Raw genomic sequence first — 57671 nt, 5'->3', positions numbered from 1 at the left:
TCGAGCAGCTTGCGGAACATCTCGATACCCGTGACGGTGGTCTTGGTGGAGGTCTCCTTGATGCCGACGATCTCCACCTCCTCGTTCACGTTGACCGAGCCACGCTCGATACGACCGGTGACAACCGTGCCACGGCCGGTGATCGTGAAGACATCCTCGACGGGCATGAGGAAGGGCTTGTCCGTCTCGCGGACCGGGTCCGGGATGGACTCGTCGACTGCAGCCATCAGGTCGAGGATGGACTGCGTCCACTTCGGGTCACCCTCGAGTGCCTTGAGTGCCGAGATCGGAATGACGGGGGCTTCCTCGTCGAATTCCTGAGCGGCCAGCAGTTCGCGGACCTCCATCTCGACGAGCTCGAGGATCTCGTCATCGTCAACCATGTCGGCCTTGTTCAGGGCGACGAGGATGTAAGGAACGCCAACCTGGCGAGCGAGCAGGACATGCTCGCGCGTCTGGGGCATCGGGCCGTCGGTAGCTGCGACGACGAGGATAGCGCCGTCCATCTGAGCTGCGCCGGTGATCATGTTCTTGATGTAGTCGGCGTGACCCGGTGCATCGACGTGCGCGTAGTGGCGCTTTTCCGTCTGGTACTCAACATGCGAGATGTTGATCGTGATGCCACGAGCCTTTTCCTCGGGAGCCTTGTCGATCTGATCGAAGGCCGAAGCCTCGTTCAGGTCGGGGAATGCATCCGCGAGAACCTTGGTGATGGCCGCCGTCGTCGTGGTCTTGCCGTGGTCGACGTGACCAATGGTGCCGATGTTCACGTGCGGCTTCGTCCGCTCGAACTTCGCCTTCGCCACTTTGTGTCCTCCTGGACTGTTGTTGCTTGCCGTATGCAGCAGTGCGGTTGGTTGTTACTTGGTCGTGCTTCGTGCCGGAAGCAACCGAGGTCACTTGCCGGCGCGGGCTGGGGAGCTCGCTGTGCTTACTCGCCCGTCGCCTTGGCGATGATTTCCTTCGAGACGTTCGCGGGAACCTCTGCGTAGGAATCGAACACCATGGAGAAGTTCGCACGGCCCTGGGTCTTCGACCGCAGGTCACCGATGTAACCGAACATCTCCGAGAGCGGAACCAGCGCCTTCACGACACGGGCACCACTGCGTTCCTCCATGGCCTGGATCTGGCCACGGCGGGAGTTGAGGTCGCCGATCACGTCGCCCATGTACTCCTCGGGCGTTGTGACCTCGACAGCCATGAGCGGCTCGAGAATGACGGGGCCGGCCTTGCGGGCGGCTTCCTTCAGTGCCTGCGAACCGGCAACCTTGAACGCCATTTCCGAGGAGTCGACGTCGTGGTAAGCACCATCGAGCAGCGACAGCTTCAGGTTCACGAGCGGGTAGCCGGCGAGAACACCGTACTGCATCGCGTCCTGCGCACCAGCATCCACGGAGGGGATGTACTCGCGCGGGATACGTCCGCCGGAGACCTTGTTCTCGAACTCGTAGGTAGCACCGTCTTCGCCCACGAAAGGCTCCAGAGCGATGATGACCTTTGCGAACTGGCCCGAGCCACCCGTCTGCTTCTTGTGGGTGTAGTCGTGCTTCTCGACCTTCTTGGTGATGGTCTCGCGGTACGCAACCTGCGGCTTACCGACGTTCGCCTCGACCTTGAACTCGCGACGCATGCGGTCGACGAGGATGTCGAGGTGGAGCTCGCCCATACCGCCGATGACGGTCTGACCGGTCTCTTCGTCGAGTTCGACCGAGAAGGTCGGATCCTCTTCGGCCAGCTTCTGGATCGCGACGCCCAGCTTTTCCTGGTCGGACTTGGTCTTGGGCTCGATGGAGACCTGGATGACCGGCGCGGGGAACGACATCGACTCGAGGACGATGGGGCTCGCCTGATCGCACAAGGTGTCACCGGTGGTGGTGTCCTTGAGGCCGATCATTGCGTAGATGTGGCCGGCTACGGCCTCGTCTACCGGGTTCTCCTTGTTGGCGTGCATCTGGAAGAGCTTTCCGATGCGCTCCTTCTTGCCCTTGGTTGCGTTGAGCACCTGAGCGCCCGGATCGATACGACCCGAGTACACGCGGACGAAGGTCAGCTTGCCGAAGAACGGGTGAGCAGCGATCTTGAAGGCGAGAGCCGAGAACGGCTCTTCCTTGCTCGGCTTGCGAGTGATCTCTACTTCTTCGTCACCGAGCTTGTGGCCGACGACCTCGCCGATGTCCAGCGGGTTCGGCAGGTAATCGATGACTGCGTCGAGCATGGGCTGAACGCCCTTGTTCTTGAACGCGGAGCCACAGATGACCGGGTACAGCTCGGAAGCGACCGTCATCTTGCGGATGGCGCCCTTGATTTCCTCGACCGTGAGCTCTTCGCCGCCGAAGTACTTCTCCATGAGAGCTTCGTCGGACTCGGCAACGGTTTCGAGCAGCTTCTCGCGGTACTCTGCAGCCTTCTCGACGAGGTCCGCGGGGATCTCTTCGATGGTCGGCAGTGCACCGGTCGGAACTACGCCGCGCCAGGTGATGGCACGCATCTCGACCAGGTCGACGACGCCGTCGAAGTCGTCCTCAGCGCCGATGGGCAGCTGGAGAACGAGCGGCTTCGCGCCGAGACGGTCGATGATGGTCTGGACTGTGAAGTAGAAGTCCGCGCCCATCTTGTCCATCTTGTTGACGAAGCAGATGCGCGGAACGTCGTACTTGGCAGCCTGACGCCAAACCTGCTCGGACTGCGGCTCGACACCTTCCTTACCGTCGAAGACAGCAACTGCGCCGTCGAGCACGCGCAGCGACCGCTCCACCTCGACCGTGAAGTCGACGTGGCCGGGGGTGTCGATGATGTTGATCTGGTTGTTGTTCCAGAAGCAAGTCACGGCGGCAGACGTGATCGTGATGCCGCGTTCCTTCTCCTGCTCCATCCAGTCCGTCGTCGACGCACCGTCGTGCGTCTCACCGATCTTGTAATTGACACCGGTGTAGAACAGGATGCGCTCGGTGGTGGTGGTCTTGCCGGCATCGATGTGCGCCATGATGCCGATGTTGCGGACCTTGTTCAGGTCAGTCAGCACTTCCTGTGCCACAGGTTTCTTCCCCGCTCGTTGCTTGGTTTTCGGGTGTCGGCCGTATCCGGTGTGTTCCACCGTCAAGGCCATGGTCTTTCAATTATGTCTCTGCCGAGGCGAACCTGGCCACCTGCGTCCGGAAACCGGCGAGATGATCAGGTCGCCAACGGCGACAAGCGTCGGAGCCCCACCCGATGGCAGTTGCTCCGACGCTTTACATCACCAGCGGTAGTGGGCGAATGCCTTGTTGGCTTCGGCCATCTTGTGAGTGTCTTCGCGACGCTTCACAGCTGCACCGAGGCCATTGCTGGCATCGAGGAGCTCGTTGGCGAGACGCTCGACCATGGTCTTCTCACGACGTGCACGCGAGAAGGTGACCAGCCAGCGCAGTGCCAGCGTGGTGGAACGACCGGGACGAACCTCGACCGGCACCTGGTAGGTAGCGCCACCGACGCGGCGGCTACGAACCTCGAGTGCAGGCTTGACGTTGTCCAGGGCGCGCTTGAGAGTGACGACCGGATCGGTGCCGGTCTTCTCGCGTGCCTGCTCGAGAGCCTGGTACACGATTCGCTCTGCGGTGGACTTCTTGCCGTCCAGCAGGATCTTGTTGACGAGCTGCGTCACCAACGGGGAACCGTAAACCGGGTCGTTGATGAGCGGGCGCTTCGGAGCGGGGCCCTTACGTGGCATTAGCTCTTCTCCTTCTTGGCGCCGTAGCGGCTGCGTGCCTGCTTGCGACCCTTGACACCCTGGGTGTCCAGGGAGCCGCGGATGATCTTGTAACGGACACCCGGGAGGTCCTTCACACGACCGCCACGGACGAGCACCATGGAGTGCTCCTGAAGGTTGTGACCTTCACCGGGGATGTACGCGGTGACCTCGACCGAAGTCGTGAGGCGAACACGTGCGACCTTACGGAGCGCGGAGTTCGGCTTCTTGGGGGTGGTGGTGTACACGCGAGTGCACACGCCACGACGCTGCGGGCTGCCCTTGAGGGCTGCCGTCTTGACCTTGGCGGTCTTGTCGCGGCGACCCTTGCGGACCAGCTGGTTGATGGTTGGCATTTACCGGCTTTCTTGTGACGAACAGACTGCTCGAGCGAACTCGGGCCGTTCGAAAACGTGGCTGTTCTGAAATTAGGGATCTAGCAGTTGGAGCAAGAGAGCTGCTGCTCCTCACCCACCTCAGAGTCTGTACTCAGCACTTTCATGCCGCGCACTGCCCCCGAGGTCGGGCGTGTCGCATACCCCCACACAGGCAGCCGGATGCTCGTTCATCAGCAGTTTCTGCTCGAACGCGCGCACGGCAATACCTAGCTAGGCACACAGATCGGCCCGGGCATGCCGGACACGACCCATAACGATACCTGTCGGCGCGCCACGAGGTCAAAGCGAGGCCACGGTGATAGTGACCTCACGCTCTGACCAGACACTCTGGCTGCAAACTCAGACCACGCAGCCGGACCGGTCACGATCAGATGCTGCGGTTCAACGTCAACGCGCCGAGCTTTGCCGCAGCCTCGCACGGATCCGCGCCGCCCTGCGGCTCGGTGACCCACCAACCGAACACTCCCCCGGCCGGTGCGCTCGCGCTCACGCCGCAACTCTGCGGATCGGCCGGCTGGCGAACCTCGTAACCGCCACTGCCGTTGATGTCGATTTTCGCCACCACGTATCCCAGATGTTCGAATGCAGCGCGCTCGTGATCGAGGGTGCCCGTCTCGAACCAGTTGAAGGTGATCTTGATCGGACCCGCGGCCCCGATGCCGTCCCAACGGCAGATAGCGCCGAAGAACCCACGCCCGACGGCGTCGGCACCCACGGCACCGGCGATCTGCTCGTCGGTGACGGCCTCGCATTCTTGGAGGACGTTGGCGAATTCCTGGCTGTCACTACCGCCGTAGCTGCCCTCCGCACGGGGAGTCCCGATGACCACCGAGCCGCAGCCTGTCAGCAGAACCAGCGATCCAGCCAGGGCGAGCCCGATCCGTACGCGCTTCACGGCGCCCTCGAACTTCACTGTGCCCTCGAAACTGTTTTTTCCATCAGATCCCGCGCCACCGTGCATGGATCCGCGGTCGGTGGCAGCAAGCCGTAGGTGATCGACCAGTGCACGAAGTCTCCGCCGAACGCGATACCCAACTCGCACAGCGAACCTGCCGTGGACGCGATGAAGCCTTGATGACCGCCGATCGTGATGTCGGCGGCGGGACGTCCGAGCAGGTCGGACCCGGCCCGTTCGCGGCCGATCGGGCTACCGCGGTACCAGGAGAAACTGACGCTCGGACCGCTCGAACCAGCGACCTCCCACTGGCAACCGACGCCGTTGCGCGTCGTCGTCGCAAAAGCGCCGAGGTTGAAGGCATTGACAACTTCTTCGTCGGTCACCGAGCCGCATTCGGCGAACATCGGACCGGGATCGGTGGGTGCGAGCGCCGGCGAACTGGCGTCGTCCCCCGGCCGATCGGCGGACCCGTCGTCGGAGCTGCAGCCGACCACCGCCGAAAGCACGGCAGCCGAGACCAATACCGAAGTCCCGATCGAAGTGAGGGTGCGTGCGGCCATGGAGCCGACTGTACTTCTCGGTGGCCCCCGACACACGCCACGTGCGCACCTCGCTCATCGGTCGCCGCCACGCCGCTACCGATTCAGGGAGTCGGGACCGGTACCCGAACCAGCGTGGAATCCAATTGCGCCGCCCATTGTTTGACCACCTCGGTGCGTCGACGCGAGTCGTCGGTCAAGACGTCTGCCAGCCCCAGCCCGCGGGCCAAGTCCAGGGTCGCCTGTACCAAACGGTGCGTCACCGGATCGGAGTCGTCGACACCCAGACTCTCGACGGCCATGCAGTGCGCGATGCGCCCGAACCGTTCCTCGAGGGGCAACACGCGGGCCCGCAGGTCGGGGTCGGAGGCAGCGGCCGTCCACACCTGCAGTGCTGCTTTGAACAGAGTCCCGGTGTAGTACTCGACCAACCGCGAAATGACCGCCTCGGTTCGTCCGGCACCCACCGGAAGGTCGGTCGATTCCTTTCGTGCCTGATCCATCCTGGCGTCGAACATCACCTCGAGCGCCGCGGTGATGAGGTCCTCGCGGGTCGGGAAGTGATGCTGCATCGCACCGCGGGACACCCCGGCACGCTGGGCGACGACGCTCATCGTCGTTGCGCTCCATCCGAGTTCGGCGAGACACTCCACAGTCACTTCGAGCAGGTGGGAGCGCGTGACTCGACTTCGGTCCTGCTTGGGTTCTCGAGTCATCGCGCCGCCATCCTTTCTACCGCTGTGTTCCAGTGCGCAGTTCTACTGCGCCCAGGCTGCTGGACGCTTCTGCAAGAAAGACATCATGCCCTCACGAGCCTCGTCAGAGGAAAACAGCCGGGCCGACTGCGCGATCATCTCCTCGCCGTCACGGTCGAATCCGGCCAGGACCGAACGCGTCGTGATCCACTTCGATTCGGCAAGTCCCTGCGGTGAACATTGGCGCAAGGTGCCGAGCAAATCGGTGATCGACTCCCCCGTGTCCTGCGACGCGGCGGTGACGAGTCCGATGGATTCGGCCTCGTGCTGGCCGAACTTCTCTCCGGTGAGCAGGTATCGGCTCGCAGATCGCTGGTCGAGCCTCGGTAGGACCGTGAGCGAAATGATGGACGCTGCCAAACCCAACCGTGATTCCGTCACCGCGAAGGTGCTCGCCGGTCCGGCGACGACGATGTCGCACGCCCCGACAAGACCCATACCCCCGGCTCGGACGTGACCGTCGATGCGCCCGATCACCGGCTTGGGAAGCTCGAGAATGCTGCGCAAGAGCGTCAGCATTCCCCGCCCTCGTTCTTTGACGGCCTCTTCCGGTGACGCGGACGATCCGGAAGCCTCGCTGAGATCGGCTCCCGCACAGAATGTTCCACCGGTGTGGGTGAGCACCACCGCTCGAACTGCCGGATCGGCGGCCGCTGACGTCAACCCCGCTTGTAACTCCGTCACCAACCGCGTCGAAATCGCGTTGCGGTTGTGGGGTGAGTCGAGAGTGATCGTGGCAGCACCGCCCGATACGTCGTACCGTACGTATGGCTTGTCCTGATCCGTCATGAGTCTCCTCTTCAGTAGGACCGTTTAGTACGACCGCGGCAGACCGAGAGAGTGCTGCGAGACGAAGTTGAGGATCATCTCGCGGCTCACCGGCGCGACGCGGGCGATACGGGCCGCGCCGAGCATGGCGGCCAGTCCGTATTCCTTCGTCAGGCCTGCGCCGCCGTGCGTCTGGATCGCCTGATCGAGCGCCTTGATGCTGGCTTCGGCGGCGGCGTACTTTGCCATGTTCGCGGCTTCGGCAGCACCGAAATCGTCGCCGCTGTCGTAGAGCACCGCGGCCTTCTGCATCATCAGCTTGGCGAGCTCGAGTTCGATCTTCACCTGCGCGAGTGGATGCGAAATACCTTGGTGCGCACCGATCGGCGTCTTCCACACCGTGCGCTCGTTGGCGAACTTCACCGCAGCGTTCAGGGCGTAACGGCCCATGCCGATGGCCATCGACGCACCCAGGATGCGCTCGGGGTTGAGGCCGGCGAACAACTGCATCAGGGCGGCATCGGCTTCGCCGACCAGAGCGTCGGCCGGCAGCCGTACATCGTCGAGGAACAAGATGAACTGGTGGTCCGGCTCGATGATGTCCATCTCCATCTGCGTCTTCACGAATCCGGGAGAATCCGTGGGGACGATGAACAGAGCGGGCTTGAGCTTGCCGGTCTTGGAGTCCTCGGTGCGCGCGACGATGAGGACCGCGTCAGCCTGATCGACACCCGAGATGTAGATCTTGTTGCCGCTCAGGATCCAGTCGTCGCCATCCCTGCGTGCCGTCGTGGTGATCTGATGAGAGTTGGAACCGGCGTCGGCCTCGGTGATTCCGAACGCCATGACCTTGGAGCCGTCGGCGAGGCTGGGTAGCCACTGCTGCTTCTGCTCCGCCGTGCCGTACTTGCCGATGATGGTGCCGCAGATGGCCGGGGATACGACAACCAGGAGCAGACCGGCACCCTGCGCCGCCAATTCCTCCTGCACCAGCGCGAGTTCGTAGATACCGGCACCGCCCCCGCCGTATTCCTCCGGCAGGTTGACGCCCAGGAATCCGAGTTTGCCCGCCTCGTTCCACAATTCGGTGAGCGGCTCACCCTTGCGCGCCTTGGGCAGCACGTAGTCGACGTAGTTGAAGCGCTCACCCAGTTTGGAAACGGATGCCCGCAGTTCCTTCTGCTCTTCGGTTTCGATGAAACTCATCATGCTTCCTCTTCTGTAGCGGGTTCTTCCACACGTGCGAGTACCGATCCGACTTCGACCTGCTGGCCGACGGCGACCGGAAGTTCTACCAGGACACCGGCAGTCGGCGCGGTGACGGTGTGTTCCATCTTCATGGCCTCTAGCCACAGAATCGGCTGGCCGGCAGTGACGGTGTCACCGAGTGCGGCGCCGAGGCGGATAACCGATCCCGGCATCGGAGCGAGCAACGAACCGGCGGCGACTTCCGCCGACGGATCCACGAAGCGCGGTGCTGCCGTCAACGCGACGGGCCCCAGCGAGGAGTCGACAAAAATCTCACTCTCGTATGCCGCCACGTCAAACGAACGCCGTACTCCGCCCTGCTCGAGCACTACCCGTGCAGCAGTTGCCGATACCAGGCTCACGTCGTCGAAGCCTTCTGCGTTCAACACGCCGCTTCGGCTCAGGGAGTAGCGGACGTCGTAGTCGCCCGACGCAGTGGAGTAGCTCTTGCTCTGCGGCTGCGACGGGAGGTTGCGCCACCCGCTGGGCAAGCGGCCGATGACACGCGCCGACGACCGGTTGTGCGCGGCATCGGCAAGTGCCGCCGCCAGCGCCGAAAGCCTTTCGGCGTCGGTGTCGGCCAGAGGCGTTGACAACTTCTCGAGGTCATGGGTCTCGAAGAACGCCGTATCGGTGTCCCCGGCAATGAAGGCCGGGTGAGCCAGGACATTGACGAGCAGGTCACGGTTGGTGCGCAGGCCGTGAATCCTGGTGCGCGCCAGCGTCGACGCGAGCAGCCGGGCAGCTGCGGTCCGCGTCGGCGCGTACGAGATGATCTTGGCCAACATCGGGTCGTAGTGGACGCCGACAACACTGCCGTCGACGACGCCGGAGTCGAGGCGAACGCCCTGCTCACGCAGAACACTGAATTCTTGTGGGTCACCGGGCAACTCGATGTGGTGAACGGTTCCGCTCTGCGGTTGCCAGTTCTTGGCGGGGTCCTCGGCGTACAGGCGCACCTCGATGGAATGTCCGCGAATCTCCGGCTGCTCGTCCGGAAGCACTTCACCTGAAGCGACCTGCAATTGCAGTTCCACCAGATCGAGTCCGGTCGTGCACTCGGTGACGGGATGCTCCACCTGCAGGCGAGTGTTCATCTCCAGAAAAAAGAAGTCACCCTTTTCGTCTGCCAGGAATTCAACGGTTCCTGCTCCTTCGTAGCCGATGGCGTTGGCTGCGAGCCGCGAGGCGTCGAAGAGCTTGTCGCGCATGGCGGGGATGCGCTGCACGAGCGGCGACGGTGCCTCTTCGACCACCTTCTGATGCCGACGCTGGATCGAGCACTCGCGCTCCCCCACCGCCCACACCCCACCGTGGCGGTCGGCCATGACCTGGACCTCGATGTGCCGACCGGTCTCGAGGTAGCGCTCGCAGAAGACAGTCGGGTCGCCGAAGGCGGACTGCGCCTCACGCCGCGCCGCTTCCAGTTCGCCTTCCAGCGAAGACAATTCACGAACGACACGCATTCCGCGTCCGCCGCCGCCCGCCGACGCCTTGATCAGCACTGGCAAATGAGCGTCGGTCACCGCAGCGGGATCGAGTTCGGACAGCACCGGAACTCCGGCGGCGTCCATGATCTTCTTGGACTCGACCTTCGACCCCATGAGCTCGATGGATTCGACGGGTGGGCCGATCCACGTCAGCCCCGCGTCGATGACGCTGCGCGCGAACTCCGCGTTCTCGGAGAGGAATCCGTATCCGGGGTGAATCGCGTCGGCGCCCGAAGCCTTCGCGGCGGCGATGATCAACTCGCCCCGCAGGTAGGTCTCGGCAGGCGTGTTACCCGGCAGGCGAACCGAGGCGTCGGCTTCGGCGACGTGAGGGCTGTCGGCATCCGCGTCGGAAAATACCGCAACCGTGCCGATTCCGTTCTTCCGACAGGTTGCGAAGACACGGCGGGCGATTTCGCCACGATTGGCGACCAGTACTGAAGTGATTGTCACGGCGTGCCTCACATACGGAAGACGCCGAAGTTCTCGGTGCCTTCGATCGGGGCGGTGGCAATGGCCGACAGGCACATTCCCACCACGGTGCGGGTGTCTCGGGGATCGATGACGCCGTCGTCGTACAGACGCCCGGACAGGAACATCGGAAGTGACTCGGCCTCGATCTGGTTCTCGATCATCGCGCGCATGCCGGCATCAGCCTGCTCGTCGAAAACCTGGCCGCGGGCCTCGGCAGCAGCGCGTCCCACGATGGAGATGACGCCGGCGAGCTGCGCACCGCCCATGACGGCGGACTTGGAACTGGGCCAGGCAAAGAGGAATCTCGGATCGAATGCCCGTCCGCACATGCCGTAGTGACCGGCGCCGTACGACGCTCCGAGCAGGATCGAGATGTGCGGAACCTTGGAGTTGGCTACCGCATTGATCATCATCGATCCGTGCTTGATCATGCCGCCCTCCTCGTATTCCTTACCCACCATGTAGCCGGTGGTGTTGTGCAGGAACAGCAACGGCGTGTTGGAGCGGTTGGCGAGCTGGATGAACTGCGTGGCCTTCTGGGACTCTTCGCTGAAGAGCACTCCACGTGCGTTGGCCAGGATGCCGATCGGGTAGCCGTTGAGCTCGGCCCAGCCGGTCACGAGGGAGGAACCGTAGAGCGGCTTGAACTCGTCGAAGTCGGAACCGTCGACGATACGGGCGATGACCTCACGCGGATCGAACGGAATCTTCAGGTCGGCCGGAACGATGCCGAGCAACTCTTCCGGATCCTCGAGTGGTTCGATGATTTCGGCGCGAGGCGCCGGCCCCTTCTTGGTCCAGTTGAGTCGCTTGACGATCGAGCGACCGATGCGGATCGCGTCCTGCTCGTCGGCTGCGAAGTAGTCGGCCAGTCCCGACTTGCGGGCGTGCATTTCGGCGCCGCCGAGTGCCTCGTCGTCGGATTCCTCACCGGTGGCCATCTTGACCAGCGGCGGGCCTGCGAGGAACACCTTGGAGCGTTCCTTGATCATCACGACGTGGTCGGACATGCCTGGGATGTACGCGCCGCCGGCAGTCGAGTTGCCGAAGACCAGTGCGATGGTGGGGATACCGGCGGCGGAGAGCTGTGTGAGGTCACGGAACATACGCCCGCCCGGGATGAACACCTCCTTCTGCGTCGGCAGGTCTGCACCGCCGGACTCGACCAGCGAGATCACCGGGAGGCGATTTTGCATGGCGATGTCGTTGGCGCGGAATCCCTTACGCAGCGTCCACGGATTGCTGGTGCCGCCGCGCACGGTGGGATCGTTGGCGACGATCAGGCATTCGACACCTTCGACAACGCCGATACCGACCACGGTGCTGGCGCCGACCGGGAAGTCACTCCCCCACGCAGCGAGGGGACACAGCTCGAGGAACGGCGAATCCTGATCGAGCAGGAGTTCGATCCGCTCGCGCGCCAGAAGCTTTCCCCGCTTGTGGTGCCGCTCGGTGTACTTCTCGCCGCCACCGGCAAGCGCCTTGGCGTGCTCGACCTCGATCTCGGCGAGCTTGGTGTTCATGGTCGATGTTGCGGTCTGATACACCTCGGAATTGGTGTCCAGCGTTGACCGGATGACACTCATGACTGATACCCCAATCGCTTGGCCGCGAGGCCGGTGAGGATTTCGGTGGTTCCGCCACCGATTCCCAGAATTCGCATGTCCCGGTACTGCCTCTCCACTTCACTTTCCTGCATGTATCCGAGGCCGCCGAACAGCTGAACGGCTTGGTTCGCAACCCATTCGCCCGTCTCGACTGCCGTGTTCTTGGCGAAGCACACCTCGGCGATCAGATCGCCGTCACCGGCCATGTGCCGTTCGATCACCGAATGCGTGTACACCTTGGCGACGTCGATCTTGCGGGCCATCTCGGTGACGGTGTTCTGCACGGCCTGCCGACTGATGAGGGGTCGACCGAAAGTCTCGCGGGCGCGGCACCATTCGAGGGTCAGCTCCAGGCAACGTTCTGCACTGGCATACGCCTGGGCGGCGAGCGCGACCCGCTCGGAGACAAATGCCTGGGCGATCTGCGCGAAGCCGCTGTTCTCTGCGCCGACCAGATTCTCCACCGGAACCCGGGCGTCGACAAAGGACAGTTCCGCTGTATCCGACGCGCGCCAGCCCATCTTCTCGAGTTTGCGCGAGACGGTGAATCCCGTTGTGCCCTTCTCGATCACGAGCAGTGAGACACCACCCGCGCCGGGGCCACCGGTGCGCACTGCGGTGACGACGAAGTCCGCTCGAACGCCGGAGGTGATGAACGTCTTGGCGCCGTTCACGACGTAATGATCGCCGTCGCGCTTGGCTGTGGTTGTCAGATGCCCGACGTCGCTGCCTCCGCCGGGCTCGGTGATGGCGAGCGAGCCGATCTTGTCGCCGCGCAGGGTCGGCTTGACCCACTTCTCGATCTGCGCCTCGTCGCCGGCCGCAATCAGGTGCGGCACCGCGATGCCGCAGGTGAAGAGCGATGCGAACAGACCGCCCGACGCACCTGCCTGATGCATCTCCTCACAGATCACGATGGAGTCGACGGCATCGCCACCCTCACCGCCAGCCGATTCGGGAGCACTGGCCCCGAGGAGCCCGAGAGCGCCTGCCTTGCGGTGTAATTCGCGCGGAATCTCGCCGTCACGCTCCCACTGCGTCAGGTGCGGCAGAATCTCCTGGTTCACGAATCCGCGTACGGTCTCGCGAAGCGCAAGCCTTTCCGGTGTGGTCCACACGGTCACCGTGAATCCTCTTTCTCGTCAGTTGTGGGGAGTAGCGAAATCGGGATGTCGATATGGCGCGAGCGCAGCCACTCACCAATTCCCTTGGCCTGCGGATCGAACCGCGCCTGCGAGGCAACACCCTGACCGAGGATTCCCTCGATCACGAAGTTGACGGCACGAAGGTGCGGAAGCTGGTAGCGAGTGACGTTCAGGTCTGCTGCTTCCGGTAGTAGTTCCTTGAGCATTTCGACGGTCAGAGTGTGCGCCAACCACTGCCACTGATCGTCCGTGCGAACCCAGACGCCGACGTTGGCATTTCCACCCTTGTCGCCACTACGGGCACCGGCGATCGTGCCGAGTGGCACCGAAAGCGAAGACTGTGGCGGCAACGGCTCCGGACGCTCAGGTTCGTCGACAGGTTCGAGGTCCTGCGTCAGCGTCGACGGAGCGATGTCCACGCGAGTGCCGTCTGGCAGTACGGCCACATGAGGCACCGATCCCGCGCCGACGTAGCCGGGGGTGAACACTCCGTACGGTTGTCCGTTGCTCGGCGGCGCGGTCAGCGAGAAGCCTGGGTAACTGGCGAGTGCCATTTCCACCGCAACCGCGGAGAAGGGGCGACCGATCACCTTGGGGTCGGAATCGCGAACCACGCAGCGCAGCAACGCACTCGCTGTTTCCTCGGTGTCGGAATCCGGGTGATCTGTGCGAGCGAGAGTCCAGACCAGTTCGGCGGGCTTCTTCGTCAGCCAGGATTCGAGTTGAGTCTTCGCCAGATCGGCCTTGGCCTCGATGTCGAGACCCGTGAGGATGAACGTGGCCTCGTTGCGGAACCCGGCCAGCGTGTTGAGTGAGACCTTGTACTGCGGCGGCGGAGCCTCGCCCGTGACTCCGCTGATCAGCACCCGATCCGGGCCTTCCTGGGTGAGCACCGCGTTGTCGATACGGGTGGTCACGTCCGGGCCTGCGTAGCGTCCACCCGTGATCTCGTACAGCAGCTGCGCCGTCACGGTGCCGACGCTCACCTCGCCGTCCGTACCGGCATGCTTGGTGATGACCGAAGATCCGTCCGCGTTGATCTCGGCGATCGGGAAGCCAGGACGGCCCAGATTCGGAATCTCGGTGAAGAACGCGTAGTTGCCGCCGGTGGCCTGGGTTCCGCACTCGATGACGTGGCCCGCCGCGACAGCACCGGCCAGCTGATCGAAATCATCTCGCTTCCAACCGAAATGGTGAGCGGCGGGACCGACGATCACCGAAGCGTCGGTGACACGTCCGGTGACCACGACATCGGCGTCGGCCGACAATGCTTCGACGATGCCCCAGGCGCCGAGGTACGCGTTGGCCGTCAGCGGGGAGCCGAGTCCGAGTTCGTCTGCCCGAGAGACCAGATCGTCGCCCTCGACGTGGGCGATCTTCGCGTTCAACCCCAGCCTGGTGTTGACCTCGCGCAGCGCGTCGGCCAGTCCAGCCGGGTTGAGACCGCCGGCATTCGCGACGATCTTCACGCCCTTGTCGAGCGCAAGTCCGAGGGTGTCTTCCACCTGTCGCAGGAACGTCTTCGCGTAGCCGAGTGACGGGTCCTTCATCCGGTCCCGTCCGAGGATCAACATCGTCAGTTCGGCAAGGTAGTCGCCGGTCAGGTAGTCGAGTTCGCCGCCCTCGAGCATCTCGCGCATCGCCGAGACGCGGTCGCCGTAGAAACCGGAGCAGTTACCGATCCGTACCGAACTCATTTATCCACCTTCGCTTCTCGTGCGGCTCGTCCCTCGCCGCTGGGTCCGGCAAATGCCTGCGCGAACCCGAGCCACTCGTCCGCGTCGGCACCAACGGCAACCAGATCGAGATCGGCGCGATTGGCACGCTGAGTGACCAGCAAACAGAAGTCCAATGCGGGCCCGGTCACCTTCTGCGGTGCATCTTCCGGCCCCCAGGTCCAGAGCGAACCGTCCGGCGCCGTCAACTCAACCCGGAAATCGTCGGCGGGCGGCGTCTTCTCGTTGACCGAGTACGCAAAGTTCCGCGTACGGACACCCAGATGAGCGATGTTCTTGATGCGCGCCGTCGGGGCTCGCTCGACGCCGAGCGCGTCGGCAACGTCCTGCCCGTGCGCCCACGTCTCCATCAATCGCGCAGTTGCCATGGACACTCCGCCCATAGGCGGGCCGTACCAAGGAAACTTGGTACCGGACGGGGCGGCGGTGAGAGCCTCGACGAGAGCGGTGCGCCCCGCTCGCCAATCGGCGAGCAACTCCGCCGGCGGGCGGGCCGCCTGCTCGGCAGCACCGTCGTCGACAAATCCCGCCGGATTCACGAACGCCGCCTTCAACTGCTCCGCAAACCCGTCCGGGTCGGTGATCGCCAGGATCGCAGCACTGTCCGTCCAGTGCAGGTGCCCGATCTGATGCGCGACGCTCCACCCTTCCGCCGGCGTCATTGTCGCCCACTTCTCCTCGGGCAGATCCGCAACCAGGGCGTCGAGGCTCTCGCCTTCGGCCCGCAAGTCATCGATGAACGTCTGAAGTTCGGCCATGCGACCAGCATCACACCCGGGTCCATAAAAATCAAGCACGAATGATTGTTATTGAGAAATCTTGTGGTGAGAGACTGAGCTCAACTGCCATCGACTACCAGGAGCACCCATGAGCGACGCCGTACTGATCTCGCGAACCGGCGATGTGGTCACGTGGACCCTCAATCGCCCGGACACCCGCAACGCGATCTCCGAGATCGACATGATCGAGGCCCTCGAAGACGCGGTCACCGCAGTCAACCGAGATCAGAGTGTGCGAGCGGTCATCCTCACGGGGGCCGGGTCGGCTTTCTCCTCCGGCGGCAACGTCAAACACATGCGAGACAAGGAAGGCATGTTCGGTGGTGCTCCCGGCGAGATCCGCCAGGGCTACCGGCACGGCATCCAGCGCATTCCGCTCGCGCTGTACACATGTGAGGTGCCGACCATCGCAGCCGTCAACGGCCCGGCCATCGGAGCGGGCTGCGACCTCTCCCTCATGTGTGACCTCCGCATCGCCTCGACCGCCGCAGTCTTCGCCGAGAGCTTCGTCAAGGTGGGACTCATCCCCGGCGACGGCGGAGCCTGGCTGCTCCCCCGCGCGATCGGCAACGCCCGCGCCGCCGAGATGGCGTTCACCGGCGAACCCATCGATGCTGCGAAGGCACTCGACTGGGGTCTGGTCTCGCAGATCACCGAACCCGAGGAATTGCTTTCCGCAGCGCACGCTTTGGCAGCTCGAGTAGCCGCCAATCCCCCGCAGGTACTCCGCATGACCAAGAAACTCCTCCGCGAAGGCCAGCACCAGAGCCTCGAGAGCCTGCTCGAACTCTCGGCCGCCATGCAGTCGATCGCCCACCACACCCGAGATCACCACGAAGCCGTCGCCGCGATGCTCGAGCGTCGAAGTCCCGAGTTCACCGGAGAATGAAGGCGGGCAGTCAGCTACTGCCGGTCGGCGCGGTCCTCACCTCGATACTGTCGCTCCAGTTCGGAGCGGCATTCGCGACGACATTGTTCTCGCAGATCGGGCCCGCCGGAGCCACGACGCTTCGGCTGACGATCGCTGCGATCATCCTCGGCGTCATCGTCCGTCCGCGATGGAGCAGGTGGTCGAACCGGCAACGCAAAGGCATCTTCGCGCTGGGCATCGCCCTCGCCGTGATGAACGGCGCCTTCTACCTCGCCCTCGACACGGTGCCCATCGGCACCGCCGTCACCATCGAGTTCCTCGGACCGCTCACCCTGGCCGCAGTTCTGTCTCGTCGGTGGGCCGACGGAGCGTGGGTACTGCTCGCCTTCGGCGGAGTGTTGCTGCTCGGGTTAGGCGATCACGGCGAATCCGGATTGGACCCGATCGGGGTGATGTTCGCGTTGATCGCCGCGACTGCGTGGGCCGGCTACATCGTGGCCGGTTCCCACCTGGCCGCGACGCTCCCGAGCGCCGACGGGTTGGCAGGCGCAAGCATCGTCGCAGCCGTATTGACGCTCCCCTTCGGCGTTGTCTCGGGCGGAAGCGAACTGCTGGATCCGAAGATGCTCGCCGCAGGCGCCGCCGTCGCCATCCTCTCGTCCGTCATCCCGTACAGCTTGGAAATGTGGGCGCTGCGCTCCTTGGCCAAGAAGGTCTTCGCGGTCCTCATCGCCCTCGAACCGGCAGCGGCCGCACTGGCCGGAGTCCTCGTGATCGGGCAAACGCTCGACGCTTTCACACTCGTCGCCATCGGACTGGTGGTGACCGCGGGTGTCGGGACGGTAGTCATGAATCGAAAGTCCACACCGAAATAGTCCAGGTACCGTCAGAGCACGTCATTCCAACGCACAGGAGAACCATGACCAACCCGATCATCGCCACCGTTCTCGGTAACACCCCGCAGATCGACGAAAGTGCATTCATCGCACCCAACGCCACCGTTGTCGGCGCTGTGACCATCGCTGCGGGAGCCAGCATCTGGTACGGCGCGGTTATCCGCGGCGACGCCGAATCGATCTCCATCGGCGCTGACACCAACATTCAGGACAACTGCACCGTGCACGCCGACCCGACGTTCCCCGCAGTGCTGGGCGAGCGAATCTCGGTCGGCCACAACGCAGTGCTGCACGGGTGCACCGTCGAAGACGACGTTCTCGTCGGTATGGGTGCCGTGGTGCTCAACGGCGCACACATCGGTTCGGGATCACTGATTGCAGCCGGTGCGGTCGTGTCTCAGGGGATGCAAATCCCGCCTGGATCACTGGTCGCCGGCGTGCCCGCCAAGGTCAAACGTGAACTCTCCGAAGGCGAAAAGGCCGGTATCACCGCCAACGGCGCCGGCTACATCATGCTCGCGAAGGCTCACCAGGACATCGAACAGGCCTGATCGAGACGATGCTCGCGGCTGGCAGCAGCAACAGCAGCGACTAGCCTCGGGGCCGCAACGTACTGTTCGGCAACTCGGGTGCCGGGAGCGCCGGGCCGTCGTATCCCGGCACGACGCCGAAACGCTGGTCCGGGACGCTGCCGTCGAATCCGGAGGCCAGCTCGGCCTGCCACTTGCGTCGATACTCGACGATCTCTTCGTGGGTACGACCCATGAAGTTCCACCACATGATGACCTGCTCGCCCAACGGTTTCCCGCCGAGCAGTAGCAGTCGAGCCGGTTCGGATCCCGGATTGCGCAAAGTCAGTTTTCCGAAACCTGGTGCTTGATAACCCAACTCGGCCCAGCCGACGGTGGTACCACGCAGAACAACCGATCCTTGATCGACGATCACGCCGTGCTCATGTGAACGATCGACATCGAGGGCGATCTCGGCCCCAGGATCGAGAATCACCTCGGCACCGAGTAATTCGGTGAAGGTAGACACCGGAGACGTTTCACCGGCGAGCGAGCCGAGGAACACACTGAGCGTGACACCATCGGTGGTCACCGGCTCCGGTCGATAGTGAACGAACGCGGGTGCGGTATCGCGCGCCGCATCCGGCAGCGCCACCCACAACTGCATCCCGTGCAGAACCTTCGTATTCGGCGTCGACACCTCGGAGTGCGCGATCCCACTCCCGGCCGTCATCAAATTCAGTTCACCCGGCCGCACCATCGCATGGGAACCGATGCTGTCACGGTGCTCGATCTCTCCGGTGAACAGCCAACTCACCGTTTGCAATCCGGTATGCGGATGCGGCGGCACATGCATGCCCGGTCCTGAGCCGACGTCATCCGGACCGTAATGATCGGCAAAACACCATGCCCCGATCAGCGAACGCTCGCGTTGCGGAAGGGTGCGACGCACTCGCATCGCCCGCGGGCCACCGAGCGGTACGTCGCGCGGGGTGAGAATCTGAATCTCGCTCTCCACCGGATGGCCTTCGCATTCCTGCTCGACGGGCTGCGCTTCGAGGTTGCTCATATCGTCCATCCTGCCTCTAGTCATGACTGCGCGAGACGCAGACGCGTGCACAATTCGGCCAACATTCGAAGTTCATCCGCGTCCAGGGCCGGTCCGACGTGGCGACGAATGCTCGCCGCATGACGGCGACCCACTGATTTCTGCAGCGCTGCACCCGCTTCGGTGAGCTGCACGATCGTTCCGCGGCGATCCTGTGGATCAACACTTCTCGATACCAGACCTTCGCCCTCCAACCGTTCTACCAGGCGGCTGAGCGACGGCTGGCTCAACAGGATCTCGCGATTCAGATCATGCAGGCGAAGTGAACTACTCGGTGTGAGGCTCAATGTGAACAGCACGTCGTACTCGCGCATCGACACCTGATCCCAGACGTCGTCGGCAGAGAGCCGCCGCAGTACCGACACCTGGGCGCGAAACAAGGCTTCCCAGGCGTCGGTGGCGAGTTCGGTGGTGCTGACCGGAACCTCAGGCGGTTGCTCGTCAGGCAGTGACACTGCTTGCCTCACGAGCCGCCTTCATCGACGCGTGAGTGGGCGGGTTGTCCGGCACATGTGCGGGCCGCCTGGCCGCGAACTCACGGCGCAGAACCGGAACAACTTCCTCACCGAGCAGATCGAGCTGCTCGAGCACCGTCTTGAGCGGCAGCCCGGCGTGATCCATCAGGAACAGCTGGCGCTGGTAGTCACCGAAGAAATCGGCAAACGCCAACGTCTTTTCGATGGCCTGCTCAGGGGAACCGACGGTCAGCGGCGTCTGTTCGGTGAACTCTTCGAGTGAGGGCCCGTGGCCGTACACCGGAGCATTGTCGAAATACGGACGGAATTCCTTGACCGCGTCCTGACTGTTCTTGCGCATGAAGACCTGACCACCGAGACCGACAATCGCCTGATCCGCGGAGCCGTGGCCGTAATGCTCGTAACGCTGGCGGTAGAGATTGATCAGCTCGATGTAGTGCTCTTTCGGCCAGAAGATGTTGTTCGCGAAGAATCCGTCGCCGTGATACGCCGCGATCTCCGCGATCTCGGGGCTGCGGATCGAACCGTGCCACACGAACGGCGCGACGCCGTCCAGCGGGCGCGGGGTGGACGTGAATCCCTGCAGCGGTGTGCGGTACTCCCCTTGCCAGTTCACGACCTCCTCGTCCCAGAGCCGGCGAAGAAGTTGATAGTTCTCGAGCGCCAACGGGATACCGGCGCGAATGTCCTTGCCGAACCACGGGTACACCGGCGCGGTGTTTCCGCGTCCCATCATCAGATCGACACGCCCCTCAGCGAGGTGTTGAAGCATCGCGTAGTCCTCGGCGATCTTCACCGGGTCGTTGGTGGTGATCAGCGTCGTGGACGTGGAGAGCGTGATCTTCTCGGTCTGGGCCGCGATGTATCCGAGCATCGTGGTCGGAGATGACGGCACGAACGGCTTGTTGTGGTGCTCGCCGGTCGCGAAGACGTCGAGACCGACTTCCTCGGCGTGCTTGGCGATGGTCGTCATGGCCTTGATGCGCTCGTGCTCTGTCGGGGTCTTACCCGTCGTGGGATCAGTGGTGACGTCACCGACCGTGAAGATTCCGAACTGCATGGTTGCTCCTCCGCGAACTAGATCCATGCGTTTGCATGTAACTGATCAAACATTCAACCATCCAGCTGTATTCCACGGCAAAAAGATGAGGGCGGCACACAAGATGTGTGCCGCCCTCATCTGGACGAACGATCTACCGAAAAGCGGTCAGTGCATAACGATCGGCGTTGCCGTCTCGCCCTCGGCCACCGGCCTGGTGGTCTTGCTCCGCGGCAGGAAGAACGCCGGGATGAGGGTCAGGACGATCAGCACAGTGGCAACGAGGAAGGTGTTGCCGAAAGCGTCCGACGCCGCACTGAGAATCGAATTCGCAGCAGACTCCTGCGGACTTCCCGGCTCGGTCGGAATGTGCGACGCCGCACCGACCATCGTCGTATCGAGGCCACGATCGAGAAGCTGGTTGGTCAAGACCACCGACATCACGGCGGTACCGATCGAACCTGCGGTCTGCTGAACGATGTTCATCAGAGTGGAGCCGCGAGCGATCTGCTCGTTGGAGAGCGTCACGATAGCTGCGGTCATCAGCGGCATCATGGTGCAACCCATACCGAGGCCCATGACGAACAAGGCGCCCATCAGCAGCCACGTCGGGGAATCCGAGGCAACCTGTGTGAACACACCCAAACCGATGAGAATCAGCGGCAAACCGGTCAGGACGATCTTGCCCGGGCCGATCTTGTCGACCAGTCGACCAGCGATCGGCATGGTGACCATAGCGCCCAGACCCTGTGGAGCCATCAACAATCCGGCCGCGAGCGTGGTGTGCCCGCCGACCTGAATGAAGTAGCTCGGGAACAGCAACCCGGCGCCCATGAACGCGACGATGAACAGCGACGTCGTGATGACGGCGGTGGTCAACTGACGGTTCTTGAATAGGTGCAGGTCGATCAGCGGGTGATCCTTGTTGAGCGCGTGGAACACGAAGGCGATGATCAGTGCCAGACCGATACCGGCCGACACCAGAACCCGAGCGGACGCGACGGTTCCCACCTCAGGGATGGACGACACACCGAACAGGAACAGCGCCAGGCCGGGCGACAGCAGGATCATGCCGAGGAAGTCGAAGGACTCCGAAGGCTTCGCCTTGTCGGACGGCAGAATGATGAACGCAGCAGCCAGAGCGATGATGCCGATCGGCAAGTTGATCAGGAAGATCCAGTGCCAGCTCGCGGCCTCGATCAGCCAACCACCGAGAATCGGGCCGCCGATGGGACCGAGCAGCATCGGGATACCGAGAACTGCCATGACACGACCGACACGGTCCGGACCGGCGGCCCGGGTCATGATCGTCATACCGAGCGGCATCAACATGCCGCCGCCGAGACCCTGGAGCACGCGGAAGCCGATGAGCGAGGTGATGTCCCACGCCATCGCACAAGCGACCGAACCGAGCACGAACAGCACCAGGGCCGTCATGTACAGGCGCTTGGTGCCGAAACGGTCGGCAGCCCAACCGGTAACCGGAATGACCGTCGCCAAGGCGAGCGTGTAGGCCGTCATCGTCCACGCGACGGTGGCGTACGAAGTTTCGAAGTCCTCGGCAAAAGTGGTGAGCGCGACGCTCACCACGGTTACGTCGAGAATCGACATGATGGCGCCGAGCACCACCACGGAAGCGATCTTGAGGACCGCCCCGTCAAGTTTGTCGGACGCCGGTGCCGGCGCGTTCGGCGATGTCATCGCGAAGTCTCCTGGTTAAGTGCTCGCAGATAGTCACCCGCGAGAATGGGCTTGAGAGCCTCGAACAAACGAATCCGCTCTGGCTCAGGAACACGCGACGCGAATTCGCGAAGCTGGCCGCGCTTGCACTCGATGTGGTTGGTCGTCACCTTACGACCGGCCTCCGACAAGGAAACCCGCTTGACGCGTCGGTCCCGCTCGTCTTCACGGCGATCGACCAGACCCATGTTCACGAGCTGATCGATGTTCCGCCCCGTAGCTGCCACCGAGAGCCGAAGCTCGTCGGCAACCTCGTTGATCGGGATCGCCGCATCACGTTGTGCAAGTACGAACAGCACACGCACCTGAGAGAACGAGAGATCCAGTTCGATCAACGCATCGATCGACTCCGAATCACCGGCGCTCATCAGGCGAGTGAACAACTCGTCGAGTGCTCCATACAGGTCATCAGAATCGGAAGCGATCACCTGGCAAATGGTAGTGCGGTTGCAACTATTGCCCAAATGAAAACATGTTGCAACTTATTATTTGGTGAGCACCATCACGTTGCGAAGAATCATTCCTGCAGCAAGATGGCCTTTCCGAGAACTTTGCCGCTTTCGAGATCAGCCAGGGCAACTGCTGCGTCGGCAAGCGGATACCGTGCCTTGACCAGCGGACGCAAGCCGTTCCGGACGTGTTCTACCAGCGATGCATGCACCTCGGCTACCGCTTCGGGATTGGTGCGCGTGAACTCGCCCCACGCCGCGCCGACAATGCTGATGTTGCGGAACAGCACCCGGTTCACCTTGACCTGAGGAATGCCGCCGCCGGCAAAACCGATAACCACAAGACGCCCCTCCGGCGCCAGAACCCGGACCGCGTCGTCGAACGCATCCCCGCCTACCGGATCTACCACGATCTGAGCGCCGACGCCGTCGGTCAGTTCCCGAATCCGCTCTCCCCATCCCGGAGCCAGCGCGACAACCTCGTCGGCACCGAGCTCACGCAAGAAGTCCTCGACGCCTTCGCGTCGCACTACGGCAATCACCCGAGCCCCGTGTGCCTTGGCCAGCTGGATGGTTGCCGTTCCGACTCCGCCCGCAGCGCCGAGCACGACGACCGTCTCCCCCGCGACGATCTTCGCGCGACGAGCCAGCGCGAACTCCATCGTCTGATAGTTGATGATCAGAGAGGCCGCCTCGTCGAAGGCGAGTCCGTCCGGAATTCGGAGTACCTGCGCCGGGTTGACGGCAATCCGCTCTGCATAGCCGCCCAGATACGCGGCCGCGAGAACACGATCGCCCGGAGCGAAACCCGACCCTTCCGGCGCGGAGACCACGACGCCCGAGATCTCCGCGCCGGGAATGAACGGCGGTTCCGGGCGGATCTGATACTTGCCGTAGGTGATGAGTAGGTCCGGAAAGCAGACGCCACTGGCCTTCACATCGATGAGAACAAGACCTTCGGCTGCGGGCTCGGGAACCTCCTGCGCGACAATTCCTTCGGGACCGGACAGTTCCGTAACCACCATGGCGCGCACAGAAAGCTCCTCTTCGGGACATCTGAAGTCTGGACCGGTAACCCGGTTTTCTCGACTTTAACCCGGTACTCACGTCAGATCATCGTTCGCTCCCGATGTGCAGACGTTCGAGTCCGTCGAGAATCAGATCAAGACCGAAAGCGAATTCGGCGGCGTAGCTGTATCCCGGAGCTAGGACGTGCTCGGTGGTCAGCTCGGCCAGGTGCGGATACTGACCGCTCTCGAACGAGCCCATGATCGCCTTCGCCAGTTCCGTCGTTTCCTGCGCTGTTTCGAACGGCAAGCTCACCTCTTGCAGCACGAAGCCGTAGATGTACGCATCCATGATCGAAAAGGCATGCGCAGCAAGGGCGACCGGAAAGTCGGCAGCGCGTAGTGTTCCGATGACGGCGTCGTGGTGGCGCAGGGTCGCGGGGCCAGGCGTCGTTCGGGACTCCATCAACGGAGTTGCCCACGGGTGCCTCCCCAGCACCTCCCGAGTCGATACCGCTCGCGCGTGAACTTCCGTTCGCCACGGCAGTCCCGGCGTCGGAAGATCGATCTCCGCAAAGACCGCGTCGACCATTCCGTCGAGCAGATCCCCCTTGTCCGAAACATGGTTGTACAGAGACATCGCCTCGACGCCCAGTTCGGTCCCCAGCTTCCGCATGGTCATCGAATCGATTCCGACGGAATCTGCAAGCGCCACGGCAGCGCGTACAACGTCATCTCGGGTCAATCGTGTGCGCTTCTCCACATTGACAGAACTTACACCGTAAGTGCAATACTTACGGCGTAAGCATTCGACGAACGGAGACTCGCATGCCGCAGGAACTGATGACCGCCGTCGTACAGGATCGCTACGGCGAAGCCGACGTTCTCTACCTCGACCACATTCCGCGCCCCACTGTCGCCGACAACGAAGTGCTGATTCGCGTCGAGGCCGCGTCCGTCGACCGCGGGGCATGGCATCTCATGGCCGGACTGCCATATCCGTTGCGCCTCGCGGGATTTGGACTGCGCAGACCTGAGAACCGGGTCCGCGGACTGGACGTGTCCGGCCGAGTCGAGGCCGTCGGCAGTTCGGTGACCCGCGTGGCAGTCGGCCAGGAGGTATACGGGATCGCGGTCGGTTCGTTTGCGGAGTACGCGTGCGCACTCGAGACGAAGATTGCCGCAAAACCTGCCCGGTTGTCGTTCGCACAAGCAGCAGCGGTGCCGGTCTCCGGCCTCACAGCGCTGCAAGCCGTGCGCGACCACGGCCGCGTGCAGGCCGGGCAATCCGTCCTCGTTCTCGGTGCATCCGGTGGCGTCGGGATCTACGCGGTGCAGGTGGCGAAAGCCATGGGCGCGCTCGTCACCGGCGTATGCAGCACCTCGAAAACCGATACCGTCCGCTCCCTCGGTGCCGACGAGGTTCTCGACTACCGCGTCGAAGACGCCACCGACGGATCGCATCGGTACGACGTCATCATCGACACCGGCGGCAACCGCCGACTGCGAGATCTTCGACGGGCGCTCACACGCACCGGAAGGCTCGTGATCGTGGGCGGCGAGAACGGCGGACGGTGGCTCGGCGGAATCGATCGCCAAATCCGCGCACTGTGGCTGTCTCCGTTCGTATCTCAGAAGCTCGGGTCTTTGATGGCTTCGGAGAACGCCGAGGATCTGGAGGTGCTGACGGCAATGATCGACGCACGTGTCATCACCCCGGTGATCGACTCCGTTCATCCCCTTGCCGACACCGCCGTCGCCGTGGCACGAATGGTCGACGGTTCCGGCTGCGGAAAGCAGATAATCGCCACTCGCTGAAAAGCCTGACAGAATCGGCTCACTCCAGCGAACAGGAATCTCACGTGAACCCAGATCTCACGCTCGCGCCGCAGCCAGACAGAGGACCGATCTTCGTCAAGTCCCGCCCGGTCCGCACCGGCGACATCGACGTCGCCAAGCAGGTCAGGCTCGACGCCGTCGCCCGTTATCTGCAGGACATCGGCAACGACAACATCGAAGCCGCCGGCGCCATCGACACTCATCCGCTCTGGATAGTGCGTCGTTCGGTCGTCGATGTCGTACGCCCGGCGATCTGGCCGGAAGAGTTGACGATGACTCGCTGGTGCTCCGGCTTCTCCACGAGATGGGCGAACATGCGCGTGCGCTTCGACGGCAGCAACGGCGCACTGATGGAAACCGAAGGCTTCTGGATCAACATCAGCGCCGAGTCAGGCATGCCCACCAGGATGAGCGACGACTTCATGCGGCCGTTGGAAGAATCCACCGACGAGCATCGCCTGAAGTGGAAGCGTGTCCTCGCCGAGAACGCACCGGAGGCAGACGACGCGGGTGTTCTGGACACGCCGTTCGCTCTGCGCGCCACGGATATCGACCCGTTCGACCACGTCAACAACGCCGTCTACTGGCAGGCAGTCGAAGAGGTCCTCAGCGCGCGCACCGAACTGCGTACAGTTCCGCATCGAGCACTGATCGAGTACCTCTCCCCCATCGTCTCCAGCGACGACGTCGTCCTGCGCAGCCGCGTCGACGACAAGACCGTCACGGTCTGGTTCCTGGTCGGCGAAGCGCTCCGCGCAGTTGCGCAGGTGAGCGCCCTCTAACGCAGTTTCTGGGTCGCGACAGCCGCGACACCGAACACCAACGCAAGAAGAATCGCGGCCCAGAAACCGAAGAGCCACCACACCACGCCGAACACGACGACTGCCGGGGCAACGGTGATGAAAGCGATGGTGGGGCTTTCGCGTACCACCTCGAGTGCAGTTCGGGCATTAGTTCGATCGAGCTTCTTACCGGCCATCGAAAACCTCCTTCAAGGTCCTGACCATCCAGAGTAACCGGACTGACGGGCACAAAGCGGATACCGTGAACGCATGGCCGACCACCGCACCCTCGTCCTCATGCGACACGGCAAGTCCAGCTACCCCGAGGGCATCCGTGATCACGAGCGTCCGCTCGCCGAACGGGGCCTGCGCGAGGCCCGCATCGGCGGCGAATGGATCCGCGAAAACGTCCCGCCCGTAGACGCCGTTCTGTGCTCCACCTCCCGGCGCACCGTCGAAACCCTTGCCTCGACGGGAATCGAAGCTCCCGCCGGATTCGAGAAGTCCATCTACGGCGGCTCACCCGCAGACGTCATTGCAGCTGCGCGAACCACGTCCGACCACGTCAAGACGCTCCTGATCGTCGGACACGAACCCGGAATTCCCTGGACTGCACTCGATCTCGCATCGAACGAAAACTCCGAAGCAGCCCAACGTATCCGCGACAAGTTCCCGACTTCGGCGATCGCCGTCCTCTCCGTACCGGTGCCGTGGACCGAACTCGACGACTCCGTCGCCACTCTGCTCGAGTTTCACGTGCCTCGTTAGATCGACCACACCGCTAAAGCACCTCACGTAGCAGTCGGTCCGAAAGTGCAAGCGCGTCACGGTCGTACGTCGACGTCGACGCCAGCACTTCGTCGGCACCGGTCCGCTCGGCGAGATCGTGAAGCTGTTGTTTCACCTCGACAGGTGTGCCGTGCAGCGCCGACGCCATGAACGACTCGATACGCCTGGCATTTCGATCACTGCGCGGGGCGCGCCTGATCCCGTCCAGCGACGCGAGCGGCGGAAACTCCCCCGTCCGTGACGATTCTGCGAGCGCGTATGCCTCCGGGATCAGCAACTCACGCGCCGCGTCGGTGGTATCGGCAACCGCCACTTCGAGAGAAACCACCACATAGGGTTCGGGATGAGCGTCGGTGGCCCGGAAAGCTCGGCGGTACTCGTCCAATGCATCCACCCGGTCGGTGCTCCCGATTCCGAGTATCGGCCCACCCACGACCACCGGAAGCCCCAGTTGCGCTGCCACTTTCAAACCTGTACGCGTCGCGAGTACGAAGATCGGCACCCCGGTCTCCGACGCCGGCCGTGCCGTCACTGCCGCGGATCCGTCCAGATAGCGCCTCACCTCATCGAGATCTGACGCAAACGTGTCCGGAACATCCTTGCTGCGTCGTAGTGCCTGACGAACAGGCTCCGTGAATCCCAGCGATCGGCCGAGGCCGAGATCGATTCGCCCCGGGTACAGAGCCTCCAGCATCAAGAACTGCTCGGCGACGATCAGCGGTTGGTGATTCGGCAGCATGACCCCACCGCTCCCGAGTCTGATATCGCGCGTATGCGCGCCGATCGCGGCAAGCAGTACTGCCGGCGACCCGCTCCCGATCCCGGGCACCGCGTGATGCTCGGCCACCCAGAACCGGTGGTAGCCGAGAGCGTCGGCGTGCGCGGCGCGTTCGACGGAATGCGTCAGAGCTGCGGAGTCGGGGTATCCGCTCCTGGTTCGGGATCGGTCGAGAAGTGAGAGAAGCACTCTCGGAGCAACAAGGAATTCGGAAAGTTTCATCCGGGCGCCTAATGAGGACCGTTTCTGACCGCAATACCCGCAACACTGGACCTGTCGCCGGAATCCACCATCACATGAAGGGCACGTCATGGACATCAAGCTCGAACTGGTCGCCATTCCCGTCACCGACATCGACCGCGCCAAGGACTTCTACGTCCGCCTCGGCTTCAACGCCGACCACGATCACACGGTCAGCGAGGACCTGCGCTTCGTCCAGCTGACCCCACCCGGTTCGGCCTGCTCGATCTGCATCGGCAAGGGAATCACCGACGCCGAGCCCGGTTCCGTCGTCGGCATGCAGGTAGTGGTCAAGGACATCGAAGAGGCTGAGCGCGAGTTCAAGAGCCGCGGCATCGACATCAGCCCGATCGACGACCAGGCCTGGGGGCGGTTCATCTACTTCGCCGACCCCGACGGCAACAAGTGGGCTGTCCAGGAGATCGTCATCCCGGACCTCAGCGGCAGCAACTCCTGAAACGAGCGACATGAAAAATCCCCCCACCTCTTTCGAGGTGGGGGGATTTTCTACGAACTAACGCTTAGCGGTAGTCGTTGCTGAAGCCGTAGTCGTCCAGCGGAACTGCAGCACCGGTGTTCTGGCCGAAGCCGTCCGGGCTGTAGTACTGGTCGTCGTACGACGGCACTGCGTAAGCAGCGGCGCGTGCCTCTTCGGTGGGCTGAACCTGGATGTTGCGGTAACGGTTGATACCGGTACCGGCAGGGATCAGCTTACCGATGATGACATTTTCCTTCAGACCGATCAGCTTGTCCGAGCGGCAGTTGATAGCCGCGTCGGTCAAGACACGAGTGGTCTCCTGGAACGATGCCGCGGACAGCCACGAATCCGTCGCGAGCGACGCCTTCGTGATACCCATGAGCACCGGACGGCCGGCTGCGGGCTCGCCACCCTCGGCGACAACGCGGCGGTTTGCCGACTCGAACTCGGCGCGCTCGGTGAGCGAACCGGGCAGGAACTCGGTGGCACCGGAATCGATGATCGTCACGCGACGAAGCATCTGGCGCACGATGACCTCGATGTGCTTGTCGTGGATCGACACACCCTGGCTCCGGTACACCTCCTGGACCTCGTTGACCAAGTGGATCTGAACCTGACGCGGACCCATGACTCGCAGGACCTCGTGGGGATCGGCAGCACCTTCCATGAGCTGCTGTCCGACCTCGACGTGGTCACCGTCAGCCAAGAGGCTTTCGCGACCATCGGCATGCTTGAAGACGCGCAGACGCTGACGCTTGCTGAGCTTGTCGTAGACAACCTCTTCGCCGCCGTCGTCCGGAACGATGGTGATCTTGTAGAAACGATCGCCGTCTTCGAGCTGTACCCGACCGGTGACGTCCGCGATAGGAGCCTTGCCCTTGGGCACACGTGCCTCGAACAGCTCCTGGACACGCGGCAGACCGCCGGTGATGTCATCTCCTGCGACACCACCCTGGTGGAAGGTACGCATGGTCAGCTGGGTACCGGGCTCACCGATCGACTGTGCGGCGACGATACCGACAGCCTCACCGATGTCGACCAGCTTGCCGGTGGCCATCGAACGGCCGTAGCAAGTGGCGCAAACGCCGGTGCCGGTGGTGCAGGTCAGGACCGAGCGGACCTTGACCGTCGTGATGCCGGCTTCGAGCAGAGCATCGATCGCGGGGTCACCGAGATCGTGGCCACGCTCGACGATGACGGTGCCGTTCGCGTCGACTGCATCGGCCGCCAAGGTACGGGCGTACGTGCTGGTCTCCACGTGAGCATCGCGGATCATCGTGCCGTCGGCCTGCTTCTCGGCGATCGTGGTGACGATGCCGCGCTCTGTTCCACAGTCGACCTCGCGGACGATGACGTCCTGCGAAACGTCCACCAGACGACGGGTCAGGTAACCCGAGTCGGCGGTGCGGAGTGCGGTATCGGCCAGACCCTTACGAGCACCGTGCGTGTTGATGAAGTACTCGAGAACGGTCAGGCCTTCCTTGAAGGAAGACTTGATCGGACGCGGGATGAACTCACCCTTCGGGTTTGTCACCAGACCCTTCATACCGGCGAGCGAGCGAACCTGAGTCATGTTGCCGGCTGCGCCGGACTTCACGATCATCGGGATCGGGTTGCTGTCGGGGAAGTGAGCCTCCATGGCCTTGCCGACCTTGTCGGTCGCTTCCTGCCAAATGGTGACCAGAGCGCTGTTGCGCTCCTTCTTGTCCAGAGCACCACGCTGGTACTGCTTCTCGATCTTGTCGGCCTGAGCCTCGAAGTCCTCGATGATGGCAGGCTTCTCCGGCGGCACGAGCACGTCGGAAATCGAGACCGTGACACCCGAACGGGTGGCCCAGTAGAACCCGACGTCCTTGAGCTTGTCGACGGTCTGAGCAACCACGATCATCGGGTACCGCTCGGCGAGATCGTTGATGATCGTCGCCTGGCGCTTCTTCGGCATCTGCTCGTTGACGAACGGGTAGTCCGCCGGAAGCAGCTCGTTGAAGAGCACACGGCCGAGTGTCGTGGTGGCGGTCCAGCCGTCACCGTATTTCCAGCCCTCGGGGAACAGTTCGTTCTCGAGGTCGCGCGGCGGACGCTGCTGCGTCAGACGCACCTTGATCTGAGCCTGAACCGAGAGCGCGCCGCGGTCGACTGCCATCTGAGCCTCGGCGGGCGAGGAGTACACGCCCTGCTCTGCCTCGTCGTTGGTCGGAGCAACGAGCTCACCGGTGACACCCTCGTCGAGACGGGTCAGGTGGAACAGACCCGTGACCATGTCCAGACGCGGCATGGCGAGCGGGCGACCCGAAGCAGGCGAGAGGATGTTGTTCGAGGACAGCATCAGGATGCGGGCCTCGGCCTGAGCCTCTGCCGACAGCGGGAGGTGAACAGCCATCTGGTCACCGTCGAAGTCGGCGTTGAAGGCCTCACACACCAGCGGGTGGAGCTGAATGGCCTTGCCCTCGACGAGCTGCGGCTCGAATGCCTGGATACCCAGACGGTGCAGCGTAGGTGCACGGTTGAGCAGCACGGGGTGCTCGGCGATGACCTCTTCGAGGACGTCCCACACCTGGACGCGCTTGCGCTCGACCATGCGCTTGGCCGACTTGATGTTCTGCGCGTGGTTGAGATCGACCAGACGCTTCATCACGAACGGCTTGAACAGCTCGAGAGCCATCAGCTTGGGCAGACCACACTGGTGCAGCTTGAGCTGAGGACCGACGACGATCACGGAACGACCCGAGTAGTCGACGCGCTTACCGAGCAGGTTCTGACGGAAACGACCCTGCTTGCCCTTGAGCAGATCGCTCAGGGACTTCAGCGGGCGGTTACCCGGTCCGGTGACCGGACGTCCACGACGACCGTTGTCGAACAGGGCGTCGACCGACTCCTGCAGCATCCGCTTCTCGTTGTTGACGATGATCTCGGGAGCACCGAGGTCGATCAGTCGCTTGAGGCGGTTGTTGCGGTTGATGACGCGGCGGTACAGGTCGTTGAGGTCGGACGTCGCGAAACGTCCACCGTCGAGCTGAACCATCGGGCGAAGCTCCGGCGGGATCACCGGAACAGCGTTGAGGACCATGCCCATCGGCGAGTTGCCGTTGGTCTGGAATGCCGCAACCACCTTGAGGCGCTTGAGTGCACGCAGCTTCTTCTGGCCCTTGCCGCTGCGGATGGTCTCACGGAGAGACTCTGCCTCGGCGTCGAGGTCGAAGTTCTGCATCAAGATCTGGATGGACTCTGCGCCCATCGCACCCGTGAAGTACTCGCCGTAACGGTCGACCAGCTCGCGGTACAGGAGCTCGTCGATGATGAGCTGCTTGACGCTCAGCTTGGTGAAGGTGGTCCAGATCTCGTCGAGACGATCCAGCTCACGCTGCGCGCGGTCACGGAGCTGACGCATTTCGCGCTCGCCGCCGTCCTTGACCTTGCGGCGGACATCGGACTTAGCGCCCTCTGCCTCGAGCTCGGCGATGTCGGCTTCGAGCTTCTGCGCACGTGCCTCGAGATCGGCGTCGCGCTGATCTGCGACGGTCTTCTTCTCGACCTGCATCTCGGCTTCGAGGGTGGACAGCTCGTTGTGACGGAGCTCCTCGTCGACGCCGACGATGACGTAGGCAGCGAAGTAGATGATCTTTTCGAGATCCTTCGGAGCCAGGTCGAGCAGGTAACCGAGACGGCTCGGAACACCCTTGAAGTACCAGATGTGCGTGACCGGTGCGGCCAGTTCGATGTGACCCATACGCTCACGACGAACCTTGGCGCGAGTGACCTCGACGCCACAGCGCTCACAGATGATGCCCTTGAAGCGGACACGCTTGTACTTACCGCAGTAGCACTCCCAGTCCCGGGTGGGGCCGAAGATCTTCTCGCAGAAGAGGCCGTCCTTCTCGGGCTTGAGCGTGCGGTAGTTGATGGTCTCCGGCTTCTTGACCTCGCCGTAGGACCAATTGCGGATGTCCTCTGCACTGGCCAAGCCAATGCGGAGTTCATCGAAGAAGTTGACGTCGAGCACGTAACTTCCTTTCCCCGTTGGGGTTACGGTTGCCGGTCACCCGGCAACCTGACTGCCAATTCAAATGTGAACTACGCCCCCGGGCCGCTCTTTCAAGAGCAACCCGGGGACCGAAACCTAGTTCGCGAGGTCGTCGACCGTCGCAGCTTCGTTCCTGGACAGGTTGATGCCCAGGTTCGCTGCGGCCCGCTCCAAGTCCTCGTCGTCGCCGTCCGCCATCGTGATGGCCGCGCCGTCCGAGGACAGCACCTCCACGTTGAGGCAGAGCGACTGGAGCTCCTTGAGGAGCACCTTGAACGACTCGGGGATGCCGGGTTCGGGGATGTTCTCGCCCTTGACGATGGCTTCGTACACCTTGACTCGACCGACCACGTCGTCCGACTTGATGGTCAGCAGTTCCTGCAGCGTGTAAGCCGCGCCGTAGGCCTGCATCGCCCAGCACTCCATCTCACCGAAGCGCTGGCCACCGAACTGGGCCTTACCACCGAGAGGCTGCTGCGTGATCATCGAGTACGGACCGGTCGAACGAGCGTGGATCTTGTCGTCGACCAAGTGGTGCAGCTTGATGATGTACATGTAACCGACCGAGACCGGGTACGGGAACGGCTCGCCGGAGCGGCCGTCGAACAAGGTGGCCTTTCCGTCGGGTCCGACCATCTGCTCGCCGTCACGGTTCGGCAGCGTCGCGCCGAGGAGACCGGTGAGCTCGTCTTCCTTCGCACCGTCGAACACCGGGGTGGCGATGTTCGAGTCGGCCGGAGCGGACAGCATCTCTTCCGGCAGGGTCGCAGCCCAGTCGGGACGAGTGCCGTCGGACGCGATCTGAATGTTCCAGCCGGTCTTGCCGATCCACCCGAGGTGGGTCTCCAAGACCTGACCGATGTTCATACGACGCGGGACACCGTGCGTGTTCAAGATGATGTCGACAGGCGTGCCGTCCGAGAGGAACGGCATGTCTTCCTGCGGCAGGATCTTGCCGATGACGCCCTTGTTACCGTGGCGGCCGGCGAGCTTGTCGCCGTCCTGGATCTTGCGCTTCTGTGCCACGTAGACGCGGACCAACTCGTTGACACCGGGAGGCAGATCGTCGTCTTCGTCACGTGAGAACACGCGGATTCCGATGACCTTGCCGGTCTCACCGTGAGGAACCTTGAGGGACGTGTCACGAACCTCGCGAGCCTTCTCACCGAAGATGGCGCGAAGGAGGCGCTCTTCGGGGGTCAGCTCGGTCTCGCCCTTCGGCGTGACCTTTCCGACCAGCACGTCGCCGTCACGAACCTCGGCACCGATACGGATGATGCCGCGCTCGTCGAGGTCGGCAAGGACCTCGTCGGAGACGTTCGGGATGTCGCGAGTGATTTCCTCGGCACCGAGCTTGGTGTCGCGGGCATCGATCTCGTGCTCCTCGATGTGAATCGAGGTCAGGACGTCCTCTTCCACGAGACGCTGCGACAGAATGATCGCGTCCTCGTAGTTGTGGCCTTCCCACGGCATGATCGCGACGAGCAAGTTCTTGCCCAGCGCCATCTCACCGTTCTCGGTGCAAGGGCCGTCGGCCAGAACCTGGCCGGCCTCGACACGCTGTCCCTCGTCCACGATCGGACGCTGGTTGGCGCACGTGCCCTGGTTGGAACGCGCGAACTTGCGCATCCGGTACGTCTTGCGGCTTCCGTCGTCAGCCATCACCGTGACGTAGTCCGCGGAGATCTCCTCCACGACACCGGTCTTCTCGGTGATGATGACGTCGCCGGCATCCACAGCTGCACGCAGCTCCATGCCGGTTCCGACGAGAGGTGCCTCGCTGCGAACCAGCGGGACAGCCTGACGCTGCATGTTCGCGCCCATCAGGGCACGGTTTGCATCGTCGTGCTCGAGGAACGGAATCATCGCGGTTGCGACGGACACCATCTGACGCGGCGAAACGTCCATGTAGTCGATGTCGGAGGACGCGACGAACTCGACCTCGCCACCCTTACGGCGGACGAGAATCTTCGAGTCGGTGAAGCGACCCTCGCGGTCGATGGCCGAGTTGGCCTGCGCGACTACGTGGCGGTCTTCTTCGTCAGCGGTCAGGTAGTCGACCTCGTCGGTCACCTGTCCGTCGACGACGCGACGGTACGGGGTCTCGATGAAACCGAACGGGTTGACGCGGGCGTAGACCGACAGCGAACCGATCAGGCCGATGTTCGGGCCTTCCGGGGTCTCGATCGGGCACATGCGGCCGTAGTGCGACGGGTGAACGTCGCGAACCTCGAGGCCGGCGCGCTCACGGGACAGACCACCCGGGCCGAGGGCGGACAGACGACGCTTGTGCGTCAGCCCCGACAGCGGGTTGTTCTGGTCCATGAACTGCGACAGCTGGGAGGTTCCGAAGAACTCCCTGATCGCAGCGACGACGGGACGGATGTTGATCAGCGTCTGAGGCGTGATTGCCTCGACGTCCTGCGTGGTCATACGCTCACGAACCACACGCTCCATGCGGGACAGGCCCACGCGGATCTGGTTCTGAATGAGCTCGCCGACGGTACGCAGACGACGGTTGCCGAAGTGGTCGATGTCGTCGACCTCGACGGGAACCTCGACGCCGCCAGGAGCCGTCATCGAGGTGTCACCTGCGTGCAGACGCACGAGGTACTCGACGGTGGCGACGATGTCTTCTTCGGTGAGCGTGGATGCAACGATCGGCTGACCCGCGTTCAGGCCGAGCTTCTTGTTGATCTTGTAACGACCCACGCGAGCGAGGTCGTAGCGCTTGTCCTTGAAGAACAGGTTCTCCAGCAGGGTCTGCGCGCTCTCCTTGGTGGGGGGCTCGCCCGGACGCAGCTTGCGGTAGATGTCGAGCAACGCCTCATCGGTGCCGGCGGTGTTGTCCTTCTCCAGCGTGGCCATGAGGATCTCGGAGAAGCCGAAGCGCTCCGTGATCTGCTCGGTGGTCCAGCCGAGTGCCTTGAGCAGGACGGTGACAGGCTGACGACGCTTGCGGTCGATACGGACACCAACGGTGTCGCGCTTGTCGACGTCGAACTCGAGCCATGCGCCGCGACCCGGGATCACCTTGACGCTGTGCAGATCCTTCTCGGTGCTCTTGTCGACGCTCATGTCGAAGTACACACCGGGGGAACGCACGAGCTGCGAGACGACCACACGCTCGGTGCCGTTGATGATGAAGGTGCCCTTGTCGGTCATCATCGGGAAATCTCCCATGAAGACCGTCTGGCTCTTGATCTCACCAGTGTTGTTGTTGATGAACTCCGCGGTGACGAACAACGGCGCCGCGTAGGTCATGTCCTTGTCTTTGCACTCGTCCGTCGAGGCCTTGACCTCGTCGAATCGAGGGTCGGAGAAGGACAGCGACATAGTGCCGTTGAAATCCTCGATCGGAGAAAGCTCCGCGAGGATGTCCTCGAGACCACCGGACACTGCATTGTCGCCGAGTGCCGCTGCTCGTTCACGCCAACTCTGCGCGCCGATCAGCCACTCGAACGAATCTGTCTGTACGTCAAGAAGCCCGGGAACTTCGAGGGGTTCGCGAACTTTCGCGAACGAAACCCTCTTCGGGGCTCCGGGGATTCCGGAAACTGCCTTGGTCTGGCTAGAGACTGCCAAGATGCGTCCTTCCAGCACCTCACGCGGGCCGCTCCGTGCTGTTGCGACCGCCGCTGTATCTGCTTCGAATTTCGCTGGTTACAACCCGAACGAAACCCGTCGCAGAAAGCAAGAAGTACTTGACTTCGCAGCGGTTGAGACGAGGGGTGGACAGGAGGCAGCCAGCGCAACGTCCAAAAGTACACCCTTACTCTGGAAATGTCGAGTCGGGTGTAACTGAGGGTCGAATTCAGATACTGACGTGAGACTGCCGATCACTCGTCCGTGCATGTTCACCGATCAGAGTGGACCTTGCAGACGGCTCCGTCAAGGGCGAGAGCGCGTGTCGCAGCATTCGAACATTTGTGACGCGCATTCGAACACCGCCACCGGAAGTGTAGCCAGCAACGGCGTCACATACGAAAAATCTGGACCGACATCGTGCGTCGGTCCAGATCTTCGCGCTGGTACGCAGGTGCTACTGGTCGCGAATCTCCGAGCTACTGGTCGCGAATCTCCGAGCTACTGGTCGCGAATCTCCGAGATCAGCCAGTTTCCGTCCTGCTTCTCCAGACTCACGATGACCATTCCGGAGCGAGAGTCTGCCGCCACGCCGTTCTGCGTCGAGCTGACGTTCAGTTGGGCGAGCAACTGCGCCCGGTCCTTCTCGAGTCGTGTGATCCCGATCAGCGGGACATCAGCGGTCGTTGCCGTCTGAGTTTGTTCGACGCCGGCCTTCTGCGTGTCCTTGTACTGGGTCAGCTGATCGCGCATCGACTGGTTCAGGCCCTGGACACCCTTGTCGAAATCGGCGTCGAACGTGTCGGGAGAGAACGTGAAGACTGCAGCCAACGCCGACGGCGTCACACGAAGAACCTCAGCCGTGGCGCCTTCGTCCACCCAGGCGATGTCGTCCGTCTTCGCGCCGACTTTGAAGAAGGCGATGCCGGCGAGGATCGCGACGATGACCGCTGCGGCCCCCAGGATCGCGACCAGGCGCCAACCGGCCTTGGATTGTGTAGGTGTTGTCGCCGACTCCCCCGCGCCCGTCTCCGGGGTAGCAGGGGCCTTGGGCTCGTCTGCGACGGTTTTCGCCGGTTTGGTCAGATCGGGGCCTGGTGTGGATTCCGGCGCGTCGGTTTCCGTCTTCGACGGCTCGATGTCTCCGGACTCGGCCTTCGTGAGCGTCGGCTTCGCAACCTTCGGCTTCGCAACCTTCGGCTTCGCAACCTCCGGCTTCGCAGCCTCCTGTGTCTCTTCTTCCGGCTGTTCGATCGCGGGCTCGACCGGGTCCGAGTCGGACGTCCCCGCGGGGACGTTGAGCGAACGAGCGCTTCCAGCGATCTTCGGCCGACGGTTCTGAGGGGAGGACGGTCCGCCGGTACGACGTTTGGGTGGCATTACGCGCTTCTCCTTCGAGGGATGTCGGTGTGCAGGTTCGACGAACTACTGGCCACCGGAATCACCACCCTCGGTTGTCGGTGCAGGAGCACCGGATGCAGGTGCTTCGGTCCCCGAACCGGGTGCGGGCGTTGCGTCAGGAGCAGGCGTGGAGCCGTCGGCAGCCGGCAGAGTGCCCGAGCCGAGATCGAGCCGCGATCCGATCGGATCAGCGGACTGCGCCTTCCAGACCCCGTCGACCTCGACCATGCCCAGCCGCATGCCGAGCTGATTCTTGACGAACTGGTTGCCCTGGGTCGTGGTGACTCGAACGACGACCAGTGCCGTGGCGGTCCGGTCATCGGTATTGAGCTCGGTCAGCGCGGACTGCACAACTTCGGTGTCAGCCTTCGAACCCGAGTTCCGCAACTCGTCGGTGATGGAATCCTGAACGGTCTGCAGATACGTCGTCATCTCGTCACCGGTCACCGAAGAACGCATGTTCTCGATCGACTGGTCGAGATTTGCCGAATCCGCGTTGTTGAGGTTGATCGCGACTTGCTGCGCACCGATCAGCGCGTCGTCACGCATCTCGGCGGTGGTGCGGTCGGTGGTGAGCGCCCGAACGTACGGGACGCCGAACACACCGAGCGCAACCACTGCCGCCAGAAGCAAGACACCGACCGCAATCAGAGACGCTGTCAGCCCCTTCGGTCTACCGGTTGTCGGCGCTCCCGATTCGACTTGCTCGGGCCCGCCGGACTGCGGGGAACTGTTTCTCTGAATCACACTCACTACCCTACTTACCTGTTTTGCCCAGCCTCTGGCCGCGAATCGTCAACTGCCACAACTCAGTAGCCTGAACTGCACAAACTCGACCACATTCGGATCGGTCTACTTCGGTGTCACTCCGAGCAACGGCGCCAACTGCGTCGCGATCGGGTTGAGGTTCAACTTGTCCGGATCGACCTTCGGCTTGAAGTCCCAAGGCTGGATCGTGTCGGGATCGGCGTACACCACGCGGTTGGCACTGCGGACGCCCGTCTCGCTGCCCAGCGGCGTCTCACACGACGCCGCGGTGTTGAGCGGGAAATCCTGCTGGGTGTCGTCGAAGTTGGGATTCTGACGTTTCATCTCGTCCAGGATCGCCATGGTGCCTTCGTAACCCACCGTGCACGAGAGCGGATTATTGGTCTCGAGCACCAAGCCCTGATGGACCGTTCCGTCGCCGGGAGCAACCGTCGGTGCGGCAGCGGCCAGGCCGGGAAGGAAGATCAGGAACGGCTGCAGCGCGATCGTTCGGGGTGCAAGCGTCTTGGTGGTCGCGGCAAGATTGGTCAGGTCAGTCGTCAGGCTCGGGCCCGCCTCGTTGATGAGGGCACCGATCTGATCGCTGGCCGGGATGCCGTTGTCGATCAAGCGACGGATGTCCGGATCGCTGGTCCGCAACTGCGCCGTGACAGCATCGAGATCGGTACTGAACTGCTTGATCGCGGAGGACTGATCCGACTGCGTCGTCAGTACCGTCTCACTGTTCCGAATCAGCGCGAGCGTCTGAGGCAGAGTGTCGAGCCCGGACTGCGAGAGACCGGACAGCGAATCGGCCAGGACCTGAATGTCCTCGCCCTTGCCGTTGAATGCGGCACCGAGTTCGACGGCGACGGTGTGGAGCGCGTCGACCGGCACGGACTTGACCAAGCCGTTGGCACTGGTCAGCACATCCTCGATCGGGATCGGAGTTGTGGTGTCCCCCACCGCGATCACCGAGCCGTCCGCGAGGAACGGTCCCTGATCGGTATCGGGCTGAAGGTCGACGTACTGCTCACCGATGGCGGAGCGGTTGGCCACGACTGCACGGGCCGACGCGGGAATCTCCGGAGCACTGTTGTCGATCTTCAGGTCGACCTGAATTCCGTCCTCGGTCAACGACATGTCGCCCACTCGCCCGACCGGCACACCGCGATACGTCACCTCGGCGTTGGTGAAAATTCCACCGGACGTGGCCAATTCGGTCTTGACCGTGTACTGACCGAACCCCATGAGGTTGTCCAGACGCACGTACTTGGCGCCGACGTAGATGAGACCCAGGAGCGCGACCACCACGAAGCCGACGAGCTGCCATCTGACCAGAGCTGATCTCACTGTCCATCACCACCGATTCCGAACTGTTCCAGCATTCCCTGGATGGGGTTGAGTGGGTCCGCTGCCGGAGCCGGTGTTGCCGGGTCGCCGGCCGTGGTGGCGGGTAGACCGGCGACGACGGGGATCTGCGGCAGGATCGGAGCGATCGGCAGCAGCGACACCGTCGGCCAACCCGGCCGCGGTCCGTTTCCGTTGTAGTACGGGTTGGACGGATCTACCACCGGCTTGGGATTGCCGAACTTCGGCTGACGGTATTCCGGTTCACCCTGTCCGACACCGAGACCCGAGAGAGTGTTGCCGATCTGCAAGTCGACGCTCAGGAAGAGGTTCACGGAACCACCCTGCGCAATCTTCTCGACACCGTCCGGGAACGGGAACGTCGGAAGGAAAGGAAGTGCCCCGACGAAGTCGTCACCGGAGTCTGCGAGCGCCTGCAGCGTTGGACGCAGAGCCTGAAGATCAGCGATCAGATCGTCCTTGGACTGCGTGAGGACGTCGGTTCCCACTGTTCCGAGTCGATCCACCTGAGCAAGCATCTGCGTCAGCTGCGGGCGCTGCTCGTTGAGAACCTGTGTCGCAACGGGGAGTTCCTCGAGAATCTTCCCGATCTTCTCGTTCTGATCGTTGACGCGGGTCGAGAGCACATCCAGGCCGTCGAGCGCGCGGGTGATGTCGTCACGCTGTTCGTTGAGTCCACCGATGAGTGTGTTCGCCTGCTCCAGAAGACTTCTCGTCTTGCCCTCGCGACCGTCGAATGCGGCCCCGAGTTCTTCGACGATGGGTTGCAACTGGCCCACACCGCCGCCGTTGAGCAGCAGCGACAATGCGCCGAGAACCTGCTCGATCTCCGTGGCGTGGCGAGTGCGATCGAGCGGAATCAGGTCTCCGTCGGCCAGCTTCGCAGAGTCCGGTCCGGACGGCGGGGCCGACAACTGGATGAACTTCTCGCCGAGCAGGTTGGTCTGCTCGACCGCGGCAATTGCGTTGGCGGGTAGATCAACCGACGAGTCGAGGATGATTCCGACGTCCGCGGTCCATCCGTCCGGGCCGACCGACACGTCGTCGACTCGACCGACCGGAACACCGTCGACCTTCACAGCGGACTGCGGAACAAGGTCCAAGACATCGTCGAACTGAATGGTCAAGTGCATCGGATCGGAACCCACATCGGGACCGCCGGGAAGCGGAACCGCGTAGATTCCCTCGGACGAGCAGGCTGTTGCCGAGATCAGGACGGCGCACAGTCCGGCGCCGACTATCAATGAACGCTTCACTCGCCCTCCCCGTTTCCACTGGTCAGTCGCGGTGACACGACGCCGGGCACAGTGCCCGGAACTACCTGCATCTGTCGTTCGGAACCGGCAAGGATGCCGAAGGGAAGGTTCAGGCCTGCAGCCTGATTGGCTGCGTCGGTCATCGCCGCGACGTTTGCGCACTGGTCGATAGCCGGTTGCATCTGCCTTCCCAATGCCTCGAACCGAGGATCACCGGGCAACAGCTTGCCGAGGTCCATCAACTTGCAGAGCACGCCGGCCGGGTTCTGAAGATCAGGGAACGCCAGACGTGAAGCCAGCACACCTGATTCGGCGTCGTACGAGTTGACCAGGTTGGAGATCGCCAACGGAAGCATGGTGAGCGTGTTGGCCAGGGCTTCCTTGTTGTTCGCCAATGTCTGTGTCGGTTCGACGAGACCCTCGGTTGTCTGGACCAGTTGATCACGGTTGTCTGCCACGAACTTCGCGACGTCGCCGAGAGCAATCGAGAGCTGGTTCAGAGCGGCACCGAGATCGTCGCGCTCACCTGCCAAGAATCCGGTCAGGTCCGACAACTGAGTGTTGAACTGGCGCACCTGCTGATCGTTGGCCGCGAGAGCGCCCACGAAAGTATCCAGGTTCTTGATGGTGAGCGAGATGTTGTCACGCGAATCGTTGAGCGTCCGTGCGGCATCCGAGAGGTTGGTGATGCTGTCTCCCAACGCTTCACCGTTGCCCTCGAGGTTGGCCGCACCTGTCTCTACGAAATCGGACAGTGCTCCGTTCTTGTTGGCACCTTCAGGACCGAGCGCCGACGCGAGTTCGTCGATGCTGGAGTACAACTGGTCGACCTCGACGGGCGTCGCCGTCTTCTCGATAGGAATGACTGCACCGCTGGCCATCTTGTCGCCGCCGGTGAAGACCGGTGTCAGCTGGATGTAGCGGTCGGCAACCACCGAAGGCGTGATCTGAGCGGCACTGGCACCGGCGGGGATGTCGATCCCACGATCGACGCGCAACTCGACCTTGACCTGATCTCCCTGAGGTTCGACGGATTCGACGGTGCCGACCTTGACACCGAGAACACGAACGTCGGAACCGTCGTAGATACCCACCGACTTGTCGAAGTAGGCGGTGATCTTGGTGGTACCGGCGCGAGTGAACACCCACCACAGCGCGCCACCGATTACGAGTAACCCGATCAGAACAGCGGCGATGATCGCGACCGAGCGCTTCTTGGAGCCGCTTCCGGCTTCGGCAGTATCAGCCATCAGTTGCCTCCCAACGTACGAACGGGGTCACGGTAGCCCGGAATATCCGGCAGACCCGGCGGAAGGAGGTTCACGACGACCTGGTCGAACCAACGGCCGTTGCCGACCACGTTGGCGTACAAGCGAATGAAGGGTTCGTAGAGCTTCAGTGCCTTGTCCAAGTTCTCGTTGTTGGCCTTCAAGATGTCGATGACGCCGTTGAGCTGCGTCAGCGCCGGCCCGATTGCCGCCTCGTTGTCGCGAACGAGACCGGTGAGCTGCTGAGAGACGCGCTGAGTTCCGGTGAGCAGCTGCGAAATCGCTTGCTGGCGATTGTTGAGCTCCTGCACCAGAAGTCCGCCGTCTCGGATCAGCTGGGTGAACTCCTTGTTGCGATCCGCAAGAATCTGCGACGTCTTCCCGGTGGCGGCGAAGAGCTTCTGCAGGTCCTGATCGCGGCTCGCAATCGTCTGCGACAGCCGGCTGACACCGTCGAGCGAAGCGCGGACATCGCCAGGTGTCTCGGAGAATGCCTGGGACAACGTCTCCATGCTCTTCGCCAACTGGTCGGTGTCGATGTCGCCGACGGTGTCCGCCGCTGCCGAGAAGGCCTGAACGACGTCGTACGGAGAGGTGGTGCGCTCGAGCGGAATCCGGTCCTTGGGATCGAGGTTGTCGGTTCCGCGCGGATCGAGTGCGAGGTACTTCTGTCCCAGAATCGTCTTGATCTGAATGGACGCAGAGGTTTGATCTCCCACCCACGCGTCACTGACCTTGAAGTCGACGAGAACACGGTCACCGTCGAGATCGACGGAAGTGACCTTGCCGACCTTCACGCCGGCGATACGAACCTCGTTGCCAGGCTTGAGACCCGCAGCTTCGGAGAACTCGGCGGAGTAGGACGAGCCGGCTCCCACGAACGGAAGCGAATCGAGGAAGAACGCGGACAAAGTGGCCAACAGCACCACGAAGATACCGATGGCTCCGGCCATTGCCGGACTGCGACGTTTACTCATCGACCTTGCAACTCCCTCATACCGTCTTGAGTGCATCGCGTGGCCGCGTTGGTGTAAATCGGCTGATTGACCGTCGGCAGGCCGGTGGGCAGATTCAGCGAGGCAGACTGTCCTGGACCGGCAACGATGTCGATTCCGCACAGGTAGAACTGGAACCAGGAACCGTAACTCGCTACGCGAGCGAGCTTGTCGAGCTTGACCGGCAAGGTCTCGAGCACCGCGTTCACGTCGTCACTACGACGGTTGAGCGTGGTCGCCAGCGTGTTGAGCGCCGTGATCGAGCCCTGAATCGACGGCCGCGTCGGCTCGAGCAGATCTGCAGTGGCATCGGTCAACCCGGCGAGTGAGGTGACGGCCGAACCGACGACACCGCGCTCGTTGGCCAACCCGGTGACGAGTTGCTGGGTATTGACGATCAGCGAATCGAGGTTCTTGTCGTTCGCGTTGACTGTGTCGAGAACGTCGTTGAGGTTCTTGATCACCGCCCCGATGACGGCGTCCTTGTCCGCGACGGTGTTGGTCAAACTCGCTGTGTTGCGGACGAGTTCGCTGATGGTGCCCGACTCCCCCTGGAAGACCTGGATGATCTGGTAGGACAGCTTGTTGACGTCGTCAGCGCTCAGGGTGGTGAACAGCGGCTTGAAGCCGTTGAACAGCGTCGTGAGATTTACTGCCGGGCGAGTCTGCGCCAACGGCAGGGTGTCGCCGCCGGTGATCTTCTGGCCCTGGCTGCCTTCACCTTGCGAGAGCGAAATGTATCGCTGCCCGACCAGGTTGCGGAACCGGATCGTGGCGATGGAACTGGCAGGCAACCAATCGCGGTCGGACACCGAGAACTGCACCTCGGCCTGGTTGTCGTTGACGATCGCGATCTTCTCGACCTGTCCGACACGAACACCGGCGATGCGCACCTCGTCACCCTCGTTCAACGAGGTGACGTCGGAGAACACTGCGTTGAACTTGGTGCCTCCGCCGCCGCCGAGGTTGGCGATGCTGGCGGCCAGCAATCCTGTCGCCAGGACGGTGACCACCACGAAGATGATGAGCTTTGTCAGTGGAGCTGCGAGTCCTCTCATTGGACGCTCACCTCCGCACCGGAAAATGCCGGAGCACTGACCATCGTGGTCCACGCCGGAACATCGTCCGGCGCAACACCGTTGGCCTGTCCGTAGATCACCTTCAACGTATCCTCTTCGAGTTTCGAGCCCGCGTAGCCGGCCTGCTGAGCAGGACCGCTGTTGTTGGTCGAGAACAACTGAGGTCCGGAGCCCTCGGGTGCAGGCAGGAATTCCATGGTGGCGGGACCGGGATTGCGGGAAGGAACCTGGTAGGAACCGTCACCGTACGAACCACCGGGGTACTGCGGGAACGGACGACCTGGCTCGGTGACGTTGTCGTAGCAAACCGGGCCGCGGTTGTCGACGAGCCGTGGCTCGTCCTGGTTGGGCAGGTAGCGACCCTTGGGGTTCACGATCTGAATACTCGCACGCACACCAGGATTGGGCGCGTCGGTGGACAGGATCTTGGCAGCTTCCGGGGCGGTGTCCGAGAAGCCCTTGAACGTGCACCCGAACGTCGGTGAGTACTGAGCGAGAAGCTGGAGAGCTTCCTTCGAATCCGCAGCGAGCGTGATGATCGAGGACGAGTTCGCTTCGAGGAAGGCTGCGGTGTCCGACGATGTCACGGTGAGCGACGCCAGCAGAGTCCGCAACTGGTCCTGCTTCTGAACCACCGTGTTACCCGTGGTCCGCAGATTGTCGAGAGCGTTGATCAGATCGGGCGCAGCGTCCGAGTATGTCTGGGAGAAGTCCGCGAACTTGCGCAGATCCTCTTGAACCGCGGGCAGTTCGGTATTGACGCCGCGGAAGATCTCCTCGAGACGATCGACCGTCAGACCGAGCTCAGCGCCGCGCCCCGTCAGACCCTGCGCGAGAGAACCGAGAGTGTTCGCCAGATCCTGCGGCGGAATCGCCTGCAGAAGTGGGAGAAGTCCGTCCAGAACGTCGCCGACCTCGACAGCGTTTCCGCTCTTGTCCTGCTGGATCACCGTTCCCGCGGAAATCGGAGCAGCGGTGGTTCCCTCCGGAATGATCAGGGAGACGTATCGCTCACCGAAAAGCGTCTTCGGGAGCAGACGTGCCGTCACGTTCGACGGAATCAGATCAGCCTTGTCCGGTTCGATCGCGAGGACCGAGGTGACCTGGCCGTCTTTTGTCGACGCGGATCGCACCTCGCCGACCAGCAGACCACGAACCTTGACGTCCGCGTTGGGTGGCAATGCATTTCCGACGGTGTCGGTGACGAGGTCGATCTTCACGACGTCCTTGAACGTCTTGTTGAAGGTTCCGATGGTGAAGGCCAGGAACAGTGCCAACACCACGAAGAACACGAGTCCGAGCACACGGCGGCGCAGGACTGACGGAGCCTCGATCATCCGGCCACCCTCACTGTCGTCGTGGTGCCCCAGATTGCGAGGCTGAGGAAGAAGTCGAGAACGGCGATCGTGACGATTGCCGCGCGAACAGCGCGGCCGACGGCCACGCCGACGCCTGCGGGACCACCCGAGGCATGGAACCCGTAGTAGCAGTGGATCAGAATCAGCACGAAGGCGAAGACCAGGACTTTCGCAAACGAATACAGCACGTCCTGCGGTGGCAGGAACAGATTGAAGTAGTGGTCGTACGAGCCCGTCGACTGCCCGTTGAACACGGTACTGATCACTCGCGACGCGAGGTACGCCGCAAGCAGACCCACGATGTACAGCGGGATGACGGCGACGAAGCCGGCGATCATGCGGGTCGTGACCAGGAACGGCACTGATGGAACTGCCATGACCTCCAGTGCGTCGATCTCTTCGGAGATTCGCATGGCACCGAGTTGAGCGGTGAAACCACAACCCACCGTCGCCGAGAGCGCAAGAGCCGCAACGATCGGAGCGATCTCACGGGTGTTGACGTATGCGGACAGGAAGCCGGTCAGGACCGAGCTACCCAACTGCTCCAGAGCGGCGAAGCCCTGCAGACCGACGACGACACCGGTGAATCCCGACATCATCGCGATGACACCGATCGTTCCGCCGATGACTGCGAGCGCACCGCTACCGAAGGTCACTTCGGCGAGCAGCCGAAGCGTCTCCTTCCGGTACCGATGCAGGGTGCGCGGGGTCCATGCGATGGCGCGCGCGTAGAACGACATCTGCTCGCCCGCGCGGTCCAACGCGTTCACTGGAATTCTGGCAATTTTGCGGCTCTTCAGCAGGAACTGATCGCCGCGGCCTCGTGCGATGGTCATTTAGGTCAAGATCCCTTCGCCGGCACGATCTGGAGGTACACCATCGTCAGAATCAGATTGGCGAAGAACAACAGCAGGAACGTGATGACGACGGCCTGGTTCACCGCCTCACCGACGCCCTTCGGGCCACCGGATGGGTGGAGTCCCTTGTACGCGGAGATCACACCGGCGATGACACCGAACACCGCGGCTTTGATCTCACCGCTCCAAATGTCCGGTAGCTGCGCAAAAGCTGAGAACGACGAGATGTAGGCACCGGGGTTACCGCCCTGCAGGATCACGTTGAAGAAGTAACCACCCGCGATACCGACTACGGACACCAGTCCGTTGAGCAGCACAGCGATCAGCACCATCGCGAGTACACGCGGAACCACCAGGCGCTGAATCGGATTGATTCCGAGGACTTCCATCGCGTCGATCTCTTCGCGAATGGTTCGTGAACCGAGGTCGGCCGTCACGGCCGATCCGGCCGCACCGGCGACCAACAATGCTGTCACCAGAGGGCTACCCTGCTGGATCACCGCCAGGACGCTGGCAGCGCCGGTGAACGATTCTGCACCCAACTGCTTGATCAGCGAACCGGTCTGCAGTGAGACGACGGCGCCGAAAGGAATGGCTACCAATGCCGTCGGCAAAATTGTCACGCTGGCGATGAACCAGGCCTGCTCGATGAACTCACGGAACTGAAATGGACGCCGGAACGTATTCCTGACGACGTCGACAAACAGTTCGACGATGTTTCCGGCCTGAGTTAATGCTCCGTTGACCGGACTCAGAACCGAGTTGCGGGTAACCCCCATCCGATATGCCTACCCTTGCCCGTGTGTCGTGTTTCCGTAGGGATCGCCCTCGTATGCAGGAATGACCTGCGTGTCTTGCGAGTTGTCGTTCCACTCCCCCTGATAGCCGCTCGCGTCGGCGTACTGGGGAGCGTACTGCCCAGTTCCGTCAACCTCGTCGAGGCTGTCCTGAATTGCCGCCTGAGCGTTAGCTGGGAGGGTGTGCATGATCTGGCGGACGCGCTCCTGGCGACGACGAACAGCCTGACGCTCCGGGTTTCCGGGGGTGGCCTTCATCTGCGGCACGATGCCCTCGACGTCGTCGACACCACCGGCGTGGTGACCGGCGTCGACGAGCGCCTGCTCGTGCGCCATCTGAGCCTCGTCCTTTTCCTCCGACATACCGATCGGACCGATCATCGTTCCGTTGAGGAACTGCTTGACGACGGGCTCGTCAGAGGTGAGCAGCACCTCACGAGGACCGAACATCACCAACTGACGACGGAAGAGCATGCCGATGTTGTCCGGCACCGTGCGTGCGAGATTGATGTTGTGCGAGACGATCAGAATCGTCGCGTCCGACTGGGCGTTGATGTCGATCAGCGTCTGGCTGATGTACGTCGTACGCACCGGATCGAGACCGGAGTCAGGCTCGTCGACGAGGATGATCTCGGGATCGAGAACGAGTGCACGCGCAAGACCGGCACGCTTGCGCATACCGCCGGAGATCTCACCGGGAAGCTTGTCCTCGGCGCCGACCAGACCCGTGAGATCGAGCTTTTCCATCACGATCTTGCGGATATCGGATTCCGACTTCTTGGTGTGCTCACGAAGCGGGAATGCGATGTTGTCGTACAAGTTCATCGAGCCGAACAGTGCGCCGTCCTGGAACAGAACGCCGAACAGCTTGCGGATCTCGTAGAGCTCCTTGGAGGAGCACTGCAGGATGTCCGTGCCGTCGATGACAATGGAGCCTTGTTCAGGGCGGAGCAGTCCGATCAGGGACTTCAGGAACACCGACTTACCGGTACCCGAAGGCCCGAGCAGTGCGCTGACCTCACCCGCGGGAAGTGTCAACGACACGTCCTGCCAAATCCTCTGCGACCCGAAAGACTTTGTCAGTCCTTGTACCGCTACCTCGACTCCCACCATTACCTCCGCGACGTCCGTTGCATGCATGCACCCGTGTGGGTTGGGTCACTCTATCGCATGGGAGTGGTACCCGTGACTGCGAATACTACTAACGAGTAGGGAAGAAGCATAATTCAGGTCACAGCCTAGTTCGGGCACCCCTCCCACCTGCATGGATTCCGACATATCACCCGCGAAAAAAGTTCAAAAAAAGAGGGCCACTCCCCGTGGGGAGTGGCCCTCTTCGTTACTACTCGCGAAGAGCAGCGGGAAAACCGTCTTACTTGATGACGATCTTTGCGCCGGCAGCTTCGAGCTTTTCCTTGGCAGCCTCTGCGGCGTCCTTGGCAACCTTCTCGAGGATGGCCTTCGGAGCGCTCTCGACGAGGTCCTTGGCTTCCTTCAGGCCGAGGCCGGAAACGACCTCACGGACGACCTTGATGACCTGGATCTTCTTGTCGCCAGCCGACTCGAGGACGACGTCGAACTCGTCCTGCTCTTCAGCAGCTTCTGCGCCGGCAGCCGGTGCGCCTGCAGCGGCGACGGCGACGGGAGCAGCAGCGGTGACCTCGAAGGTCTCCTCGAATGCCTTAACGAACTCCGAGAGCTCGAGGAGGGTGAGCTCCTTGAACTGGTCCAACAACTCTTCGGTGCTGAGCTTCGCCATTGTGGCGGTCCTTCCTGTAAGTCCCATGTCGCTGATCCGCGACCGGGCGGGGTTATAGCAGTGATGCGCGGGTGCGGATCAGCTTTCGGCTTCGGCCTCGGCCGGAGCCTCGGTGGCAGCCTCTGCGGGGGCCTCTGCGGCTCCGCCTTCTGCGGCCTTCTTCTCCTGCAGGGCAGCGGCCAAACGGGCCATCTGCGAAGCGGGAGCATTGAACAGGCCTGCGGCCTTTGCCAAGTTGCCCTTCATCGCGCCGGCAAGCTTTGCCAACAGGATTTCGCGGGATTCGAGATCCGCGATCTTGTTGACCTCTTCCACGGACAGCGCAGCGCCGTCCATGTAGCCGCCCTTGATGATGAGCGCCTTGTTGTCCTTAGCGAAGTTCTTCAGAGCCTTCGCAGCGTCGACCGGTTCGCCCTTGATGAATGCAATGGCGGTCGGACCAACGAACAGGTCATCAAGGCCCTCGATGCCAGCCTCTGCGGCGGCACGCTTGACCAGGGTGTTCTTGGCGACGGAGTAGGTGGCACCTTCTCCGAGAGCGCGTCGCAGTGTCGTGATGTTGCCAACCGAAAGGCCACGGTATTCCGTGACCACAGCGGCGGTCGAACCCTTGAACTGCTCGGTGATTTCCGCAACTGCGGAAACCTTCTCAGGCTTTGCCATACTTCGCCTCCTCTCGTGACAGTCGTTGTCCCACTCAGGAACCGCTGCACCTCATCGGGGTGAACCCGAGAAGACACAGTCCGCGACATGCAAAACGCCCCGGCGCAAGCGCACGGGGCGTACAGAGGAAACATGAAGAAGAGGCTTACGAATCAGCGTAACGATGCAACGCAAAGCAGTGCATAACCAGGCAAACTGTAGAACCACTACATCAAGCTATCCCCCTACCTCGTTCACCTACGTGGGCCGCCGGGCACTCCCGGACTTTCAACCACACTCATTACTGAGTGCAATCACCAACGGTCTTGGGTAGAACATGATTTTGGGGTGAAGTTCATATCCAGCACTGAACTCCGCGTCGAAGACTACCTGACTACTCGCTGCATAACCAAATCGGGTTCTTCAAGCACCCGGTTTCTTCAAGCACCCGGTTTCTTCAAGCACCCGGTTTCTTCAAGCACCGATGGCCCTGGCGATCTTGTGTTCGATCTCTGCCCGAGCTCGGTCCGGCAGCACCAGCAGCCCGTCGAGTTCCTTGTGAGCCTTCCGATACGCACTCTGACGTTCCTGTGGCGTCGCGCCATCGTCCATGGCCAGGCGCAGCAGACGTTGCGCCCTTACCAGGCGCTCTTGTTCGTCGAGGGTGAATCCGCTCCGTCGGCGACGCTTCGCCTCCGCTTCCGCGATCTCGAAGGCGATCGAGTAAGTGTGCACCGCCTCGCGGTACTCGGTTTGCGCCTGCTGGTTACCGATCATCGTCTCCGGATTGCCTGGACGGAGCAGATCGGCACGATATTTGGCTCGATGAAAATCGGCCGTCAAAGGCTCACGCATGTCCGTCATCATCGGAGTGTCGAGCAGTGTGACCGGATCGAGCTCGTACGAGAACCATCGGGCGTCGACCGCATCGTGCTGCTCGATGGCCTTGGCCAGCTCTCGGCGTTGTGTTTCTTCGTCGGCGTGATGTTGTGCGTTGGCCTGCGCGATGGCGACCTTGGTCTCCTGCTTGAGCCGGAAGCGCTCTTGCCGGCGCTCGATCCGCCTTTCGTTGGCAACCGCGACACCTTTCAGCGCCCCACCGATGGTGCCGCCGAAAACGAAGATCAGCCACCAAAAGTTTCCGAGGAACTGGAACGCTTCGTGCATACCCCGATGATGCCACCGTTGGATCGATACCACCTTTGGAGGCCGGCAGGGAGTGATCCCTGCCGGCCTTCTTGTTCGTATGCGGACTGCTTACGCGTCTGCAGCATCCTCGAGGAGGTTGCGAGTACGGTTCGGATCCACCGGGATGCCCGGACCGGTGGTGGTCGAGACCGTGATCTTCTTCACGTAGCGACCCTTGGCCGACGAGGGCTTCGCACGCAGGATCTCGTCCAGGGCTGCGCCGTAGTTCTCCACCAGCTTCTCATCGTCGAACGATGCCTTGCCGATGACGAAGTGCAGGTTGGCCTGCTTGTCGACGCGGAAGTTGATCTTTCCGCCCTTGATGTCGTTGACAGCCTTGGTGACATCCGCCGTGACGGTGCCCGTCTTCGGGTTCGGCATCAGGCCACGCGGTCCGAGGACACGGGCGATGCGGCCGACCTTGGCCATCTGATCAGGAGTCGCGATTGCGGCGTCGAAATCGACCCATCCACCCTGGATGCGCTCGATCAGGTCTTCTGCACCGACTACGTCAGCGCCTGCAGCCTCGGCTTCTGCTGCCTTCTCGCCAACAGCGAACACGATGACGCGAGCGGTCTTACCGGTGCCGTGGGGCAGGTTGACCGTTCCGCGGACCATCTGGTCAGCCTTACGGGGGTCGACGCCCAGACGAACTGCAACCTCAACGGTTGCATCCATCTTGGTGGACGACGTCTCCTTGGCGAGCTTTGCAGCCTGAAGCGGGCTGTAGAGCTTGTCTGCGTCGATCTTCTCAGCGGCGGCGAGGTACGCCTTGCTGCGCTTTGCCATTTGTTCTGTCCTTACTTATCACTGCAGCGAATTACCTGTGCAGTGGTGAATGGTTCAGTTGTGGTCGGGGCCTGGCCGGCCCTCCCACGTAGTGCTGTGGAGCGGACTATTAGCCCTGGACCGTGATGCCCATGGAACGAGCGGTGCCGGCGATGATCTTCGCGGCCTGCTCGATGTCATTGGCATTGAGGTCTTCAGCCTTGGTCTTCGCGATTTCGCGCACCTGATCCATGGTCACCGAGGCAACCTTGGTCTTGTGCGGTTCGCCGGAGCCCTTGGCGACGCCGGCTGCCTTGAGGAGCAGCTTGGCGGCGGGAGGGGTCTTCAGCTTGAAATCGAAGGTCCGGTCTTCGTAGACCGAGATCTCGACCGGCACAACGTTGCCGCGCTGGGACTCAGTCGCCGCGTTGTAGGCCTTGCAGAACTCCATGATGTTCACGCCGTGCTGACCGAGCGCGGGACCCACGGGAGGTGCAGGGTTAGCCTGACCTGCCTGGATCTGCAGCTTGATGAGCCCGGCGAGCTTCTTCTTCTTTGGGGGCATCTCTAGTTCCTAGTTTCTAGCTTGGGTGTGTGTCTTGCGTCGAACAAATTGCAAGTTTTGGGGTGGTCAGATCTTCGCGACCTGGTTGAAGTTGAGCTCAACCGGGGTTTCACGACCGAAGATCGACACGAGAACCTTGAGCTTCTGCTGCTCGCCGTTGACCTCGCTGATGCTGGCCGGAAGGGTTGCGAACGGGCCGTCCATGACGGTGACCGACTCGCCGACCTCGAAGTCGACCTCGATGAGGGGCTTGCCGAAGGACTCGGACGGTGCCTCGCCTGCTGCGACGGCGGCCGCTGCAGCCTGCTGCTTCTTCTGCTCCTGCTGCGGGAGCAGGAACTTGACGACCTCGTTGAGGGTCAGCGGCGAGGGACGCGACGTGGCACCGACAAAACCGGTGACGCCAGGCGTGTTGCGCACTGCGCCCCACGACTCGTCGTTGAGCTCCATGCGAACGAGGATGTATCCGGGCAGAACCTTGCGATTGACCTGCTTGCGCTGGCCGTTCTTGATCTCGGTGACCTCTTCGGTGGGAACTTCCACCTGGAAGATGTAGTCACCGACGTCGAGGTTCTGAACGCGAGTCTCGAGGTTGGTCTTGACCTTGTTCTCGTAACCGGCGTACGAGTGGATGACGTACCAGTCACCCGGGGCGCGACGCAGCGCAGCCTTGAGTTCGGCAACGGGATCCTCGACCTCGAGCTCGGCGGCGGGAGCGGCCTCGTCGGAGTTCTCGGCATCGTCGGAGATGACGTCCTCGGTCGCTGCAGCGTCTGCATCAGTGCCTTCGGCAACGTCTGCATCGGTGCCTTCGGCAACCACGACGTCTACTTCGGCTGCCGCCTCGGCAGAAACACGCTCTTCGGCCAAAGCCTCATTCGTGTCGTTCTCGGGGGTGCTCACTGGGGCACTCGCTTCCTCTCGTTACTCGGACCCGGGTCGGGTCTTGTCGCGCTCGCAGGCAAAGACGCCCGACTGCTACGGCGATCAGCCGAACAGCCAGGTGACACCCTTGATCACAGCGATATCGACGCCGCTGATGAAAGCGACCATGAAGACCACGAACGTCAGCACGACGCTGGTGTAGGTGATCATCTGCTTGCGGTTCGGCCAGATGACCTTACGGAGTTCTGCGATGACCTCGCGGAAGAATTTGCGCAGGCGCTTGAAGATGTTGTCCTTCTTCGCCTTGGGCTTCTTGCCGGGGTTCGTTGCAGTCGGCTTGGCCGAAGATGTCCGGGATGCCGTCCGGGCCGGAGTCTTCACGGTGGACGCGCTGACCGAGGCGCCGCGTGCAGCGCGCTTGCCGGTCGGCTTGTTGGAAACCCCACTGGATGCGGAGGGAGCCTTCTCGGCACCGTCCTTGTCCAACGACAGATCGGAACGCGTAGTCGCGTCAGCTGCAGTGTCGTCGACACCGGTCGAATCGGCAGACGTTGAAGTCTCCGCATCCGAAGTGTCGGCGTCGCGCTTGGCGCGCTCCTCGCTCACGTCGTTCCTCTCAGTCGCTGGCATCCGGGGGCAGGGGCGACAGGACTTGAACCTGCAACCTGCGGTTTTGGAGACCGCTGCTCTGCCAGTTGAGCTACGCCCCTTTGGTTAACATCGACAGGTGAACCCTGCCTGAATCAACCGTTCTGCGATCACACAACATACGCGCTACCCGAGGTGAATGTCTTGCAACATTCAGGGCAGCGCGCAGCGCTGAGGAATCCCAGAAATCTCAGTGTACTTCAAAGCCCCGGAACAAACACAATCCGCCCTGCGATCAGGCTAGACGGACCGTGGCGGTGGCACGACCGAAGATCTTCTTACCTTCGGACTTGGCCACGATTGCCAGTACTGCGGTCTTGCTTTCTTCGTCGATCGACTTCACCTTGGCGGTGAACTCGATCTCGGCAGCCTTGTCGGCTGCCACGATCACCGGGCTCGTGAACCGTACGTTGTACTCGGTCACTGCACCCGGATCTCCCAGCCATTCGGTGACGTAACCGGCACCGATGCCCATGGAGAGCATGCCGTGCGCGACGACGTCCGGCAAGCCGGCAAGTCGTGCGACCTCGTCACTGAAGTGAATCGGATTGGGATCTCCCGAAACACCCGCGTAGTTGGCGAGGTTTCCACGCGTCAGGGTGACGGACTTCTCGGGGAGAAGTTCGCCGACACTCACGTCGGAAAATTTACGAAGCGACATGCATCATCACGTCCTTGACTGCGTGGGCGATGTTCTCGTCCACTTCCCCACCCGTTCGAGCAACGAGCGTTGTCCACGTGGTGACAACTGCTTCGTCGTTCTGATCGGTGATGATGTTCTTGGTCACGATGATGTCGCTACCTGCGGCCTGCCTGAACGAATCCAGGAAAACGTCGCAGAAGAGTCGGTCACCGACCTGCATGGGCTTGTGCAGCACCAGTCGCTGATCGGTCTGAAGAATCTGACTCAAGTCGTAGCCGGTGACGATCTCTTCGAACAGACGTCGCTGAGCAATGGCACCCACGATGGCGACGAACGTAATGGGAGCAATCAGGCCGTCGTATCCGAGGCCTTTGGCTGCCGATTCGTCGTAGTGCGCAGGATGCGCGTCCTGGACGGCGCGAGCGAACTCGCGCACCTTCTCGCGTCCGACCTCGTAGAAGTCTTCGACACGATAGTGGTGACCGACCATCTGGACGGCATGAGCGGCCGGGTCCGTAGGGACCTCGGCCGCTGCCTGGTTCTCTTGCAAATCTGTCACGCGGTGAGACTCTCTTCTAGCTAGGACCCGAAGACGCAGGCCCAGAGAGGGTCTTCCGCGAAAATCGTCGTCCTGTTAAGGACTTACTACTTCGACTCGCGATGCGACTGGTGGGTTCCGCAGTTGGGGCAGAACTTCTTGAGCTCCAGGCGATCGGGGTCGTTGCGCCGATTCTTCTTGGTGATGTAGTTGCGGTGCTTGCATACCTCGCAGGCCAAGGTGATCTTGGGCCGAACGTCGGTCGAGGAGGCCACGGGATGCCTTCTTTCGGGTGTATCTGATTACGAGCAATCAGGGTGGATCATGCATATTGTGTAGCGGTGACCGGACTTGAACCGGCGACGCAACGATTATGAGTCGTTTGCTCTACCAACTGAGCTACACCGCCTCGGTGTCGAGTGTCGCGCGGAAAGCACGGCACCACAATCCAGCGAGCCCCCTAACGGAATCGAACCGTTGACCTTTTCCTTACCATGGAAACGCTCTACCGACTGAGCTAAGGGGGCGTGGCTCAGGAGTGCGTTGCCGCTCTCTTGAAGCCTCCGAAAGATTACACACGAACGAGCGCCAGCACCAAATCCGCTGGTCATCGGGGCAAAAATGGTGCCGGAGCCCATTGTTGCACCGATCGGGGCCGCTGGCGAGGGCTTTGCGGGAACCAACTTGACCCCGCACTCCCCCGAAGCCATCCCCAGAAGCACTCCCGAGGCCCCTGAGCCGCAGCCGACGCCGGCGTCACCAACGCGCACCCGACCTCGGAACAAGCACAAAAAAAGTCAGCCCCGACTCTCGTAAAGAGAATCGGGGCTGACTTGGTGTGGCAGATGTAGGATTCGAACCTACGTAGGCATAAGCCGACGGATTTACAGTCCGCTCCCATTGGCCGCTCGGGCAATCTGCCGTGCTTGCACCAGGCTTCGATCCGGCGCATTCGCAAGTATATCGCGACGTGCGGCGGCCGAAAACGGCTTCCTCGGTGCGGTGAGAAGAATACAACGAACACACCCCCATTTTGCAAACCGGGTGGTAACGGGCGGTGCCGACCCGATAACGTCGAGGTGTCCACCGGTATGGAAGGTGGGCAGAACTCGATGTTCGTGAACTACCGGAAAGCGGGAGTGTGAAGTGGCTGATTCGTCCTTCGACGTGGTGAGCAAGGTTGACCGTCAAGAGGTGGACAACGCCCTGCATCAGGCTGCCAAGGAGTTGACCACGCGTTTCGACTTCCGAAACACGGGAGCGTCGATCGAGTGGTCTGGTGAAGAGACGATCACGTTGAACGCCGACACCGAGGAGCGACTGCTGGCCGCCCTCGACGTGTTCAAGGAAAAGTTGATCCGTCGTGACATCTCGTTGAAGGCATTCGATGCCGGCGAGCCGGCGCAGTCCGGAAAGATCTACAAGCTGTCCGGAACCTTGGTCCAGGGCATCAGCAGCGAGAACGCGAAGAAGATCACCAAGAAGATTCGCGACGAGGGCCCCAAGGGCGTCAAGGCGCAGATCCAGGGCGAAGAGCTTCGTGTGAGCAGCAAGAAGCGCGACGACCTCCAGGGCGTCATCTCCCTGCTCAAGGGTGAGGACTTCGGGATCGCCCTGCAGTTCGTGAACTACCGGTAGTAGGGGCTGCGCCCCTGTGCGCGGTTAAGGAGTCCTGGGACTGCCTAACCGCGCACAGGGGCCGAAGGCCTTACATCCCGGCCATCTTCTCCAAACGCTCGATACGATCCGCCATGGGCGGATGCGTCGAGAACAGCTTGCTCACCTTGTCCCCCGCTCTGAAGGGGTTGGCAATCATCAGGTGTGACTGCGCCGCGAGCTTGGGCTCAGGCGGCAACGGCGCGGCTGCCACGCCCGACTCGAGCTTGCGCAGCGCCGACGCCAACGCCAGCGGGTCACCGGTGAGTTCGGCTCCCGATTGATCAGCCTGATACTCGCGAGAGCGCGAGACGGCCAGCTTGACCACGGTTGCCGCGATCGGTCCCAGTAGGGAGACGAGCAGCAAGGCGATCGGATTACTTCCCTGCCCATTCCCTCGGCCACCGAAGATGCTCGCGTACATCGCGAAGTTGGCCAGGCCAGAGATGACGCTGGCCATCGCGCCGGCCACGGACGAGATCAAAATGTCCCGGTTGTAGACGTGGGAGAGTTCGTGCCCGAGTACGGCGCGCAGTTCGCGTTCGTTCAGGATCTGCATGATGCCGCTGGTCACGCACACCGCGGCGTGCCGAGGGCTACGACCGGTGGCAAACGCGTTCGGGGCGTTCGTGGGGCTGACGTACAGCCTGGGCATCGGTTGGTGCGCCGTCGTGGCGAGTTCGCGCACGATCCGGTAGATCGCCGGTGCCTCGACCTCGGTGATGGGCTGGGCGCGCATCGATCGAAGCGCCAGCTTGTCGCTGTTGAAGTACACGTAGGCATTCATGCCGACGGCAAACAGAACGGATCCCCACAGAAGGAACGGGCTGTTGAACAGCGAGCCGATGAAGACGATCAGCGCTGACATCCCCACCAACAACCCGAATGTCTTCGCACCGTTCGCGTAGCCGTGCAAACTGCTCACCTCTTGCCTCGCTGGAGCCGAAGGCTCACTCGAACTCCCCGGTGTATGCACCGGTTCTGTTCAGTCAACGAAGGACAGGGTCATCAGGGTTCCCACCCAGGGTCGTCAGGGTTTCACCCCAGGTGTGTCAGCCGACTCGTTCGATCGTGTAGTCGAC

The 57671-nt window shown here is 62.4% G+C and carries 56 protein-coding genes and 4 tRNA genes (2 of these 60 cut by a window edge); 8 read left to right on the top strand and 52 right to left on the bottom strand.

Annotation, left to right across the window (positions count from 1 at the left end; genetic code table 11):
* The 14 genes from tuf to AC1DVN_RS18350 form a co-directional block, all read right to left on the bottom strand.
* On the bottom strand, positions 1 to 806 hold the 5' portion of the coding sequence (tuf, locus tag AC1DVN_RS18415; RefSeq protein ID WP_019744283.1) for an elongation factor Tu. Its footprint begins 385 nt before the window's first position; only the first 806 of its 1191 coding nucleotides appear in the window; it begins with the start codon at positions 804 to 806; the stop codon falls past the left edge of the window.
* 125 nt (positions 807 to 931) lie between these two features.
* Positions 932 to 3034, bottom strand: a complete 2103-nt coding sequence (gene fusA / locus AC1DVN_RS18410; RefSeq protein WP_003942073.1) for an elongation factor G — start codon at positions 3032 to 3034, stop codon at positions 932 to 934.
* A 201-nt stretch (positions 3035 to 3235) separates the two neighbouring features.
* Entirely contained in the window at positions 3236 to 3706 is a 471-nt protein-coding gene (gene rpsG, locus AC1DVN_RS18405; protein WP_003941856.1) for a 30S ribosomal protein S7, read from the bottom strand.
* Positions 3706 to 4080 (bottom strand): 30S ribosomal protein S12, encoded by a 375-nt coding sequence (rpsL, locus tag AC1DVN_RS18400; protein ID WP_003941908.1) that lies wholly within the window; start codon positions 4078 to 4080, stop codon positions 3706 to 3708. Before rpsL ends, rpsG begins: the two co-directional genes overlap by 1 nt.
* A 409-nt stretch (positions 4081 to 4489) precedes the next feature.
* A complete protein-coding gene (locus AC1DVN_RS18395) occupies positions 4490 to 5035 on the bottom strand; it encodes a DUF3558 domain-containing protein (protein WP_060939051.1) in 546 nt (181 codons plus the stop codon).
* Positions 5032 to 5580, bottom strand: coding sequence for a DUF3558 domain-containing protein (locus AC1DVN_RS18390; RefSeq protein WP_029254868.1), 549 nt, complete (start codon positions 5578 to 5580; stop codon positions 5032 to 5034). Before AC1DVN_RS18390 ends, AC1DVN_RS18395 begins: the two co-directional genes overlap by 4 nt.
* A gap of 83 nt (positions 5581 to 5663) precedes the next feature.
* Positions 5664 to 6275 (bottom strand): TetR/AcrR family transcriptional regulator, encoded by a 612-nt coding sequence (locus tag AC1DVN_RS18385; protein WP_477847386.1) that lies wholly within the window; start codon positions 6273 to 6275, stop codon positions 5664 to 5666.
* A gap of 42 nt (positions 6276 to 6317) precedes the next feature.
* Positions 6318 to 7103 carry an enoyl-CoA hydratase family protein gene (locus tag AC1DVN_RS18380; RefSeq protein WP_021334055.1) on the bottom strand — a complete coding sequence of 262 codons (786 nt, stop codon included), beginning with the start codon at positions 7101 to 7103 and terminating at the stop codon, positions 6318 to 6320.
* Between the two features lie 24 nt (positions 7104 to 7127).
* Positions 7128 to 8288: an acyl-CoA dehydrogenase family protein gene (locus tag AC1DVN_RS18375; RefSeq protein ID WP_031331854.1), complete on the bottom strand. Its 1161-nt coding sequence runs from the start codon at positions 8286 to 8288 to the stop codon at positions 7128 to 7130.
* Complete coding sequence (locus AC1DVN_RS18370; protein WP_031331856.1) at positions 8288 to 10273, bottom strand: ATP-binding protein; 1986 nt, start codon at positions 10271 to 10273, stop codon at positions 8288 to 8290. Before AC1DVN_RS18370 ends, AC1DVN_RS18375 begins: the two co-directional genes overlap by 1 nt.
* Before the next feature lie 8 nt (positions 10274 to 10281).
* Positions 10282 to 11880 (bottom strand): acyl-CoA carboxylase subunit beta, encoded by a 1599-nt coding sequence (locus tag AC1DVN_RS18365; protein WP_019744291.1) that lies wholly within the window; start codon positions 11878 to 11880, stop codon positions 10282 to 10284.
* Entirely contained in the window at positions 11877 to 13025 is a 1149-nt protein-coding gene (locus tag AC1DVN_RS18360; protein WP_141484718.1) for an acyl-CoA dehydrogenase family protein, read from the bottom strand. Before AC1DVN_RS18360 ends, AC1DVN_RS18365 begins: the two co-directional genes overlap by 4 nt.
* Entirely contained in the window at positions 13022 to 14743 is a 1722-nt protein-coding gene (locus AC1DVN_RS18355; protein WP_477994093.1) for an acyclic terpene utilization AtuA family protein, read from the bottom strand. Before AC1DVN_RS18355 ends, AC1DVN_RS18360 begins: the two co-directional genes overlap by 4 nt.
* A complete protein-coding gene (locus tag AC1DVN_RS18350) occupies positions 14740 to 15540 on the bottom strand; it encodes a TIGR03084 family metal-binding protein (protein WP_020968976.1) in 801 nt (266 codons plus the stop codon). Before AC1DVN_RS18350 ends, AC1DVN_RS18355 begins: the two co-directional genes overlap by 4 nt.
* 109 nt (positions 15541 to 15649) lie before the next feature.
* Between AC1DVN_RS18350 and AC1DVN_RS18345 the strand changes: the two genes are divergently transcribed.
* From AC1DVN_RS18345 to AC1DVN_RS18335, 3 genes are read left to right on the top strand one after another with little or no spacing between them, the layout of a single operon-like run.
* Positions 15650 to 16450 carry a crotonase/enoyl-CoA hydratase family protein gene (locus AC1DVN_RS18345; protein WP_020906831.1) on the top strand — a complete coding sequence of 267 codons (801 nt, stop codon included), beginning with the start codon at positions 15650 to 15652 and terminating at the stop codon, positions 16448 to 16450.
* Entirely contained in the window at positions 16447 to 17307 is an 861-nt protein-coding gene (locus AC1DVN_RS18340; RefSeq protein WP_020906830.1) for an EamA family transporter, read from the top strand. Before AC1DVN_RS18345 ends, AC1DVN_RS18340 begins: the two co-directional genes overlap by 4 nt.
* Positions 17308 to 17351: 44 nt before the next feature.
* Positions 17352 to 17879, top strand: a complete 528-nt coding sequence (locus AC1DVN_RS18335; RefSeq protein ID WP_003941993.1) for a gamma carbonic anhydrase family protein — start codon at positions 17352 to 17354, stop codon at positions 17877 to 17879.
* A gap of 40 nt (positions 17880 to 17919) precedes the next feature.
* Here AC1DVN_RS18335 and AC1DVN_RS18330 read toward each other — a convergent pair whose 3' ends face one another.
* From AC1DVN_RS18330 to AC1DVN_RS18300, 7 genes are all read right to left on the bottom strand, one after another.
* Entirely contained in the window at positions 17920 to 18906 is a 987-nt protein-coding gene (locus tag AC1DVN_RS18330) for a pirin family protein (protein ID WP_020968973.1), read from the bottom strand.
* A 20-nt stretch (positions 18907 to 18926) separates the two neighbouring features.
* Positions 18927 to 19400: a MarR family winged helix-turn-helix transcriptional regulator gene (locus AC1DVN_RS18325; protein ID WP_020906828.1), complete on the bottom strand. Its 474-nt coding sequence runs from the start codon at positions 19398 to 19400 to the stop codon at positions 18927 to 18929.
* On the bottom strand, positions 19387 to 20481 hold the full coding sequence (locus tag AC1DVN_RS18320; protein WP_477994092.1) for an LLM class flavin-dependent oxidoreductase: 1095 nt from the start codon (positions 20479 to 20481) through the stop codon (positions 19387 to 19389). The genes AC1DVN_RS18325 and AC1DVN_RS18320 overlap by 14 nt, the downstream gene beginning before the upstream one ends.
* A 147-nt stretch (positions 20482 to 20628) precedes the next feature.
* Complete coding sequence (locus AC1DVN_RS18315) at positions 20629 to 22161, bottom strand: DHA2 family efflux MFS transporter permease subunit (protein WP_003942006.1); 1533 nt, start codon at positions 22159 to 22161, stop codon at positions 20629 to 20631.
* Positions 22158 to 22628 (bottom strand): MarR family winged helix-turn-helix transcriptional regulator, encoded by a 471-nt coding sequence (locus AC1DVN_RS18310; RefSeq protein WP_003941890.1) that lies wholly within the window; start codon positions 22626 to 22628, stop codon positions 22158 to 22160. Before AC1DVN_RS18310 ends, AC1DVN_RS18315 begins: the two co-directional genes overlap by 4 nt.
* Positions 22629 to 22717: 89 nt before the next feature.
* Positions 22718 to 23683, bottom strand: coding sequence for an NADPH:quinone oxidoreductase family protein (locus tag AC1DVN_RS18305; protein WP_019744299.1), 966 nt, complete (start codon positions 23681 to 23683; stop codon positions 22718 to 22720).
* A gap of 79 nt (positions 23684 to 23762) precedes the next feature.
* Entirely contained in the window at positions 23763 to 24419 is a 657-nt protein-coding gene (locus tag AC1DVN_RS18300; RefSeq protein WP_021334063.1) for a TetR/AcrR family transcriptional regulator, read from the bottom strand.
* Positions 24420 to 24484: 65 nt separating this feature from the next.
* Between AC1DVN_RS18300 and AC1DVN_RS18295 the strand changes: the two genes are divergently transcribed.
* Entirely contained in the window at positions 24485 to 25474 is a 990-nt protein-coding gene (locus tag AC1DVN_RS18295) for an NAD(P)-dependent alcohol dehydrogenase (protein WP_477994091.1), read from the top strand.
* Positions 25475 to 25518: 44 nt separating this feature from the next.
* The gene (locus AC1DVN_RS18290; protein ID WP_477994090.1) at positions 25519 to 26277 is read left to right on the top strand and encodes an acyl-[acyl-carrier-protein] thioesterase; all 759 of its coding nucleotides are present in this window, start codon (positions 25519 to 25521) and stop codon (positions 26275 to 26277) included.
* Here the strand turns inward: AC1DVN_RS18290 and AC1DVN_RS18285 are convergent.
* On the bottom strand, positions 26274 to 26474 hold the full coding sequence (locus AC1DVN_RS18285; RefSeq protein WP_003941897.1) for a hypothetical protein: 201 nt from the start codon (positions 26472 to 26474) through the stop codon (positions 26274 to 26276). The genes AC1DVN_RS18290 and AC1DVN_RS18285 overlap by 4 nt on opposite strands.
* A gap of 73 nt (positions 26475 to 26547) precedes the next feature.
* Here AC1DVN_RS18285 and AC1DVN_RS18280 point away from each other — a divergent pair, with 73 nt between their 5' ends.
* The gene (locus tag AC1DVN_RS18280; protein ID WP_007728426.1) at positions 26548 to 27045 is read left to right on the top strand and encodes a SixA phosphatase family protein; all 498 of its coding nucleotides are present in this window, start codon (positions 26548 to 26550) and stop codon (positions 27043 to 27045) included.
* Positions 27046 to 27058: 13 nt separating this feature from the next.
* On the opposite strand, the gene AC1DVN_RS18275 is transcribed toward AC1DVN_RS18280, so the two are convergent.
* Positions 27059 to 28066 (bottom strand): LLM class flavin-dependent oxidoreductase, encoded by a 1008-nt coding sequence (locus AC1DVN_RS18275; RefSeq protein WP_477994089.1) that lies wholly within the window; start codon positions 28064 to 28066, stop codon positions 27059 to 27061.
* Between the two features lie 88 nt (positions 28067 to 28154).
* On the opposite strand from AC1DVN_RS18275, the gene AC1DVN_RS18270 reads away from it, so the two are divergent.
* The gene (locus tag AC1DVN_RS18270) at positions 28155 to 28541 is read left to right on the top strand and encodes a glyoxalase superfamily protein (RefSeq protein WP_003942070.1); all 387 of its coding nucleotides are present in this window, start codon (positions 28155 to 28157) and stop codon (positions 28539 to 28541) included.
* A 64-nt stretch (positions 28542 to 28605) separates the two neighbouring features.
* Here AC1DVN_RS18270 and AC1DVN_RS18265 read toward each other — a convergent pair whose 3' ends face one another.
* The 27 genes from AC1DVN_RS18265 to AC1DVN_RS18135 all read right to left on the bottom strand — a co-directional run bounded on the left by AC1DVN_RS18265 (position 28606) and on the right by AC1DVN_RS18135 (position 55855).
* Positions 28606 to 32562: a DNA-directed RNA polymerase subunit beta' gene (locus AC1DVN_RS18265; RefSeq protein ID WP_019744304.1), complete on the bottom strand. Its 3957-nt coding sequence runs from the start codon at positions 32560 to 32562 to the stop codon at positions 28606 to 28608.
* Positions 32563 to 32679: 117 nt separating this feature from the next.
* Entirely contained in the window at positions 32680 to 36186 is a 3507-nt protein-coding gene (gene rpoB, locus AC1DVN_RS18260) for a DNA-directed RNA polymerase subunit beta (protein WP_019744305.1), read from the bottom strand.
* A gap of 483 nt (positions 36187 to 36669) precedes the next feature.
* Positions 36670 to 37548: a hypothetical protein gene (locus AC1DVN_RS18255; protein WP_477994088.1), complete on the bottom strand. Its 879-nt coding sequence runs from the start codon at positions 37546 to 37548 to the stop codon at positions 36670 to 36672.
* Between the two features lie 45 nt (positions 37549 to 37593).
* On the bottom strand, positions 37594 to 38322 hold the full coding sequence (locus AC1DVN_RS18250; protein WP_019744307.1) for a hypothetical protein: 729 nt from the start codon (positions 38320 to 38322) through the stop codon (positions 37594 to 37596).
* Positions 38323 to 38421: 99 nt separating this feature from the next.
* Positions 38422 to 39669 carry an MCE family protein gene (locus AC1DVN_RS18245; RefSeq protein ID WP_019744308.1) on the bottom strand — a complete coding sequence of 416 codons (1248 nt, stop codon included), beginning with the start codon at positions 39667 to 39669 and terminating at the stop codon, positions 38422 to 38424.
* On the bottom strand, positions 39666 to 40943 hold the full coding sequence (locus AC1DVN_RS18240; RefSeq protein ID WP_020906821.1) for an MCE family protein: 1278 nt from the start codon (positions 40941 to 40943) through the stop codon (positions 39666 to 39668). The genes AC1DVN_RS18245 and AC1DVN_RS18240 overlap by 4 nt, the downstream gene beginning before the upstream one ends.
* Positions 40940 to 42193: an MCE family protein gene (locus AC1DVN_RS18235; protein ID WP_003941941.1), complete on the bottom strand. Its 1254-nt coding sequence runs from the start codon at positions 42191 to 42193 to the stop codon at positions 40940 to 40942. The genes AC1DVN_RS18240 and AC1DVN_RS18235 overlap by 4 nt, the downstream gene beginning before the upstream one ends.
* Positions 42193 to 43188, bottom strand: coding sequence for an MCE family protein (locus AC1DVN_RS18230; protein WP_003942053.1), 996 nt, complete (start codon positions 43186 to 43188; stop codon positions 42193 to 42195). Before AC1DVN_RS18230 ends, AC1DVN_RS18235 begins: the two co-directional genes overlap by 1 nt.
* Positions 43185 to 44264: an MCE family protein gene (locus AC1DVN_RS18225; RefSeq protein ID WP_019744310.1), complete on the bottom strand. Its 1080-nt coding sequence runs from the start codon at positions 44262 to 44264 to the stop codon at positions 43185 to 43187. Before AC1DVN_RS18225 ends, AC1DVN_RS18230 begins: the two co-directional genes overlap by 4 nt.
* A complete protein-coding gene (locus tag AC1DVN_RS18220; protein WP_019744311.1) occupies positions 44261 to 45622 on the bottom strand; it encodes an MCE family protein in 1362 nt (453 codons plus the stop codon). The genes AC1DVN_RS18225 and AC1DVN_RS18220 overlap by 4 nt, the downstream gene beginning before the upstream one ends.
* Positions 45619 to 46479, bottom strand: a complete 861-nt coding sequence (locus AC1DVN_RS18215) for an MlaE family ABC transporter permease (protein ID WP_047268907.1) — start codon at positions 46477 to 46479, stop codon at positions 45619 to 45621. The genes AC1DVN_RS18220 and AC1DVN_RS18215 overlap by 4 nt, the downstream gene beginning before the upstream one ends.
* 5 nt (positions 46480 to 46484) lie before the next feature.
* A complete protein-coding gene (locus AC1DVN_RS18210) occupies positions 46485 to 47279 on the bottom strand; it encodes an MlaE family ABC transporter permease (protein WP_003942038.1) in 795 nt (264 codons plus the stop codon).
* 9 nt (positions 47280 to 47288) lie between these two features.
* Complete coding sequence (locus AC1DVN_RS18205; RefSeq protein WP_024487305.1) at positions 47289 to 48410, bottom strand: ABC transporter ATP-binding protein; 1122 nt, start codon at positions 48408 to 48410, stop codon at positions 47289 to 47291.
* 259 nt (positions 48411 to 48669) lie between these two features.
* A complete protein-coding gene (gene rplL / locus AC1DVN_RS18200) occupies positions 48670 to 49056 on the bottom strand; it encodes a 50S ribosomal protein L7/L12 (RefSeq protein WP_003941857.1) in 387 nt (128 codons plus the stop codon).
* A 78-nt stretch (positions 49057 to 49134) separates the two neighbouring features.
* Positions 49135 to 49719 (bottom strand): 50S ribosomal protein L10, encoded by a 585-nt coding sequence (gene rplJ, locus AC1DVN_RS18195; RefSeq protein ID WP_003942074.1) that lies wholly within the window; start codon positions 49717 to 49719, stop codon positions 49135 to 49137.
* 453 nt (positions 49720 to 50172) lie between these two features.
* Positions 50173 to 50865 (bottom strand): hypothetical protein, encoded by a 693-nt coding sequence (locus AC1DVN_RS18190; RefSeq protein WP_042951226.1) that lies wholly within the window; start codon positions 50863 to 50865, stop codon positions 50173 to 50175.
* Positions 50866 to 50955: 90 nt separating this feature from the next.
* On the bottom strand, positions 50956 to 51675 hold the full coding sequence (rplA, locus tag AC1DVN_RS18185; RefSeq protein WP_003941982.1) for a 50S ribosomal protein L1: 720 nt from the start codon (positions 51673 to 51675) through the stop codon (positions 50956 to 50958).
* A 109-nt stretch (positions 51676 to 51784) separates the two neighbouring features.
* Positions 51785 to 52219, bottom strand: a complete 435-nt coding sequence (rplK, locus tag AC1DVN_RS18180; protein ID WP_003941896.1) for a 50S ribosomal protein L11 — start codon at positions 52217 to 52219, stop codon at positions 51785 to 51787.
* 66 nt (positions 52220 to 52285) lie between these two features.
* Entirely contained in the window at positions 52286 to 53122 is an 837-nt protein-coding gene (gene nusG, locus AC1DVN_RS18175; protein WP_003942049.1) for a transcription termination/antitermination protein NusG, read from the bottom strand.
* Positions 53123 to 53206: 84 nt separating this feature from the next.
* On the bottom strand, positions 53207 to 53710 hold the full coding sequence (gene secE / locus AC1DVN_RS18170; protein WP_020968963.1) for a preprotein translocase subunit SecE: 504 nt from the start codon (positions 53708 to 53710) through the stop codon (positions 53207 to 53209).
* A gap of 31 nt (positions 53711 to 53741) precedes the next feature.
* Positions 53742 to 53814 (bottom strand) — tRNA-Trp (locus tag AC1DVN_RS18165).
* A 173-nt stretch (positions 53815 to 53987) separates the two neighbouring features.
* Entirely contained in the window at positions 53988 to 54413 is a 426-nt protein-coding gene (hadB, locus tag AC1DVN_RS18160; RefSeq protein ID WP_003941909.1) for a (3R)-hydroxyacyl-ACP dehydratase subunit HadB, read from the bottom strand.
* On the bottom strand, positions 54400 to 54954 hold the full coding sequence (gene hadA, locus AC1DVN_RS18155) for a (3R)-hydroxyacyl-ACP dehydratase subunit HadA (protein WP_019744315.1): 555 nt from the start codon (positions 54952 to 54954) through the stop codon (positions 54400 to 54402). Before hadA ends, hadB begins: the two co-directional genes overlap by 14 nt.
* 86 nt (positions 54955 to 55040) lie before the next feature.
* Positions 55041 to 55208, bottom strand: a complete 168-nt coding sequence (gene rpmG / locus AC1DVN_RS18150; protein ID WP_003941903.1) for a 50S ribosomal protein L33 — start codon at positions 55206 to 55208, stop codon at positions 55041 to 55043.
* 61 nt (positions 55209 to 55269) lie between these two features.
* Positions 55270 to 55342: transfer RNA gene (locus tag AC1DVN_RS18145), tRNA-Met, on the bottom strand.
* A gap of 45 nt (positions 55343 to 55387) precedes the next feature.
* Positions 55388 to 55460, bottom strand: a tRNA-Thr gene (locus AC1DVN_RS18140).
* Positions 55461 to 55772: 312 nt separating this feature from the next.
* A tRNA-Tyr gene (locus AC1DVN_RS18135) sits at positions 55773 to 55855 on the bottom strand.
* Between the two features lie 224 nt (positions 55856 to 56079).
* Here AC1DVN_RS18135 and AC1DVN_RS18130 point away from each other — a divergent pair.
* Complete coding sequence (locus AC1DVN_RS18130; RefSeq protein ID WP_003941854.1) at positions 56080 to 56571, top strand: YajQ family cyclic di-GMP-binding protein; 492 nt, start codon at positions 56080 to 56082, stop codon at positions 56569 to 56571.
* A gap of 70 nt (positions 56572 to 56641) precedes the next feature.
* Here the strand turns inward: AC1DVN_RS18130 and htpX are convergent, their stop codons facing one another.
* Together htpX and AC1DVN_RS18120 are read right to left on the bottom strand one after the other, a co-directional pair.
* Positions 56642 to 57505: a zinc metalloprotease HtpX gene (gene htpX, locus AC1DVN_RS18125; RefSeq protein ID WP_007728460.1), complete on the bottom strand. Its 864-nt coding sequence runs from the start codon at positions 57503 to 57505 to the stop codon at positions 56642 to 56644.
* A gap of 136 nt (positions 57506 to 57641) precedes the next feature.
* On the bottom strand, positions 57642 to 57671 hold the 3' end of the coding sequence (locus AC1DVN_RS18120) for a polyprenyl synthetase family protein (protein ID WP_477994101.1). The gene runs 1020 nt beyond the window's last position; the window shows 30 of its 1050 coding nt (coding positions 1021-1050); its start codon lies off the right edge, out of view — the gene reads right to left on this strand; the stop codon is at positions 57642 to 57644.

The organism is Rhodococcus sp. P4_E4 (assembly GCF_056401575.1).
Note: the sequence above shows the minus strand (reverse complement) of the source record. Positions and strands in the feature narration are given on the sequence as shown.

Bases quoted from the DNA above. Each gene is read 5' to 3' on its own strand.
- AC1DVN_RS18315 (WP_003942006.1), bottom strand. From the start codon at position 22,161: ATGACATCGCCGAACGCGCCGGCACCGGCGTCCGACAAACTTGACGGG.
- hadB (WP_003941909.1), bottom strand. From the start codon at position 54,413: ATGTCGCTTCGTAAATTTTCCGACGTGAGTGTCGGCGAACTTCTCCCC.
- AC1DVN_RS18205 (WP_024487305.1), bottom strand. From the start codon at position 48,410: ATGGTGGGAGTCGAGGTAGCGGTACAAGGACTGACAAAGTCTTTCGGG.
- rpsG (WP_003941856.1), bottom strand. From the start codon at position 3,706: ATGCCACGTAAGGGCCCCGCTCCGAAGCGCCCGCTCATCAACGACCCG.
- AC1DVN_RS18295 (WP_477994091.1), top strand. From the start codon at position 24,485: ATGCCGCAGGAACTGATGACCGCCGTCGTACAGGATCGCTACGGCGAA.
- AC1DVN_RS18255 (WP_477994088.1), bottom strand. From the start codon at position 37,548: ATGCCACCCAAACGTCGTACCGGCGGACCGTCCTCCCCTCAGAACCGT.
- AC1DVN_RS18320 (WP_477994092.1), bottom strand. From the start codon at position 20,481: ATGCAGTTCGGAATCTTCACGGTCGGTGACGTCACCACTGATCCCACG.
- AC1DVN_RS18375 (WP_031331854.1), bottom strand. From the start codon at position 8,288: ATGAGTTTCATCGAAACCGAAGAGCAGAAGGAACTGCGGGCATCCGTT.
- AC1DVN_RS18235 (WP_003941941.1), bottom strand. From the start codon at position 42,193: ATGGCTGATACTGCCGAAGCCGGAAGCGGCTCCAAGAAGCGCTCGGTC.
- AC1DVN_RS18220 (WP_019744311.1), bottom strand. From the start codon at position 45,622: ATGATCGAGGCTCCGTCAGTCCTGCGCCGCCGTGTGCTCGGACTCGTG.
- AC1DVN_RS18340 (WP_020906830.1), top strand. From the start codon at position 16,447: ATGAAGGCGGGCAGTCAGCTACTGCCGGTCGGCGCGGTCCTCACCTCG.
- AC1DVN_RS18215 (WP_047268907.1), bottom strand. From the start codon at position 46,479: ATGACCATCGCACGAGGCCGCGGCGATCAGTTCCTGCTGAAGAGCCGC.
- AC1DVN_RS18190 (WP_042951226.1), bottom strand. From the start codon at position 50,865: ATGCACGAAGCGTTCCAGTTCCTCGGAAACTTTTGGTGGCTGATCTTC.
- AC1DVN_RS18385 (WP_477847386.1), bottom strand. From the start codon at position 6,275: ATGACTCGAGAACCCAAGCAGGACCGAAGTCGAGTCACGCGCTCCCAC.
- AC1DVN_RS18390 (WP_029254868.1), bottom strand. From the start codon at position 5,580: ATGGCCGCACGCACCCTCACTTCGATCGGGACTTCGGTATTGGTCTCG.
- rplJ (WP_003942074.1), bottom strand. From the start codon at position 49,719: ATGGCAAAGCCTGAGAAGGTTTCCGCAGTTGCGGAAATCACCGAGCAG.
- AC1DVN_RS18355 (WP_477994093.1), bottom strand. From the start codon at position 14,743: ATGAGTTCGGTACGGATCGGTAACTGCTCCGGTTTCTACGGCGACCGC.
- rplL (WP_003941857.1), bottom strand. From the start codon at position 49,056: ATGGCGAAGCTCAGCACCGAAGAGTTGTTGGACCAGTTCAAGGAGCTC.
- AC1DVN_RS18380 (WP_021334055.1), bottom strand. From the start codon at position 7,103: ATGACGGATCAGGACAAGCCATACGTACGGTACGACGTATCGGGCGGT.
- AC1DVN_RS18280 (WP_007728426.1), top strand. From the start codon at position 26,548: ATGGCCGACCACCGCACCCTCGTCCTCATGCGACACGGCAAGTCCAGC.
- AC1DVN_RS18365 (WP_019744291.1), bottom strand. From the start codon at position 11,880: ATGAGTGTCATCCGGTCAACGCTGGACACCAATTCCGAGGTGTATCAG.
- AC1DVN_RS18210 (WP_003942038.1), bottom strand. From the start codon at position 47,279: ATGGGGGTTACCCGCAACTCGGTTCTGAGTCCGGTCAACGGAGCATTA.
- AC1DVN_RS18225 (WP_019744310.1), bottom strand. From the start codon at position 44,264: ATGAGAGGACTCGCAGCTCCACTGACAAAGCTCATCATCTTCGTGGTG.
- AC1DVN_RS18230 (WP_003942053.1), bottom strand. From the start codon at position 43,188: ATGAGTAAACGTCGCAGTCCGGCAATGGCCGGAGCCATCGGTATCTTC.
- AC1DVN_RS18270 (WP_003942070.1), top strand. From the start codon at position 28,155: ATGGACATCAAGCTCGAACTGGTCGCCATTCCCGTCACCGACATCGAC.
- AC1DVN_RS18275 (WP_477994089.1), bottom strand. From the start codon at position 28,066: ATGAAACTTTCCGAATTCCTTGTTGCTCCGAGAGTGCTTCTCTCACTT.
- AC1DVN_RS18330 (WP_020968973.1), bottom strand. From the start codon at position 18,906: ATGAGCAACCTCGAAGCGCAGCCCGTCGAGCAGGAATGCGAAGGCCAT.
- rplA (WP_003941982.1), bottom strand. From the start codon at position 51,675: ATGGCAAAGCGCAGCAAGGCGTACCTCGCCGCCGCTGAGAAGATCGAC.
- AC1DVN_RS18335 (WP_003941993.1), top strand. From the start codon at position 17,352: ATGACCAACCCGATCATCGCCACCGTTCTCGGTAACACCCCGCAGATC.
- AC1DVN_RS18345 (WP_020906831.1), top strand. From the start codon at position 15,650: ATGAGCGACGCCGTACTGATCTCGCGAACCGGCGATGTGGTCACGTGG.
- rplK (WP_003941896.1), bottom strand. From the start codon at position 52,219: ATGCCCCCAAAGAAGAAGAAGCTCGCCGGGCTCATCAAGCTGCAGATC.
- AC1DVN_RS18350 (WP_020968976.1), bottom strand. From the start codon at position 15,540: ATGGCCGAACTTCAGACGTTCATCGATGACTTGCGGGCCGAAGGCGAG.
- rpsL (WP_003941908.1), bottom strand. From the start codon at position 4,080: ATGCCAACCATCAACCAGCTGGTCCGCAAGGGTCGCCGCGACAAGACC.
- AC1DVN_RS18285 (WP_003941897.1), bottom strand. From the start codon at position 26,474: ATGGCCGGTAAGAAGCTCGATCGAACTAATGCCCGAACTGCACTCGAG.